The 57,671-nt window shown below is 43.6% G+C and carries 63 protein-coding genes and 2 pseudogenes (2 of these 65 cut by a window edge); 6 read left to right on the forward strand and 59 right to left on the reverse strand.

Annotation, left to right across the window (positions count from 1 at the left end; all coding sequences use genetic code 11):
- The 3 genes from EBB54_RS12080 to EBB54_RS12090 all read right to left on the reverse strand — a co-directional run.
- Positions 1-2,240, reverse strand: the 5' portion of a protein-coding gene (locus EBB54_RS12080) for a hypothetical protein (RefSeq protein WP_125127612.1). The gene continues 1,459 nt to the left of window position 1, outside the view; only the first 2,240 of its 3,699 coding nucleotides appear in the window; its start codon is at positions 2,238-2,240; the stop codon falls past the left edge of the window.
- Positions 2,241-2,443: 203 nt separating this feature from the next.
- Complete coding sequence (locus tag EBB54_RS12085; protein ID WP_243127638.1) at positions 2,444-2,926, reverse strand: hypothetical protein; 483 nt, start codon at positions 2,924-2,926, stop codon at positions 2,444-2,446.
- Between the two features lie 129 nt (positions 2,927-3,055).
- A complete protein-coding gene (locus EBB54_RS12090) occupies positions 3,056-3,472 on the reverse strand; it encodes a hypothetical protein (RefSeq protein ID WP_125127613.1) in 417 nt (138 codons plus the stop codon).
- Between the two features lie 116 nt (positions 3,473-3,588).
- On the opposite strand from EBB54_RS12090, the gene EBB54_RS12095 reads away from it, so the two are divergent.
- Both EBB54_RS12095 and EBB54_RS12100 read left to right on the forward strand, forming a co-directional pair.
- Positions 3,589-3,819, forward strand: coding sequence for a helix-turn-helix domain-containing protein (locus EBB54_RS12095; protein ID WP_125127614.1), 231 nt, complete (start codon positions 3,589-3,591; stop codon positions 3,817-3,819).
- 104 nt (positions 3,820-3,923) lie between these two features.
- Positions 3,924-4,154: a helix-turn-helix domain-containing protein gene (locus EBB54_RS12100; protein WP_125127615.1), complete on the forward strand. Its 231-nt coding sequence runs from the start codon at positions 3,924-3,926 to the stop codon at positions 4,152-4,154.
- Positions 4,155-4,349: 195 nt separating this feature from the next.
- Here EBB54_RS12100 and EBB54_RS12105 read toward each other — a convergent pair whose 3' ends face one another.
- From EBB54_RS12105 to EBB54_RS12175, 15 genes and pseudogenes are all read right to left on the reverse strand, one after another.
- The gene (locus EBB54_RS12105; RefSeq protein ID WP_125127616.1) at positions 4,350-4,901 is read right to left on the reverse strand and encodes a DUF3795 domain-containing protein; all 552 of its coding nucleotides are present in this window, start codon (positions 4,899-4,901) and stop codon (positions 4,350-4,352) included.
- Between the two features lie 79 nt (positions 4,902-4,980).
- A pseudogene (locus EBB54_RS32215) lies at positions 4,981-5,258 on the reverse strand (DUF3788 family protein).
- A 423-nt stretch (positions 5,259-5,681) separates the two neighbouring features.
- Positions 5,682-5,888 (reverse strand): hypothetical protein, encoded by a 207-nt coding sequence (locus EBB54_RS12115; RefSeq protein WP_125127617.1) that lies wholly within the window; start codon positions 5,886-5,888, stop codon positions 5,682-5,684.
- A 20-nt stretch (positions 5,889-5,908) separates the two neighbouring features.
- The gene (locus EBB54_RS12120) at positions 5,909-6,799 is read right to left on the reverse strand and encodes an Rpn family recombination-promoting nuclease/putative transposase (protein ID WP_125127618.1); all 891 of its coding nucleotides are present in this window, start codon (positions 6,797-6,799) and stop codon (positions 5,909-5,911) included.
- A gap of 176 nt (positions 6,800-6,975) precedes the next feature.
- Positions 6,976-7,590, reverse strand: coding sequence for a hypothetical protein (locus EBB54_RS12125; protein ID WP_125127619.1), 615 nt, complete (start codon positions 7,588-7,590; stop codon positions 6,976-6,978).
- Positions 7,591-7,603: 13 nt separating this feature from the next.
- Entirely contained in the window at positions 7,604-7,795 is a 192-nt protein-coding gene (locus EBB54_RS12130; protein ID WP_125127620.1) for a hypothetical protein, read from the reverse strand.
- Between the two features lie 13 nt (positions 7,796-7,808).
- Positions 7,809-10,274 (reverse strand): hypothetical protein, encoded by a 2,466-nt coding sequence (locus EBB54_RS12135; RefSeq protein WP_125127621.1) that lies wholly within the window; start codon positions 10,272-10,274, stop codon positions 7,809-7,811.
- Between the two features lies 1 nt (position 10,275).
- Positions 10,276-12,474 carry a hypothetical protein gene (locus EBB54_RS12140; protein ID WP_125127622.1) on the reverse strand — a complete coding sequence of 733 codons (2,199 nt, stop codon included), beginning with the start codon at positions 12,472-12,474 and terminating at the stop codon, positions 10,276-10,278.
- Between the two features lie 97 nt (positions 12,475-12,571).
- A complete protein-coding gene (locus EBB54_RS12145; protein WP_125127623.1) occupies positions 12,572-13,015 on the reverse strand; it encodes a hypothetical protein in 444 nt (147 codons plus the stop codon).
- 108 nt (positions 13,016-13,123) lie between these two features.
- Positions 13,124-15,457 carry a cobaltochelatase CobT-related protein gene (locus EBB54_RS12150; protein WP_125127624.1) on the reverse strand — a complete coding sequence of 778 codons (2,334 nt, stop codon included), beginning with the start codon at positions 15,455-15,457 and terminating at the stop codon, positions 13,124-13,126.
- Positions 15,458-15,466: 9 nt separating this feature from the next.
- Positions 15,467-17,254 (reverse strand): nucleoside/nucleotide kinase family protein, encoded by a 1,788-nt coding sequence (locus tag EBB54_RS12155; protein ID WP_125127625.1) that lies wholly within the window; start codon positions 17,252-17,254, stop codon positions 15,467-15,469.
- Positions 17,255-17,314: 60 nt separating this feature from the next.
- Positions 17,315-17,743, reverse strand: a complete 429-nt coding sequence (locus EBB54_RS12160) for a hypothetical protein (protein ID WP_016294820.1) — start codon at positions 17,741-17,743, stop codon at positions 17,315-17,317.
- Positions 17,744-18,033: 290 nt separating this feature from the next.
- The gene (locus EBB54_RS12165) at positions 18,034-18,336 is read right to left on the reverse strand and encodes a hypothetical protein (RefSeq protein ID WP_125130749.1); all 303 of its coding nucleotides are present in this window, start codon (positions 18,334-18,336) and stop codon (positions 18,034-18,036) included.
- A 352-nt stretch (positions 18,337-18,688) separates the two neighbouring features.
- Positions 18,689-19,633, reverse strand: coding sequence for a hypothetical protein (locus EBB54_RS12170; RefSeq protein WP_016294822.1), 945 nt, complete (start codon positions 19,631-19,633; stop codon positions 18,689-18,691).
- A gap of 150 nt (positions 19,634-19,783) precedes the next feature.
- On the reverse strand, positions 19,784-20,185 hold the full coding sequence (locus EBB54_RS12175; protein WP_243127639.1) for a hypothetical protein: 402 nt from the start codon (positions 20,183-20,185) through the stop codon (positions 19,784-19,786).
- Positions 20,186-20,347: 162 nt separating this feature from the next.
- Between EBB54_RS12175 and EBB54_RS12180 the strand changes: the two genes are divergently transcribed.
- A complete protein-coding gene (locus EBB54_RS12180; RefSeq protein ID WP_044984546.1) occupies positions 20,348-20,548 on the forward strand; it encodes a helix-turn-helix domain-containing protein in 201 nt (66 codons plus the stop codon).
- 74 nt (positions 20,549-20,622) lie between these two features.
- Here EBB54_RS12180 and EBB54_RS12185 read toward each other — a convergent pair whose 3' ends face one another.
- The 6 genes from EBB54_RS12185 to EBB54_RS12210 form a co-directional block, all read right to left on the reverse strand.
- Complete coding sequence (locus EBB54_RS12185; RefSeq protein ID WP_125127627.1) at positions 20,623-21,150, reverse strand: hypothetical protein; 528 nt, start codon at positions 21,148-21,150, stop codon at positions 20,623-20,625.
- An 82-nt stretch (positions 21,151-21,232) separates the two neighbouring features.
- Positions 21,233-23,461, reverse strand: coding sequence for an SF1B family DNA helicase RecD2 (gene recD2 / locus EBB54_RS12190; protein ID WP_125127628.1), 2,229 nt, complete (start codon positions 23,459-23,461; stop codon positions 21,233-21,235).
- Complete coding sequence (locus EBB54_RS12195) at positions 23,458-24,117, reverse strand: hypothetical protein (protein ID WP_125127629.1); 660 nt, start codon at positions 24,115-24,117, stop codon at positions 23,458-23,460. Before EBB54_RS12195 ends, recD2 begins: the two co-directional genes overlap by 4 nt.
- 49 nt (positions 24,118-24,166) lie before the next feature.
- Positions 24,167-24,742, reverse strand: coding sequence for a single-stranded DNA-binding protein (locus EBB54_RS12200; protein ID WP_125127630.1), 576 nt, complete (start codon positions 24,740-24,742; stop codon positions 24,167-24,169).
- 69 nt (positions 24,743-24,811) lie between these two features.
- Positions 24,812-25,183, reverse strand: a complete 372-nt coding sequence (locus EBB54_RS12205) for a hypothetical protein (RefSeq protein ID WP_125127631.1) — start codon at positions 25,181-25,183, stop codon at positions 24,812-24,814.
- A 176-nt stretch (positions 25,184-25,359) separates the two neighbouring features.
- Complete coding sequence (locus EBB54_RS12210; RefSeq protein WP_243127640.1) at positions 25,360-25,941, reverse strand: winged helix-turn-helix transcriptional regulator; 582 nt, start codon at positions 25,939-25,941, stop codon at positions 25,360-25,362.
- 581 nt (positions 25,942-26,522) lie between these two features.
- On the opposite strand from EBB54_RS12210, the gene EBB54_RS12215 reads away from it, so the two are divergent.
- On the forward strand, positions 26,523-26,870 hold the full coding sequence (locus tag EBB54_RS12215) for a helix-turn-helix domain-containing protein (RefSeq protein WP_125127633.1): 348 nt from the start codon (positions 26,523-26,525) through the stop codon (positions 26,868-26,870).
- Between the two features lie 82 nt (positions 26,871-26,952).
- On the opposite strand, the gene EBB54_RS12220 is transcribed toward EBB54_RS12215, so the two are convergent.
- Positions 26,953-27,300, reverse strand: coding sequence for a hypothetical protein (locus EBB54_RS12220; RefSeq protein WP_125127634.1), 348 nt, complete (start codon positions 27,298-27,300; stop codon positions 26,953-26,955).
- 187 nt (positions 27,301-27,487) lie between these two features.
- On the opposite strand from EBB54_RS12220, the gene EBB54_RS12225 reads away from it, so the two are divergent.
- Entirely contained in the window at positions 27,488-27,736 is a 249-nt protein-coding gene (locus EBB54_RS12225; protein WP_016294831.1) for a helix-turn-helix domain-containing protein, read from the forward strand.
- 9 nt (positions 27,737-27,745) lie between these two features.
- Here the strand turns inward: EBB54_RS12225 and EBB54_RS12230 are convergent, their stop codons facing one another.
- From EBB54_RS12230 to EBB54_RS32220, 20 genes and pseudogenes are all read right to left on the reverse strand, one after another.
- Positions 27,746-28,177 carry a winged helix-turn-helix domain-containing protein gene (locus tag EBB54_RS12230; protein ID WP_016294832.1) on the reverse strand — a complete coding sequence of 144 codons (432 nt, stop codon included), beginning with the start codon at positions 28,175-28,177 and terminating at the stop codon, positions 27,746-27,748.
- Between the two features lie 18 nt (positions 28,178-28,195).
- Complete coding sequence (locus EBB54_RS12235; RefSeq protein ID WP_016294833.1) at positions 28,196-28,702, reverse strand: hypothetical protein; 507 nt, start codon at positions 28,700-28,702, stop codon at positions 28,196-28,198.
- Between the two features lie 516 nt (positions 28,703-29,218).
- Complete coding sequence (locus tag EBB54_RS12240; protein ID WP_243127641.1) at positions 29,219-29,389, reverse strand: hypothetical protein; 171 nt, start codon at positions 29,387-29,389, stop codon at positions 29,219-29,221.
- Between the two features lie 240 nt (positions 29,390-29,629).
- Positions 29,630-30,181, reverse strand: a complete 552-nt coding sequence (locus EBB54_RS12245) for a GNAT family N-acetyltransferase (RefSeq protein ID WP_016294836.1) — start codon at positions 30,179-30,181, stop codon at positions 29,630-29,632.
- A gap of 46 nt (positions 30,182-30,227) precedes the next feature.
- Entirely contained in the window at positions 30,228-30,482 is a 255-nt protein-coding gene (locus EBB54_RS12250) for a hypothetical protein (RefSeq protein ID WP_016294837.1), read from the reverse strand.
- Positions 30,483-30,551: 69 nt separating this feature from the next.
- Complete coding sequence (locus EBB54_RS12255; protein ID WP_049918435.1) at positions 30,552-31,463, reverse strand: SGNH/GDSL hydrolase family protein; 912 nt, start codon at positions 31,461-31,463, stop codon at positions 30,552-30,554.
- Positions 31,464-31,608: 145 nt separating this feature from the next.
- Positions 31,609-32,559, reverse strand: coding sequence for an alpha/beta hydrolase (locus tag EBB54_RS12260; RefSeq protein ID WP_125127635.1), 951 nt, complete (start codon positions 32,557-32,559; stop codon positions 31,609-31,611).
- Between the two features lie 51 nt (positions 32,560-32,610).
- Complete coding sequence (locus EBB54_RS12265; protein WP_148099356.1) at positions 32,611-33,750, reverse strand: metallophosphoesterase; 1,140 nt, start codon at positions 33,748-33,750, stop codon at positions 32,611-32,613.
- Between the two features lie 65 nt (positions 33,751-33,815).
- On the reverse strand, positions 33,816-35,132 hold the full coding sequence (locus tag EBB54_RS12270; protein ID WP_125127636.1) for a sensor histidine kinase: 1,317 nt from the start codon (positions 35,130-35,132) through the stop codon (positions 33,816-33,818).
- A complete protein-coding gene (locus EBB54_RS12275; RefSeq protein ID WP_016294842.1) occupies positions 35,113-35,829 on the reverse strand; it encodes a response regulator transcription factor in 717 nt (238 codons plus the stop codon). Before EBB54_RS12275 ends, EBB54_RS12270 begins: the two co-directional genes overlap by 20 nt.
- Positions 35,830-35,846: 17 nt before the next feature.
- A complete protein-coding gene (locus tag EBB54_RS12280; RefSeq protein WP_243127642.1) occupies positions 35,847-36,659 on the reverse strand; it encodes a phosphatidylserine decarboxylase in 813 nt (270 codons plus the stop codon).
- Positions 36,660-36,673: 14 nt separating this feature from the next.
- Positions 36,674-37,318: a CDP-alcohol phosphatidyltransferase family protein gene (locus EBB54_RS12285; RefSeq protein WP_016294844.1), complete on the reverse strand. Its 645-nt coding sequence runs from the start codon at positions 37,316-37,318 to the stop codon at positions 36,674-36,676.
- A 38-nt stretch (positions 37,319-37,356) separates the two neighbouring features.
- Entirely contained in the window at positions 37,357-37,941 is a 585-nt protein-coding gene (locus EBB54_RS12290) for a TVP38/TMEM64 family protein (RefSeq protein WP_016294845.1), read from the reverse strand.
- Positions 37,938-38,900 carry a hypothetical protein gene (locus EBB54_RS12295; RefSeq protein WP_016294846.1) on the reverse strand — a complete coding sequence of 321 codons (963 nt, stop codon included), beginning with the start codon at positions 38,898-38,900 and terminating at the stop codon, positions 37,938-37,940. Before EBB54_RS12295 ends, EBB54_RS12290 begins: the two co-directional genes overlap by 4 nt.
- Entirely contained in the window at positions 38,887-40,476 is a 1,590-nt protein-coding gene (locus tag EBB54_RS12300) for an MBOAT family O-acyltransferase (protein ID WP_016294847.1), read from the reverse strand. Before EBB54_RS12300 ends, EBB54_RS12295 begins: the two co-directional genes overlap by 14 nt.
- A gap of 1 nt (position 40,477) precedes the next feature.
- Positions 40,478-40,705: a phosphopantetheine-binding protein gene (locus EBB54_RS12305; RefSeq protein WP_016294848.1), complete on the reverse strand. Its 228-nt coding sequence runs from the start codon at positions 40,703-40,705 to the stop codon at positions 40,478-40,480.
- A 15-nt stretch (positions 40,706-40,720) separates the two neighbouring features.
- Entirely contained in the window at positions 40,721-41,899 is a 1,179-nt protein-coding gene (locus tag EBB54_RS12310) for a diaminopimelate decarboxylase family protein (RefSeq protein ID WP_125127637.1), read from the reverse strand.
- Positions 41,896-43,407 carry an amino acid adenylation domain-containing protein gene (locus EBB54_RS12315; RefSeq protein WP_125127638.1) on the reverse strand — a complete coding sequence of 504 codons (1,512 nt, stop codon included), beginning with the start codon at positions 43,405-43,407 and terminating at the stop codon, positions 41,896-41,898. The genes EBB54_RS12310 and EBB54_RS12315 overlap by 4 nt, the downstream gene beginning before the upstream one ends.
- A 155-nt stretch (positions 43,408-43,562) precedes the next feature.
- Complete coding sequence (locus EBB54_RS12320; protein WP_016294851.1) at positions 43,563-43,997, reverse strand: hypothetical protein; 435 nt, start codon at positions 43,995-43,997, stop codon at positions 43,563-43,565.
- A gap of 187 nt (positions 43,998-44,184) precedes the next feature.
- Positions 44,185-44,376 (reverse strand): annotated as a pseudogene (locus EBB54_RS32220) (helix-turn-helix domain-containing protein); the annotation flags it as partial.
- A gap of 238 nt (positions 44,377-44,614) precedes the next feature.
- On the opposite strand from EBB54_RS32220, the gene EBB54_RS12330 reads away from it, so the two are divergent.
- Positions 44,615-45,154 (forward strand): hypothetical protein, encoded by a 540-nt coding sequence (locus EBB54_RS12330; protein WP_016294853.1) that lies wholly within the window; start codon positions 44,615-44,617, stop codon positions 45,152-45,154.
- Between the two features lie 58 nt (positions 45,155-45,212).
- On the opposite strand, the gene EBB54_RS30775 is transcribed toward EBB54_RS12330, so the two are convergent.
- The 14 genes from EBB54_RS30775 to EBB54_RS12390 form a co-directional block, all read right to left on the reverse strand.
- Entirely contained in the window at positions 45,213-45,473 is a 261-nt protein-coding gene (locus EBB54_RS30775) for a hypothetical protein (RefSeq protein WP_125127639.1), read from the reverse strand.
- 32 nt (positions 45,474-45,505) lie between these two features.
- A complete protein-coding gene (locus EBB54_RS12340) occupies positions 45,506-46,021 on the reverse strand; it encodes a GNAT family N-acetyltransferase (protein WP_016294855.1) in 516 nt (171 codons plus the stop codon).
- Between the two features lie 304 nt (positions 46,022-46,325).
- Positions 46,326-47,021, reverse strand: coding sequence for a class B sortase (srtB, locus tag EBB54_RS12345; protein ID WP_016294856.1), 696 nt, complete (start codon positions 47,019-47,021; stop codon positions 46,326-46,328).
- A gap of 145 nt (positions 47,022-47,166) precedes the next feature.
- Positions 47,167-50,802 carry a VaFE repeat-containing surface-anchored protein gene (locus EBB54_RS12350; RefSeq protein ID WP_125127640.1) on the reverse strand — a complete coding sequence of 1,212 codons (3,636 nt, stop codon included), beginning with the start codon at positions 50,800-50,802 and terminating at the stop codon, positions 47,167-47,169.
- Positions 50,803-51,117: 315 nt separating this feature from the next.
- The gene (locus tag EBB54_RS31165) at positions 51,118-51,255 is read right to left on the reverse strand and encodes a helix-turn-helix domain-containing protein (protein ID WP_016294859.1); all 138 of its coding nucleotides are present in this window, start codon (positions 51,253-51,255) and stop codon (positions 51,118-51,120) included.
- Positions 51,242-51,421, reverse strand: coding sequence for a hypothetical protein (locus EBB54_RS31170; protein ID WP_016294860.1), 180 nt, complete (start codon positions 51,419-51,421; stop codon positions 51,242-51,244). The genes EBB54_RS31165 and EBB54_RS31170 overlap by 14 nt, the downstream gene beginning before the upstream one ends.
- Positions 51,422-51,515: 94 nt before the next feature.
- Complete coding sequence (locus tag EBB54_RS12360; RefSeq protein WP_125127641.1) at positions 51,516-52,760, reverse strand: DNA primase; 1,245 nt, start codon at positions 52,758-52,760, stop codon at positions 51,516-51,518.
- Positions 52,761-52,855: 95 nt separating this feature from the next.
- The gene (locus EBB54_RS12365) at positions 52,856-54,022 is read right to left on the reverse strand and encodes an ERF family protein (RefSeq protein ID WP_125127642.1); all 1,167 of its coding nucleotides are present in this window, start codon (positions 54,020-54,022) and stop codon (positions 52,856-52,858) included.
- A 39-nt stretch (positions 54,023-54,061) separates the two neighbouring features.
- A complete protein-coding gene (locus tag EBB54_RS12370; protein WP_125127643.1) occupies positions 54,062-54,778 on the reverse strand; it encodes a hypothetical protein in 717 nt (238 codons plus the stop codon).
- Positions 54,775-55,881 carry a hypothetical protein gene (locus EBB54_RS12375; protein WP_125127644.1) on the reverse strand — a complete coding sequence of 369 codons (1,107 nt, stop codon included), beginning with the start codon at positions 55,879-55,881 and terminating at the stop codon, positions 54,775-54,777. Before EBB54_RS12375 ends, EBB54_RS12370 begins: the two co-directional genes overlap by 4 nt.
- Before the next feature lie 25 nt (positions 55,882-55,906).
- Positions 55,907-56,050, reverse strand: coding sequence for a hypothetical protein (locus tag EBB54_RS30545; protein WP_016294865.1), 144 nt, complete (start codon positions 56,048-56,050; stop codon positions 55,907-55,909).
- A gap of 409 nt (positions 56,051-56,459) precedes the next feature.
- On the reverse strand, positions 56,460-56,795 hold the full coding sequence (locus EBB54_RS12380) for a cold shock domain-containing protein (protein ID WP_456300111.1): 336 nt from the start codon (positions 56,793-56,795) through the stop codon (positions 56,460-56,462).
- 33 nt (positions 56,796-56,828) lie between these two features.
- Complete coding sequence (locus tag EBB54_RS12385; RefSeq protein ID WP_125127645.1) at positions 56,829-57,341, reverse strand: hypothetical protein; 513 nt, start codon at positions 57,339-57,341, stop codon at positions 56,829-56,831.
- Positions 57,334-57,671: the 3' portion of a hypothetical protein gene (locus EBB54_RS12390; RefSeq protein ID WP_125127646.1), read on the reverse strand. It continues 259 nt past the right edge of the window; the window shows 338 of its 597 coding nt (coding positions 260-597); the start codon falls outside the window, past its right edge — the gene reads right to left on this strand; it ends in the stop codon at positions 57,334-57,336. Before EBB54_RS12390 ends, EBB54_RS12385 begins: the two co-directional genes overlap by 8 nt.

Below are 57,671 nucleotides of genomic sequence, written 5' to 3' on the forward strand. Positions count from 1 at the left end.
GGTTTTGTAGAATTACTCAATATACTTATATATGGAGCATATGCATCGTAATCTGCCTTATTTCTTTCAAAAAGCATAGCAATTATATTCCTAGCTAAACCGTCTTCTTTTGTAATTTCAAAAAGCTCTTTCGCATACTTTAGCATACTGAATCGTTTTTCTTTCGCTCCAGCACACAAATATTTAATTTGTAAAAATTCTCGTCTGAATACATCAGCCTCCAAGAACCGATTGGCAATCTGTTCAGATACCTCTAATTGCTGAGACTTAATTAATGCTTTATTATGGTGGATAAATTCTTTATTACAGATTGCAAATGTAACATTATATATTTCTTTTACAACATACCGATTTAGCCTTTTTAAATCTGAAACTGTCTTTATCACATCATAAATGTGCTCTACATCTTCACCTATAGATAATATAGACAATATTTCAGCTTTTTCCAAAAGTCCAAGGTTCTTTAAATATTCTCCATTAAGATATCTTTTCAATTCTGGCACTATAAATGTTTGTATATACTCCTTTTTGCAAGTTCCAAAAGCAATATCAATAATTCCGGGAAAATTTCCCCGTACTTCATCAATAAACTTTTTCAGAACTTCCTCAAAATTATCATTTTCAACATAAAACAACGCTGTCAGATATAGACTTTTTAATTTGGTATTAAGTATTGGCAAATCAAGACTTCTATATAATGCTACTGCTTCAGAATAATCCCCTTTTGAAATCTTACATATCAAATATCTGCACGCAATATTTGCATCTTTTTTCCAAGCCAACTCAGAATATATTTGTTCAGCAGAATCTATATTCCCATTAGATTCTACACAAAGAGCATAAAAATATTTGACTACAGAATCATTCTTTACCTCTTCAGAAAACTCCTGAAATCGATCTATTACATCTTCTAAGTATTTCTTTTCAATAATACCCAGATTATATGCCGTTTCCAAATAAAGTATAGCAACAAGATTCTTATTATCTTTATATTGTTTATTATCTTTCAATGAATCAAGCTGTTTTATTAACTCAATCTGTCTGTCTTTTAACTCATAGTTTCCTTCTCTCCAACTACAATTAATACTCTTCATTTCTGCAAAGACAGAATACAAAAGAATGTTTTCCTTTCGTGTCTTTTGGTAAAGACTTTTTAGCATATCGGTTGCAGAAACATACTGTTGTAAATTAAATAGCGCTAATCCATAATACTGTTTTACTGCATCAACTATCTCAGGACTTGTATCATCAACTATTTCTTGGCAAAGTTCTATTACCGCCTCCCATAATTGAGCAGAAAACATTTTATCTAAAGTTATTATCTGAACTTCTATACAATGGCTGGCAAATTTATAAGCCCCTATTGGGCAAGGATTTGCATAGTATTCAATTAAATACTTTAATTCATCTTTTAAATCATCTGTAAGTTCATCTGTTTCAGTTTCAACATTATTACCATCATGTAAATTTGCAATGTTCCTGTAAAATAATAACTTTTCAGTCCCTTCAATCCCACTGATTTCGTATGAGAATATCTTATCCAATTGCTCGCTAAGTTTTTCTAAATTCATTTCCAAAATGAACGACTTGCAAAGCTCTATTTTCTCTTGAACAAAACTCTGAAGCAGTCTTGGAACAATTACTTGTTTTTTTAACTGTATCGGACAAACTGTACATCCTGTTACTTTCTCTCCATTATTTACTATAATTTCAGTATGCGTTTGACATAGAGATACATCATTAGGTCGTTTTCGTGGTAAAAAGAAATAATTAGCAATTTCTTTGTATTTCGATATCAAATCAAGAACTTCTGAATTTGATATTGGATATAATTCTATACCTGCCTTCATTAAAATAGCTTCTGCTTCCTTATATCCCTTTGTAGTTTTTGTTAATGTTTTATTACAGAATAAGTATATTAAATCCAGTTCACTACTATAATACTTCACAGCTTGCCGAAATGATTCTTTAATTTGGGAGTAGCTTATTTTACCTTCAAAATATTTTGACTGAAAACTAATTTTACGCTGTTTAGTTCCATCTTTATGTGGTGGCTCTAAAATCGGCAACACTTCCACACCGGGGTTATTGTGATCCGAATGTGGAATTCTACTATTTTTTAAAAACTCAAAGGTAAATAACCGCCTTGACATGTCCTCGAAAGCGCCTGTTGCATTATCATTACACATAGCAAATTGTGCCCATGTAATATTAGGATAATGCTTTTCTCCCCTTATCATGCACAAATCTCTCCTTCCTAAAATCTTAAATCCTTTCTTCCTTTGGTAATTCCTATAATAAAAAACGTCTGAATGCTTCTCCCCACCCGTTTATAGTTTTTATTATAAGATTACCTTATTCAAAATGCAACAGCATTACAAACCTATCCTCACTTCGGTTTCCATTTTCCATTCTTCCTGAACCTAGAGCATTGCTAAAGTTCTTAAGAACAACAAGTCTTCGCAGCTTCAGCAATAACCTCAATTTCTTTCCCATCCAGATATAGATGGAATTTCTCTACATCATCTTTAATATTACAGTCCTCCATATACTCTTCCGTACGGAACTCAATCTCACAAACCTGCCTGCCTTTTTCCAAATCCTTCCGGTTTAAATATACGGTGATGCAAAGCCCTGACGGATACCCGTTTATATCTGTAGAAAACCGGATTGTATGGAACGAATTTTCCCGGCACATCTGGATGACCTTTCGGGCAAATGCTTCCTTATCGTTAAGTCGGTCACTGTTTGCTACTACTTTTAAATACTGCCAGTTATTGCTGGACACACTGCTGAGTGCATCCGGGATTCCTGAATGGCTTTCTTTCCATTCACTCGAATCCTGCCTGCCATAACAGAACATGCCTGCCACCCATAAAATCAACAGCGCAGCTTCTAAGAATCGTTTCCATTTGTTCATTTCCATGATTCCTCCAATCTCTTCTTTACATAGACTTGCTTCATAGAATGGAAATCAATCTTATTCTGGTGCTGCTCATTATAACTCCCTGCACTATTTATAAATCTGTCTGATAAACTCTATGTGAACAGTAATTTATTTTCTTTCATTGCAGGTATCCCCAATAATCTTTCTTACCTCAGACATATAATATCTAAGTGTCTGGAAATAATCAGGATATTTTTCTTCCGAAAGCTCGTCATCCATTTCCGAAATTGATTTATAATCATCTGAACAGATTGGAGGATGATTCTTCATGTACCACTGCCACCTGAGATTTTCCATTAAACTGTCTGCCATTTCTAAAGGAGAGGTAAAATATTTATGAAACGATAACCTGCTTATTACCGTTTCACTGTCCTTTTCAGGCAAATATTCTCCAAGAATCGCTACATATCCCAATCCCGGAAATTTGATAATATGATAGTCTTCTGATTCTTTCAGAATGTCTTCAAACAATACCAGCAGCCTTTTGAATTGCATTTCAATGGTTCCGTCTTCACTTCTACACATTGCTAAATTCCTTTCAATTGATGATTGTTTCTATTTAGTGACATTATTGGCAAGTTTTAAAAATATACTAAAGATTAGTAAGTTTCTAACCAGTCACACAAGGAGGGAAAACAAGTATGCAATGGATTTTGAACGATATCCCTTTAGGTCGGAATATCCAAACAATTAGAATGGAAAGGAAAATGACACAAATGCAAGTCGTAGAAAAAATGCAGTTAATAGGAAGTACCATGTCCCGCAGCACCTACGCAAATATTGAGTCAGGGAGGAGAAACATCAAGGCAAGTGATTTAAAAGCTCTGCAAACCATATTTGATGTTGATTTTGCTGAATTTTTTAAAGATTAAACTTTTTCTTTGCGATTGTTTCCATCTAGTGACAATCATACCATAAAAATCAAGTATACTCAATCAAAAAGTTTCTAATCAGTCACAACTAGAGGGGTACTGCCATGCAATGGATTATACGGGACATTCCGTTAGGAACAAACATCCAAAAAGCAAGAATGAAACGCGGTCTGACGCAGGAACAACTTATTGCTCAAATGCAACTTCATGGCAGCACTATGACACGCAGCACTCTCGCAAACATTGAAGCGGGAACAAGAAATATCAGAGCCTGCGATCTGAAACTAATGAAAAAAATTTTAAATGCTGATTATGAAGACTTCTTCAAAGATTAGGTATTATTCAGGGAAACCACTGTTTGAAGGCTTCGAACAGATTCCACGGCAAACATCCGGGCATATTACATGTTATGTTATAGCAATGATTAATTACAAAAAAACACCACCCAAACTATGCAGCGCAGTTTCAAAGATTTTTAATTTGGGGAAAATAAGCATTGATTCATGTGTAAGAATCATGGCATATTCATATTATCCCTTTTTCTTATGGAGCTTTAAGTCGATATTTTTCGCTGCTGCTGCATCTTGCAGTAATCCAGCAACAAAGGCGCTTTTCTTTTTGAACGTCAAAGTTTCCATATCAGGTTTACGTTCAATTTCCCCAAGTATCGTTTGCAGGTCTTGCAGTTCCAAAAGGTTAACGGCTACACAAAAGAGTGTCTTTTTGCGGCCGTCATTATAGCCCAGCAAGAAAGCCTCCAGAATTTTTGCTTTTTCCTCCTGCTCTGCATTATAAGCATCTATCCCGAATTGTTTGGCCTTTTCCATATCAGATCTTCGGTTTCGGTGTGTGATAAAGGAATCAAAATCGTCAATATGCTCATATTTTTCGCAAGGGTATTCACTGCATTGAAAACAGTATTCAACACCGCCATGCTCCATGCTGCACCTTGCAATTTTGCACGACTGATTTCCTTCACCGCCGCCGCAGCCAGGGCAGTTTTTATTCAAAAACATAGGGCAAAGGCCGCAATTCAAACCGCAGAGGGAAAATAATTGATTTGATCGGTTAAATCCTTTCATGGGACCTCCTAATGTAAGAAAGATAAATCCTAATTTTCCAGTTTGATAAATTGGAATTCGTATTCTAATTCAAAAATATTTACTTCCTGTTGGGCTTTCTTTTTATCCTCAGCAGTTTGACAAAATCATCAAACAAAGTTGTATCCGTCGGCTCAAACATCAGCCATTTTCCGTCATGATAGGTTTTCGTTTCATCATAAATTTGTTGAACCTCTTTTGAGTAATGATTCCTATCTGTATCGAATTTTAATCGTTCATCTTTTCATCAATTAAGGTACACAGTTTATTCCATATATCATATAATGATTGCCCCACTAAAGCAGTCATTTCTGCTGCATTAGGTATTTTATCTAGCATACTCGTTTCTCCTCTACAATTTTCTCAATTCTATAAGCTGAGATTTGTTAAATGCTGTGCTTCATAATTATCTTTCAAAACAAACTACATAAGTTCCAAGCACTTGAATACATGGAATTTTCTCGCAGCGTTAATATCAGCCACCGATATAAGCATACATACGTGTTTCATGCAAATACTCCTTTCAAAGTGTGGTTCCTATCTTCACAAAAGTTGTTTAATTCCCTGTAAATTCAACTGGATTATCACAGACCTTCATGATTAAAAATTCATTATATCATACGGCAGCCTGTATCTCCACTTTTTCGTCCTCGTTTTTTACAATAAGTAGAACAAAAATATATTCCATACCAACCAAACTCCAAAACACAGAAAAAGCATGGAAATCTTTTCAGACTGCCATGCTTTCTCATCATACTAAATTTAACTTTTCAATTCCATCAGAAAATCAGTTTTTTTTAATCCATAGACATACTGAATTTGTTCAGACTCCGGAATTTTAAGCGCTGCCATTGCCTGCTCTGCACTCCAGTCCATACTTTCCATCAGATTTTGAATGGATGACAGAATCCCTTCTTTGATCCCTTCTTTAATCCCCTTTTCTTCTATCCCTTTACTCAAATTACACATCAAAAAACACGTCCTCAAAATCATTTTTGAAATGGAATCTCATCTAAGAGTTTAATTCTATAGGCCTCGTCTTCAGTTGCTCTTTTCGCATCATCCAGCCGGCCATTTGACAGCAAATATTTCATCAAAGATAAAATTATACCCTCGCCTTGTTCTATTCCTTTCTGGATTCCTCTGTTCTCTACGCGGTCTAATACTTCACACATGTTCGTTGGTCTCCTTTCCATATCCGGACTATACACGTCCGCAAACCGATTATCACGTGTCATAACTGACATCAACTGCAATAGTTCATGCACATGATTAATCGTAGTCTCCGGCGCTATATAATTTCTATTCTTCCGCATCTGTACAAAATAATCCGCCACGATCCTGAAATCACTTGTAAACATCTGCGCCTGTTCATCAGATAGATATGCGATCTCATACAAATTCATGCGGTAATTATTTACATATGGCTTTATTTCTTCCGGAATATCAAGACAGTCATACAGTGTCCTTGGCGTTTTCCAATGTTTCTGATATCCAAAATACAAAACCAGTGTCACTACAGGATACCTCGGTGCGGCCTTTCCTGTCTTTTCTTTCGTCTCCTTATCTGCAAGAAGTTGTCCCCGGTAAGCCGCCCCGTCATAAGAAAATAACCGCAGCGGCATATCACTGTCTATATCCGTCTGGTTTTCCAAACCATATAATGCAATCCGTACAAGTCCTTTGCGCCAATATTTAGCAACATCCCTTTCCTGTGCATGTAATTTCCCATCTGCTTTATAACTGGAATTTGGGCTCTCTTCTTCCAATTCATCCTCTTTAACCTGCCTCTCGCCATTAAAAAGCAATACATTGATAATGTCAGCAAACACATCATTGTAGGCTTCTAACGTCTTTTCCGCAATGTCTTTCTCTGCCATAGCATCATTCCTTCCTGCTATTATCACCCCTGCATTTCTTAAATTAATTATACTCAAAACATCTACCCTTTACAAGCTGGAAACGTAATCATTTTTTCATCCCTTGTTCCTTAACCAACAGACACAGCAGCCTTTTAAGGGCTGCTGTATCCTGCAGAAAGAATCCATTCTGTTATCTATGCGGCGCTTTTACGGATATTCCGGATATGGTTCTCAACCTTCCCACACCGCATGTTCATTCTTTTCCATTCTTCCTGCCGCAGGACAGTTTCCAGCGCCCCGCTGTCATTTGGCACATATTCGGAGTATAAAAACTTATCGAATAATTTATGCCCTCCCTTATGAACACGTTTGTCTACGTCCTGGAAATACGCTCCTTTCTCATGAACAACCCTGACCTGGTCTGCCGGAACTGACCTTCTTTTTACCAGTTCCACATGCTCCCGGTAATCAAGCGGGTACAGGTTTCCGATCACCTTCCCGTCTTCCAGACCTGTCACTTCTACGGCATAAGCTAAAATCCTTTCACTTTTCCCGTCACCATAGTAAGTCCAGATATGATGCGCTGCAGTCGGCTTTAAAAATACCCGACCTTCTTTCAGGCACCAGGTACCGCAGCGGCGGGACATCCAGAGATACGTCCGCTCTCTAAGAGGCAGTGCATCCACTTTCGCCGCCGCTTCCTCTAAATCTTTCCGGTCATAAGCGAAATCACTCTGATAGCTCTGCGTATTCTTTTTCATGATCTTTTCTAAACTGTCCAGCAAATCAATCCCTATAAATTTCGGCATAAGTTCCTCCTTCCTAATCTTCCAGTATCCGCTGCCAGGCTTCGGAAATCTCCCTGGCAGTCTGTCTTGCCTCATCTCCAAGCTCTGAATTTTCTGCCATCTGCTCCAGATAACTTCCAAGTTCCCGCATCTGTGCTTCATATGTCCTTACCACGCACCGCAAACGGCGGATTTCCCTCTGGCATAAAATCAAATCATTACTCATTTGCGACCTCCTGCTATTTTTCTGTTCTCGGATTTACAAAGGATTCCTGAAACAGAAAATATCCTTCCTCATAGCTTCCTTCCTGCCTTGCGCCTGCCATTCCGCCTAGGCTGTCCAGATACTGCTCCCCATTCTTGGATTCCGAAATGTACATATAATATTTCGCACGGATAAATTGCTTTTCTTCCAGCGCGAACTTTTTATAGGCATCGCTTAAAACCAGCTCTGCCTGTAACTGTTTTGCTTTCTTTTTCAGCATCTCCACAGCAAACCAGACCGCTTCCTTTTCTTTCTCCTCCGAAACTCCTTTAAAATAAGGCCGCTCCAAAAATAAGGTCAGATATTCTTTTCTGTCATTTGCTGCTTCCTCTCCTGCATCCTCCTGGGTGAGATCCGCAAACTGCAGTCCCTGCCGTTTCCCGTTTGTCCTGTAAAATGTTCCTTTCGTAAGGCGGATAATCGCCCTAAACACCAGTGTCCCTTCCATGGAAAGATATATCACCTTCTTATTCGCATCAAAGCAGGATAACAGGCAGCTTTTATATTTCCCATCCCGGTAAGAAAGGCAGGTATGTCCAAGCACCTCCCCGATCTGCATGATTGGAAGCAGCCGGTCCTCTTCCCACAGTCTCATCGGCTTCCTTTTCACTTCCATGTTCTTCATCCAAACCTGCTGTGTTTCTGCCGGAAGGTGCAATGCGATTTCCCGTTCCAGGTCATTTTTATAATATTTTACTTCCCGGAACCGCCCGGCAATCTCCGCAGCACAAAGACGTTTAGCCTTTTCCCGTTCCGATTCCAACGCTCCGGATAAAAATGCATGGAAAATCTCTGCGCCGCCTTCGCACAGGAAACGCATGAACCCTTCCCGGTTTTTAAATAAAAAGTCTTCCCCGATCTTCAGGACTCCGTTTAGCTGCTTCCATCTTCCGTCGATTTCCGGCATCTGCTCTTTTGCCGTCTTAAAATCAGGGATATCCTGTAATTTTTCCAGATTATATACAAGAAAGTCTGCATGATAGCCCGTACGGATTTCCGGAATAAAACGCTCTGCCTCATCCCATACGCACAGAAGGCTCACCGCCTGCTGATAGGACAGAGATTCCACATGCTTAAGCTCCGTTTCCATCCACCGGGAAACCGGCTTCTCTTTTAACATCATCCCCAGTTTATCAAGCTGTTCTTCTGTCATGCCTTCCAATAGGCACTTCTTTCCAATAATTTCCCTGATTACCCGCAAACGGTCATCCATCTTTAAATCTGCCAGCCGATGGTATAATTTTATATAAAAGATGTCGTTTGTAGCAAATAACCGGATTTCCTCAAAGGTATACTGCCCCCAGGTTAAAACCTGCTTCTTATCATCTGAAAGGGCATAAAGCCTTGCACATTCTCTCAGGTTCCTGGGATTCAGCGTATTGATATTCAGAAACCGCTCATAGGTATCCCGGTCCAGCAAAAGATTATGCCAGCCAAAATAAGTAAAATCGCGGAAATTTTCCCTTACTACAGAAAGGAAATGCTTTTTCTTATGCGTAATCGCATAAACCAGAAGATTATTCTGATCTTCTGACAACAGCTCCACATTTACGCCTTCCAGAACATCCCCATAAAGAAAACTTAAGTAGGAAACCCGGTTTTTCATAAATGAGAGTTTCTTATCTGCCGATACTTTCAAAAGTAGATGCTTTAACCTGTTCAGGTCATACACCAATGCCTCGTTGTCAAGCCATTGCACCAGAAAGGTTACCGCCTCTTCCGGAGGAATCCGCTTTAAAACTTCGCTAAGCCCCGTGCTGATGGCTTCCTTATGATCCCACAATACTTTTTCCTGCCTCTGCATCAGGCATGCACGCCACTTCAGGCTGTCAGACAAACCTTTAATCAGTCCATGATACCCAGGATCAAGCAGCCGTTTCCAAAAGCTGCGCTCCTTCGCCATCTTCTTTAGAAAATTACTGGACATCATCGGCTCTGTCAGAAGCCTGCGTTCCCTGTCTGTCAGGTCACCGATGGAAAACGTGTCACACTCATCCAGCGTATACAGCCCCATCATCAGATGTCCTTTTTCTTCTTCCGTCAGCGGTACCGAACGAAAGTATTTTAAATAGATACAGATCCTGTCTGGCTCAATCTGATCGTCTGCCAATGCGGAAAGGAGTTCTTCATAAGCGTAATCTTCAGATAAAATTGCGTCTCCCGCACTAGATAAGAAGCTGCTTGTTCTCACTGGATTGTAACATTCCTCCTTTGACAGCCGCACCAGGCAGGACAGGAATCCCTGATCCCGCACCAGATAAGATGCTGCCTCTTCACCCAGCTTCCCAATCTGCTCTCCCACCTCCATCTGATTGATTTTCCTGCTTAAATCCTGCAGTTCCTCTTCCTTATAATCTTTCAGCAATGAATCCGGCACACAGGCCTTCTCCATCTCCGTTCTTAGCATGATATGTTTTAAAATTGTCTCACAAAACCGCATCCTATGCCGCCTCCTTTTGGTTCTCCATCACTTCCACAAAACCCAGTATCCATTTCACTTCTGCAAAAGTAAGTTCTTCTTTCATAAACAGGAATTTAAGCAGCTCACACAGGCTCCCTGCTTCTTCCCGTTCCAAAATCATACTTACATTTCTCTTCTGAAACAAACTGCACAGATATCTGCTTGTTATATAGCGCTTCTCTTTCTTCTCGTCACTCTCATAACAATGTTTCTGTACATAATCATACAGCCCGGAAAAATGACTTTCTGTATTTCTAATCTCTGCCACCTGCCGGGTAAAATCTCTTCGTATGGCATCTGTCTTCCGTTTCTGCTCCAGCAAAAGATGCCGATGCTCTCTTTCCTGCTTTTTTAAGTTAAACTCCTCCAGTTCTTCCTCCGTCAGATAAATTTTCCGCAAATTCTCCAACTGCTTCCGCCGGCATGCCGTTTCTGTAAGCGCCAGGAAGACCTCCCTTGCTTCTTCCCTGGGGAACCAAAGCAGATGGTCCTCTTTGGAAAGCACCCCGATCAGAAAAGAAAGGTATTTATCCGGATAATTCACAAAAATATGGCGCTCTATAATATAAAAAAGCTTCCGGTGCTCTTCCATGCTAAGGAACGGGCGTATCAGGTCAATTCTGGAAAAAGCAAAAGAGGAAGAACCGTAATAACTGTAATAACTTCTTTTACAGCTGTCTTCCATCCCGACACTCTCCAATAACAAATCCTCTACCGCAAACAATCCCTGATCGGAAATCCCGATTTCCTCCGCAGTCAAAAACAGCATCTCCACCGCCTTCGGCGTCTGCAGCCCTTTCATATAAGTTTTCAGGTAATCCGTCATATTCTCCCACTTCTGATCCGTCTGCTCCTGATTAGAACGGCATTCTGACAGATATTCCTTCAGCAGGCTAAGCGGGCATAAGATTTCCATTTCTGCCAGTTTCACGAATATATAGTTCAGATTGTAATTCTTCTTATTCCAAAAATGATTCAGAAAGCTTTCTCCGGTCAATTCCTGATATATAGAAAGATACTGTTCCATTTTTTCTTTTCCATACTGTTCCAGGCTTAAAGTTTCAAATACCCATCTTCTGAAGCTGTTCTCATCTATCCGGAAATACAGTTCCTGCCATTTGGGATCTGTCAGGTCGATCCGAAACCACCTGCTATGTCTTTCTTCATTTCTGTCACAGGAAAGAAGCAGCTGATAGGTCTGAACATTTTCTACTTTCAGCAGCTCATAGAGCCTGTCAAAAATACCGGTAGTATCTTCAAGCCGTACGTGAAAGTACCGGTAATCATCTAAAAGCTGCCTGCAGAAATCTCCTGCCACATCCAGGTGTTCCCCGTTCCCTTCAAGGAACAGCATACACGTCTCCACTGCCATCCGTTCTGCCGTCAGCCCGTCCTTCTTTAACATATTCACTGCACGGGCCTGGTATAAAAGGGACATACTGAGATACATGATTTCCTGAACAGTATATCCGGCCTTCAGAAGCTCCCTTCTTGCCGCGCTTCCTTCTCTTGCATAGGAAAACGGGAGGCGTAACAGGTATTTCAATACCATAATATCCTTTTTCTGGTATCCTTTCACCCTCTCATGATAGCGCGTGACCAGCCACGCATATAACTCCGAGTGGGTGTAGACGGAACATTTCCGCTCTTTCCCAAGAAGAAGGTTCAGCGTTCCTTTTACCTTCTCCCATACCACATGGTCATCCGGAAGCAGCGACAGAATAAAAATCTGCTCTTCTACGGACTGTACTGGGAAATCCAGCAGCTTCTCATACAGCTCTCTTGATCCGTCCTCCGCTAAATACTGGATCCCAAGCCAGAACAGATCATTTTTCTTTAAGGTACGCTTCATCCGTTTCCAAAAGGACGGCTGCTGTTTCCCAATGAACATTCCGTCATTTTGTACTTTCTTCGTCTCTGCCAGCGCAAGGCCCAATGCCCGGAGCTGTCTTTCTGTTACCGTCTCTTTTTCATCCAGACGCTCCAACACCTCTCCGGGATAACGCAGACCATACGCATCTTCCATTTCCTGGTTTGGTTTGCGAAAGAATAATGCAGAATTTTCCATCCATCTGTATAATTGTTCCTTATTTGTGTGTTCCGACAGACGATAGATAAGGTCCACCATCTGGCAGTACAGCTCAACATCCACTACATTTTCATAAAATTTACCCAGCATACACTTCGCTCCTTTCCAAAGGGACCGCAATACGGCCCCTTATGTTTTTCTGATCTCTTTGTTCCTTTCTTTTCATCCGTGCTCCTCCTTCCCTTTGTTATGCAGCCAGCATGATCTGCTTTCTTGGAAAAATCCGCAGATCAACCATACTGATTTCCTGAAGATGTTCCCTCTTCTGGCAGGACAGGATCTTCCGGTAACTGGAAAAAGCGAGGGCTTTCTCCAAATCCGGGCTAAATCCTCTGCCGTCCCAATAAAGATCCGGCTCTTTCAGTTCACTCTCCACGGAAAGCAGTACCCAGCACACCTGGCAGATACATACGTTCCAATCCGCACACCGCAAATGCCTGTAGATAAACTTTTCAGCAGCCTCTATCCCCGGAAATCTTTCTGCCTGCGGCAATGCACCGGCAAGCACCCGTTTATCCCTGCATCCCCGGTAATAGGTATTTTCACACAGCTCGATCACATAGCCGGGCTGAAAGAACCGGTCCAGGTCAAACGTCATCTCCAGTATTTCATTCTTCAATCTTTCCCCCATAAGCTTCTCCTTTCTCACCTGCAAAGCCTGCCGCTACAATCTCCTTCTGAATATAAAGACGAAAAAAACAGCCGGTCCGGGCTGTCCTTCTTAGTCTGTCTGTTTCCATTATCTTCGGATATATTTTAAAATCTGTTTTGGCAGGATATATGGCAGCTGTTCCAAATCAGAAATATCAAAGAATCCTTCTTTATAAATCCTTTGGATCGCTTCCTTATCCTCCCCGATTGCCGCCATCAGCATAGTAATCCTTTTCTTTTCCAGCTTCTCCTTAATCTGCAGCAGATCTGCCTCCGCCTCTTTCCCTCTGTAGCAGCTTGCATTTGGAAACCCGTCACTGATCAGAAACAATAACTTTATTTTTTCCGGACGCTTCGCAAGCTTCTCTCCTACAAATATAATGGCGGCTCCGTCACGGTTGCAGCCATCCGCTTCGATACCGGCGATACGGTATTTGTCATTGCAATCGGCATCAAATTCTGCAAGCGAATGGAGATATACGGTTTCATTCTGCACCCTCCTGTATTGTTTGTTGTCTGTGTGATGCCCGTAAATCAGTATCGGAATCCCTACGCTCCTGCAGAACTCATACAGGCACAAGGCACATAGTCTCGCCTGCTTTATCCGTTGATCCATCATGGAACCTGACATGTCAATCAGCAAAGCCACCGCGGTATTAATCTTCTTTCGTACTTCCAGGTTGCAGAAAATCCGTTTTCCCGGATCGTAAAGCGCCTGATAATTCATCTGTGAACCAAAGAACAGGTTCCGCTCCATAGCCGTCCCCTGGCAGCTTAATACCGGCAAAAGCCTCGGCTTCATCCGGCGCATAATATCCCGGACCTGATCCTCGCAGGCTGTGCACCGAAGCCGCGCACTCCTGGAAAACTTTGTTTCCCGTTTCAGGATTTTCTTTACCTTTCTGTGGTCACCGTCAAATTCCGTTGCTAAGAGTTCACGGGATAATTCCAGGCAGAATCTGTCTTCCAGTTCCCGCTTAGCCAGCTCTTCTGCTGCTTCCTGTATATACTCCGTGAGCCGGTCCCTTGTTTCCACAACCTGCTCGTCTGGAAGCAGTGCGTTTACTTTGGAGACTTCACCCATTCTCTGAAGATTCCCTTCTACATCCTCACCATCCTTTTCAAGCAGGAACTCTGGCAGCTGTCCCCGAAGCTGTTCGATCATCTGCCTCACATCTTCTTTACTGTCTGATTGTGATTCTTCCTGTCTTTCCTGCTGCTCCTGCGTTCCTGCCTGCTTATTTTGCTTTTCTTTCTCCTTAGAAGCTCCCGGCCGGCCTGTTTCCTCCTGTTTGTTTTTTGGCTCCTCCTTCTGACTCTGTGACTCTTTAGGCTGACCATTTCTCTCTTGCCGACTCTGTGATTCACTCTGCCGGCTTTGCAGATGTTCCGGCTTCTTTGCATCCTCCGGCTGGTTTTTCTGCTCTTCCTGGAAATCAGTACCCTCCGGCTGATTCTGTGGTTCTTCCGGCTGATTCTGTGGTTCTTCCGGCTGGTTCTGCGGTTCTCCTGATGAGTCCTGTGCCTCCTCCTTTTGTTCCTGCAATCCTGCGTTTTGACAATTCTGCTGTTTTTCTATCTCCTGGATTTCTTCCAAAAGAACTTCCCAGATAATCAGCAGAATCCGGTTTGTGGCATCCATCCGCATTTTGGCATCCTCAGAAGCGGCCGCCGTATCGATCACTGGTTTTACAAGCTCTAAAATCTCCAAAAGCCTGTCTGCTATGTCCTCCCAGTTATTGACCGTACCTGTCAGGGAATACTGTGCCATAAGGTTTAACAGAATAGCCGCAGGTTTATACCCGTTTTCCATCTGTACCTTTAAGCTCGGAATCCGTTCTGCATTCCGGATCCTGTTCTGTCTGATCCCCCTTCGGATACTGCCGGGATATCTCTCGCACATCTTCTGCTCTACATATACATCCTCCAGCATGTTCTGGATATAAGATGCCGTTTCCGCTAAAAGGGAAGCTGCCGCCTCATGCTTTTGCTCCAGGTATCCATTGATCTCCTCCAGATGCTCTGCTTCCGATTCCGTTGCAGGATTCGGGGGATGAAGGTACCATTCTCCTTTTTTCAGCCCTTCCAGATACTCTTTTCTCAGCTTGAAATCCGAAAAATTCCAATGCCCGCATTCATGGCCGAGAAAACCTGTGATACTGTCACTTTTTAACGCTACGGAAGGAAAGCTTGCCGTGACACGGTTTTCTAGGTTCAACTGCACCCTTCTGGTATTGCATTTCCCCGCCCATCCGCTTTCCGGGAATTTCACCAGCTCCACTTTCTTCAAAGTGCCTCCGGTCAGTTCTCCTGCCACAGACAGCAGCATTTCCTTATAAAATGCAGACTCAAAGATTTCCTCATTCGTAAGCTTCCGTTTTTCCTCCTGCACCAGTTCCCGAAATGTTCCGTTTCGTTCCATAGTCCTCCTTTACGCCGCCGTTTCATAATAAGGCAGAATATAAGTATTCAGGATCTCTTCCCGATCCTCCGGGTAAGGGGATGCCTTGCTTACCACCGTATGGTAAGACGAATGAACGATATCCCCGCTTGCCAGATAGCTCCATACCCAGTTTTCCAGTTCCCGGTACCCGCATACGCCGCCCTGTACCTGCTTCTTCATTAAATATTTATGGATATTTCCTACCACCTGCGCCATCCCATGTACAATCTCAAATTCCCTGCAGCCTGTCCGCTCTACCGCCCGTTTCGCCATATCCTTTGCACTCATGCCCCTGCGGTGCTGGATCAGGTTCATACGGGATAGCACCGATTCATTGAACATCTGGCACCCGATATAATCAAGGTTGGCCGTTAAAATAACGACCGTATCGGGATGGCGTTCTATGATTTCCCCGTTCAGCAGATCCGTCTTCGCACAGTCGTCAAACAGCGCGTTCAGACGGGTCAGAGTCCCCGGCTTTTCAATCATGGACACCTCCTGGATCTCTATGACGGACGGCATCCGGCATGCCTGGATGATGGTGGACTCCTTCTTAATAAAATCCTTCTCCCCTTTGGCCTTTTCATAGCCTCTCTGGTAAATCTCCCCTAAAATTCTTTGGAAAGCGGTTTCTCTCTCCAAATTTCCCGGATACATACCGGTAAGCTCTGCAACTGCCGAAGCGGGATCCATTAAAAAATCCTCCATCGTAGGCCAGTGCTCTTCTGGCAGCTTACAGCTGTCAATGTTCGGCAGGATGGACACCATCAGGCTCGTCTCCTCCGTATTGGGCCCGCAGGTAAAAACAAAATGAGGATACCCAAGCGCCTGTGCAATGATCTTGGAATCCGTAGTCTTCCCGGCTCCGGATTCGCCTGCCAGCATGAAAAACCTTGCCGGTGTATTGGTGATCATCGTCAGGATCTCCTGTGTCTCTGTATTCACCCGGTAGTAATCCGGCAAATCCGGAATCATGCGCCTGTATTCCTCTGGGTATGTCCTTCCCTGGTTGAATTTCCCCTTCAGCGCTCCAAGTGTCGTTTCTTTAAGCAGCGGCCTTGCAGCTAAGATTTCAAATTCCCCGCACTCGATCTCATTCGGGCTGTATACACCCGTATGCAGAAGATAAGGGGTAATAAAATCCGTACCTGCAAGCTGGCTTTCTTCTAGGGGAATCGCACCTTCTCCCATCATGCTTCCCGATTCAATCCTGCGGTACAGGTTATCACAGCAGACAAACGCACAGCTTAGAAGCTCTTCATCGGTTAATACATCCTCTCCCTCCAGGTGAGACCGGATATCATAAAAATGAGAAGCAAATTCACGGTTATACATGCCGTCGATGCTATCTACACTCAAAAATGCAAAAAGCATCATGTACTCTTCTCCGCTGCTTCCCCTTTCTGATACGGGAGGCAGTGGTTCCATCTTACCGTTTTGCATTCTTAATCCTTTGACTTTTCCATTCCTGCTGTTATAGACAAGAGCGTATTTCCCATCCGTTTTCTCATACTCCACACAAAAAAAATTGACTTCTTCATTCCCTGCCTGAAACCCGGCGGCGCCAGATCCATATCCCCCCATCAGTTCTATCAGTCCCAAGATCGCCCACAGGGTGGGTGGATGCAGGGTCGCCGATTTTGCTTTTCCCGTATTATATGTGGAACAATCCTTTTCTTTCACACTGGTTCTTTTTCCTCCGCTCTCCCTGACAATCCTTGCAAACGGATCCGGAAGCTCCTGTTTTAACGTCCATGTTTCAAATAGTGCTGACATGAAAATATTCCTCCTTCTTCCTACGCTCCATCTTCCTGCTGATTCACACATCCACAGGAATCAGTCGGGGCGGCAGTCTTCACAGTAATGTCCATATTCTTCTTCCGTAAACCGGTGGATATACGGTCCTTCAAATACCGTATTCCTTTCCACAGGCTCCGTATCCCCGTTAATGACTGTGCCCTCTTCATAGCTGTCAAAGATCGTGTCACACTCCCTGCAGCGTTCAAACCGGTCGTCAAAAATGCCGAAGTACTCCTGCATGCAGTAGATCACATGCCAGGCCTGGTCTTTAGACAGATTTGGTGTGTCTTTCTCCATAATATTCTCCGGGTGAAACTTCCCCTGAAGAAATTCATAAAATTTCTGCATATAACCTGCACAGCCGAACCTTGCCATCAGCTCCATACTGTCGTGTCCCCGGCCAAATACGGTATTTTCCATGTCCTCCTTCTTTTCTTCTGTTTGCTTGTAACCTGACGTATCCACGTTACCATCTCCTTTCTGCTGGTTTTGTTGTGTTTCAGAACACAAAAAAAGACACTGACCATCATCCTATAATCAGTGCCGTTTTGTATCCCCGTTTTTTGGCAGGCTTCTGCCTGAAAGTTTTACTTCCAGCCCACGCCGGAACAAAATTTGATTTTCTGCATGTAAACAGAAAAAATAATAATTTCTATACTATTATATACCCATATATTGTGTGAGTCAATATTTTTATACAATATATAGTGCATCCAATATGCGTAATGTTTTTTCTTTAGTCTTTTTCCTGCATACTATCCATTGATTTCATTTCTCATGAAATCTATAATCAAATTTTCTTTCTCATCTCCATTGTACCAGAAACACTCCTGGAGATGTTTTGAAATTCCCGCTGCACTTTTTAACGCAAAGATTGCCGCCCAAAACCTTCCATAATCTTGTTTACGCCCCCGGTCAAGATATATTCTGCGCCCCGGCTCTCTATCTGCACAATCCAAATCTTCCTTCTCCAAAATCTCGTCTGTCTGTTCACATATTTTATCCATTTCATACTGCGTCAGATTATTGGGATCAAATTTTATCTCCACCTTGTACATTCCATTCACCCTTTCAATTACTGGAACAATAGTCTGCATACTTTCTATATTCTAACACGAATATCCCCAAAAGACATTTCCATTTTCTATCCGCTATTGCTACGATTCTTATTTTTTATTTCATACACTGTCGCATAACACATCAACTCTCCTTTTACAAATCCCACAATAGAGCAATTCCAATGAATGTTTTCGCTCATGTTCCTCCTTTTGGGCGCACTGTCCACAATACAGACCATGTTTTTGAGCAATTACTACAAATTTGCATGATATGTAAAAAAGCAGTGAATTGTTTCTTTTTGATAAAAAACAAATTCACTGCTTTACTGTTTGTATTATTAAGTTACTGCGGTTATGCCAACACAGGCATTCTCTTTTCAATGATAGCCTTGACTTCTTCCACGCTTTTCTTTGTTGCCAATGCTATCTGATCAATCGTAAAATTATTCTCATACATATTGATAATTACACCCATTATGGCATTGTCTGTTGCCTTTTCTTTAATTCCCTGCGACAGGTTGCACATAGCGCTCACATCCTCTCTTATTTTTTCGTCTACATGAATACTGTACTCTGTTTCCATAATCCCTAATTTTTCATCAACGGATAACTCCATTGACAAAATCGTACTCAGCAGACGGTGCAGCTCATACTTCTCATCATGCTCCGGAGGTTCATTTGATATGCCTATCAAAACAATATTTAGCAGGTCAAGCCCACCTTTCCACGGATAGGAACCGAGCAGATCGTCTTTTGCAAGATGCACATAAGCCATGCTGCTTTCGTCCATGCCCAAACATACCCAAATGCTGAATACCCGCCTGATGTCATTATAATTTGTCTTTACAAAATCCCGTTCCTTCTGCGAGGAAACAAGACGGCTCACATAGAAAACTGCCCTGTTCAAGATGTGGTAGCCTGTCGGTTCATCCTTCTGTGCCTCCACATTCACGATAACCTGCGAGATACCATCTTTCATCCGCACATAAAAAATAATGTCAAACCTTACAAGTCCCTCATTAATCTCCGCATTTTCTGTATTCATCCCGACAATGCGCTGCCCATTTTCTTCTTTTTCCAAATTGGTCAGCCCCGGCTCTACCGGAACCATGCTGATAAATGGTTCCCCTTCAATATAGGATACCACATCTTTCGGGTTCATTCCCCGGAACTCATCAACCGTCTTTACCAGGATATGCGCCAGAATGATTTTATTTCCCAACAGGCGTTTTGCCTTATCATCATATTGGGCGTCCTGATCTGTTGCGCTGACCGCATTTTTTATTTCCGTATCCATCAGCCATAAACCTCCTTTTATTATGATAGGAAACGCAAAAGCCATTCCCAAAAGGTATATGACCTCACTGCCATTATACCACATGTCATATATTTGCTCAATTAAAAACACATACTCTATCTTATAATGCTACATTTCGTATTCGCCAGGTTATTGACTATATCCATCTTCTCTAAGCCGAATGGATTCACCTGTCAGCTCATAATACTGTGCGATCAGCCGCAGAGATTCTTCATCCATCTGGTACTCCCTGGATATTTCCTCCAGGCTCTTCCCTTCCACACAATAATGCTGGTATACGAATCCTGCCGTCTCGCATGCCTGTGAAAGCAGGATACCGAAGAACTTTTTCATAAGCTCCACATATTCTGAAAGATCCGGTTCTAAATCCCTGTCTGTTTCATTTATAATTCTTGATAACTCTGTTTTACTGATATCTTCCGCGTTGCCATACACATTTACATTCATAAATTCCAAAAACATTGACCGCCTGTCTTTTGGCATTTTCGCATAAAGCCAGATCATCCCGACTAACTCTGCCGGTAAATCCACTGATAATGGCGGTAACTGTATATATTTTTCTTTCATCTATATCCACTTCCTATCTTGTCTCTGTTTTACTTTATCTTACTATATTGCCGGATTTTTCGGCAATGTTTGAAACCATGAAATTTCCCTATAATATTACCAAAAGAAAGAACGGATGTGATTCATATGATAAGCTATGCGCCTCTTTGGGAGACATTGAAAACAAAGGGCATTACCCAGTACCAGCTGATTCATGAATACAATTTCAGCACAGGCACTTTAGACGCCCTAAGAAAGAACCGAAGTATCACCTTAAATACATTGCATGATATCTGTAAAATTCTGGACTGCGAAATCGCAGATGTCGTAATCTTTACGAAGGACTAAACGGACAGCCGCAAAGAGCTTTCCGTTCAGTCTTTCATCTTTTTATCTGAATCTCACGAATCAAAACTTTCACTTCAAAAAATTGCTGCTCTTACACATTGTTTATAATTCTCTATCTCATCCCCCGTAGCTCCGGAAAGCCTCATATTCACGGTTTCCTGCCCCGTTACGCTCTGGTACCTGATCCTGTAAAAATAAACGCTGTTCAAAATGGCCCTGTCAAGATGCAGGAACCTGGTCTCACAGTCCTGGATACAAGAGTAGTTGATCCTTGTATCAGACAGATCAAACCTTCCAAACCGGTCCCCGGAAAAGACCGTTCCATGAATCCATGCACCTGCTGCTTTCAGGGATTCTATCTGAAGCGAATCAAATATGCAGTCCGTAATCACGCACCCGCTCAGATCCAGTTGTTTCAATACCATCCCCCGGATCCTGCACTCATATAACCTTGACTGCTGAATCGAAAAATTCTTCGGAAGCTGTTCCAGTTTGATCCCGCATAGAACCACCTGGTTAAGACATCCCTCCGGGAATCCTCTCTGCTGGTATTTCTCATAGGTGGTCTGTCCAATCCACCGCATCTTTTCTTGTGGAAGCATAACTTTACACTCCCTCCTTCCTACTTGCTTTTATTCCTTCCCCTCCACACAGACTGTATGAAAGGAAAGGATTGAATCTCATCTACGCGGATTTTTCATAATACTCCTGCATAGACTTATAGACCTGTCTGAGCCGCAATGCAAAATTGGTATTCCGCTTCGCCATTCTGTTATTGTGGATCGCCTTTGCTACCGCCTGTTTGCTCCCCACCAGGATCACCTGTTTTGTCGCCCTGGTAATCCCTGTATACAGGATATTCCTTTGGAGCATGCGCCAAAAGCACGCCAGCACGGGCATGATTACAACCGGGCACTCATTTCCCTGGCTTTTATGCACGCTCATGGCATAACCGTGTGTCAGGGGCCAGTAATCGTCATCCGGAAATCTTACAATCCGGTCATCACCAAAATCTACCTCCATGACCATCTTGCCATCCTTCTTATAAATCCCCAGGACTTCCCCTAAATCTCCGTTGGAAACCTCATCTACATTTTTTGTCTGCATCACGATATCCCCTACGCGGAAGAGCTTCTTGCCATTTTTAATCTCCGTCCTGCCCCTCCGTTTTGGGTTCACCACCCCGCGCAGCCTTTCATTCAGGGCATCCGAGCCTGCAGCCGTATCTTTCCTGAGCGGGGAAAGCACCATGATATCCTCCGTACGCTTCCCATGCTCCCTCCAGTATGTTTCATAGATTTTCTGGATGATCCGGGCAGCATCCTCCGGATCGGAAGCCGCACGGAACTGAAAATCGCTATCATAGCGCAGACTTGTCCGGTTCTGGTTGATGCGCCTTGCATTCTCAACAATCGTACTCCCTTCCTCCTGCCGGAAACAGGCATCTAAAACCGTCACCGGGATAACTTCGGATTCTATCATTTCCTTAAATACATTCCCAGGCCCCACGCTTCCAAGCTGGTCCTGATCCCCGATCATAATCAGGGTCGCCCCACGCTTGATACAATAGAAAAACTTATACGCAAGGTACATGTCGCACATACCGAACTCATCTGCGATGATCAGGTCATCCGGGAGTTTCTCCGTCTGGTTCCACGCTTCTTCCCCATCCACGCCTGTCATGCCGACTGCTTTCTGGATGGTCATTGCCGGATAGCCTGTCTTCTCATACATACGCCGTCTCGCCCTTCCTGTAGGGGCGCACAGCAGAATCATGGCATCCGGATCAAGCATTTCCTGCAGCCTTAAAATGATCCGGATGAGGGTAGTCTTTCCGGTTCCCGGACCGCCTGTAATGATAGACACCGGATACTCGAATGCCTGGAATACTGCCTGTTCCTGCATCCTGTCAAGGGTAATCCCTTCCTCCTTCACAATCTGACTCAACATCTTCCGGATATCCCGTTTCTCCCTTTCCTGAAACATCAGGCGGACCAGTTCTCCCGCCGCTCCTACTTCCGCGTCAAACCCGGACCTATTATAAATACCGCCTCCGTTTCCAACCAGGGACTTGTCCTTCCGGATCATGTCATTCCCGGCATTTTTAATCGCCGAGTCCGAGATACCGGATGTCCGGGAATTTTTCTTATGATCTAAGAGATCCCTTGCCTGCTCCACAATTTCCTCACTGGTCAAAAACAGATGCCCTTCCTCTTCCGCTTTCTTAAGTACCTGGGAGATCGCCGCCTTAATGCGCAGCGGATTGTCCGGCCGGAAATTCTTTGCTTTCATGGCAATCGGGTCAACTGTCAGGAAACCGAACCCCCTGACCTCACAGAGCCGGAAGGGGTCCTCGCGGATGATGTGGTAGGCACTCTCCCCGAAATGCTCCTGTATCTTTTCCAGCTTATTTGCTGTCACTCCAAAAGGTGCCAGATAGACCATCAGCTCCCGTAAAGCGGTGCTTTTCCGGTACCCATTTAATATTTCTTCCAGCTTTGTCTCCGAAATTCCGGGAATATCCAAAAGCTTTTCCGGTGTTTTATCCAGCACATACAAAGTACGCTTCCCAAACCGTTCCACAATGCGGTGCGCCGTTACCGGTCCGATCCCTTTGATCATGCTGGAGGACAGATACGCTTCAATGCCGGCCTCTGTTTCCGGGATATCGACATGGAAATAAGAAACATCCAGCTGAAACCCGTATTTGCTCTTTTTCCAGGTGCCGTCCAGCTTCATCTCCAGGTTTTCACCCACCGGCAGTTCCATGCCATAAGCGGTAAAAAGCCCCGGAGATTCCGTATTCTGACGGCCGACCTCCCGGGGCAGCTCTTCCTTAGTGCGGTAGGAAGCTACAGTATACCCATTTGCCGGATTATAATAGGTTCTTTCTACGAACTTGCAATGTATCATCTGAAGCACTCCTTCCCCCATGAAAGCCACAGGTATTTTCCTCTTAGCGATGCATGGATATGATCCTTTTTAAGCCTTGGCATGAGGCTTTTCATTTCCCTGCATGGATAAGAGCGCAATACACCGATCCTGCGGTAGCCGTTTTCTGCACGAACCGAGCAAATCCCCTCCGGGCTGATGGAAAACTTACGGATTCCTTCTCTTTCAAGCTTTCCCATCAGCCGGAAGAGCCGCTCCTTCCCTTCTAATTCATACCAGATCAGCGCAAAACAGGAAGCGTCGCTCATCTCCTTCCTGTTCTTCAGCTGCCGTCTTAGCGATTCCTCTCCCGTTTCCCAGTGCCTTTCCCATGCAGGAGCCGTCTTCTCCTTCTCTGCCCCTGTTGAAGCCTTACATCCTGATACGGTTTCCTCGGAATATACACCTGCATCCTTTGTATTTTGATATCTTTGACTCCCTTTTTGCTCATTCGGTTTCTCCCTTCGCAGTATTTTGACGGCAATTCCCACTATCAGAAAGGGAATCGCCACATAAAACGCCTGAAAAATGATTGCAAGAAAAAACGGCCATAAAAAGGGAGCCAGCATCATGCCGAACACTCCCAGTAAAATAAGAATCTGCCTATATCTCACAATCCATTCTCTTACAGCCTCCATAAACAGCCTCCTCTTTTCCTTTTGGGGGAATTCTCCCCCTTGGAATCCTTTAGTCAAAATAGCCATCCTCCATGCCTTCAAACTCTTCGTCTACATTCCGGCCTCGTGAGGATCTGCTGTTTCCGGAACCGCTGTTCTGATAACCACCTCTGGAAGATCCGGAACTCCTGCCGGAACCGCTTCTTGACGAACCGGAATTTCTGGATCCGCTCCTGCTTCCGGAAGAACTTCCTCTTCCTCCGGAAGAATTTCTCCGGTTTCCAGAGTTCCGGTTTCTGCCGCCTCCGTCTTCGTCATCATCCCGCCCCGCATTCTTGCTTTCCGCAAATTCAATCTCATTCAACTTAAGGCAGACGCCATACACCTTGTCCCCGTCCTTACTGGTATAATTGTTGTTCTCCATCCGACCGTTCACGACAACCTTGATTCCCTGGTACAAATACTTTTCTGCAAATTCTGCCAGCCGTCCAAACGCCGCACATGGAAAATAGTCCGTATCGTCACTGAACTTCCGGTCTACGGCAAGGCGGAAATTCGCAATCGCCATCTCATCGCCCTTGCCATTTTCAACATAATTGATCTGTGGATCCCGGACCAGACGTCCCATCATAATTGTATTGTTCATACATTCTCCTCCTGATGATCTGCACAGCTTTAAAATCTGACGCTTAGCGTCTCTTTCCGTAGCTGTGGCCTAAAAAAAGCATTTAGAAATCTCCTTCCTAAATGCAGCCCCACTGACTCCTGATTCATCTTCAGCCTGTTTCTCTTTATTCGTTTCCTCCTTCCTTTCCTCATAAATGACAAAACACCTCCTTCTTTGCTTTTCCAGCACAGGCTGCTCTTTGTATCCGTCCATCTTTCTGGAAATTCTCACAGGGCAGAAGGCTTTCCCAAACACGCCAAGCCTTAAAACAACAAAAAAGCACCCAGAATATGCCATTCTAAATGCTTTCCCTCTTGATTCCCTGTGAAAGACAGGAATCCCCTGATTCCTTATCGTTTTCTTTCGGTACATTCCGAAACTAAAATACGCTATCCACCCTCCAGATGAATACAAATACAAATTTCATTTTCATATTAGCACAATATATAGTATTCGTCAATTATTCTTTTCATATATCTTGTATTAATGTTGTTGTAAACGCCTATTATGAACTATTTTGTAAGACAGCGCCGGCCGGCACTGCCTTACAAAGTAATTCATAGCAAGCTGCAACGAAACCTATGAAACTTCAACCATTATTTTCGGGTACAGCAGCATCCGAACCGGTAACCGATGCCATATACATTCTGGATGTAAAAAGGATGTTTCCTGTCTGTTTCCAGTTTCCGGCGGATACGGTGGATATGTGCCATGATACTCTCATCATCAAACAGATACTCGCTGTGCCAGACCGCTTCATATAATTCCTTATATGTAACGACTCTCCCGTTCTGTACGGCAAGATACTGCACAAGGTCAAATTCTATGTGAGTCAGCAAAATCTCCTTCCCCTGGCGGAAGACCTGCCTTCTGTCCGGGATAATCTGAAGCTCCCCATACGTCCATACTTCAGGTCGCTCCTTGATACGCTGCTGCAGCCGGATCAGGGCAGTTGCTTCTGCCGCAATCTCCTCTGCAGACTGGATACTGATAAGGTATCCGTCCGCTCCGCTCCTAATTGCATGTACCATCTCTTCTTTTCTTATCTTTTCTGTTCTGGCATCGGATATCAACAGAATCGGTACGCTTAACTTACTCCGTATTTTATGGAGCAGTTCCGCACTCTTTTCCGTAAAACGCAGCATTTCTATCATGCACAGTACAACATTTTCATCCATAGCTGCTGTACTATTTTCGTTTTCTCTGATTCTATGATACAAAATATCATATTGTCCAGCCAGAGAAATGCAAATCTCTTCGTACAATTCTCGGCGATATGATAGAAATAATATTTTCTGGGTCACAGTAATATTTTCTTCACTCATTCCATTTGAGTTCATTTAGTACCTCCTCTAATCTGAGTTTTATATCCATAAAATCAGTTCAGATTAGGGAGGCGCCCGGATATTCCCTGCATATTTACTAAAATAAGAAAAGCATCCCGGTATCTCTTTTCTACACCTGGCTGCTTTTCCATCTGACAATGTTATTCCATATTCTTTATGGCGTATTACACCATATTCAAAGCGGTATTTTACCGCATAAGAGTCTATAATTTTTTTAACTGTTTACCCAAAGCTTTCAGAATTCCTCTAAAATCCAACAACTAGAAGACACGCCTTTCCAATGTTTTTCTTTTGTTGTATTTATCTATTCATAGAAATCCGCTGTAATACACCGTTTTTATTATGGTGTATTACTATTTTCACTTTTCAAATCTGGTGTAATACACTAGATTTCATGGAGGTGATTACAATACATGATCTTTGCAAACAACAGACTGGGGAAATTTATCAGAAATGGACGGCTGGATTTGGAACTGACACAGGAACAGCTTGCGGAAAAATTAAACTGCAACCTGTCCTATTTAGGCAATGTGGAACGCGGGAAGAATATACCAAGCTTAAAGCTGTTCTGCCGGATTATGCAGATCTTAAATCTTTCTGCAAATGAGTTCATCCACCCAAATCGGCATGAAGAAAACAGTACCTATCTCCAGCTGATCCGCTTACTGCCACAATGCACGCCAAAAGAACTGAATATTCTTTTGGAAAATACCCGGACATTATTGGAGAACAGAGAAGAAAAGCCCACGAATCCATTATAGACAACGATTCTTGAGCTTCTCTGTATTTTTGCTTGAGTTTTCTTAAGAAAAGTGATTCCGGTAAGGTAATGGAGTCACTTTCTTAACATGATGACTGTATCAGTGTTTTTAGCAGAGTTTCCAACTCCTGTTTCGGTTTTAGGATACCAGCGCCGCACAAGGTCAGCATACAGTCAACCATGCCCTGAAGATATGCCTGCTGGCATTCTTCAGAAGAATAAGATTCTAATGCTTCTACATAGTCCTGAATTTTTTCCTGCTCCGCCTGCTGGATATTTACCATGCTCTGCTGATATATGGCATATTTATCTTCGAGGATTTGTTTTGCCTCCTGAAATTCCTTTGTATCCACGATACTCTCCCGGTCAACATCTTCGCACCTCAATCGCTCCAGAAATTGTCTTACTTTGTCCCATACCAGTTTTTCCATGATCTTCTCCTTTCTTTTGCCGTAGAATGAAACTTTCCTACTTAGTAGATATAGTTTCTGCATTTTCATCCTGCTACTATACAAAAACTTTGGATAACTTCATCTTTAGAAGTATATTATCATTTCAATCCGGTACAATCAATCATAAATCTTTCATCTTTAGAAGTTTTTATGTGGGGATAAGAACATGAAAATATATTGGAACGGTGAATCGAAGAATATCATCGGAAAACGCTTAAAGCAGTTACGCCAACAACAGAACATCTCCCAGCGCATACTGGCCGCCAGGCTTACTTTGAGCGGGATTGAATTTAGTGATCTGACGATTTTAAGAATTGAAAGAGGGGAACGCTTCGTTCCGGATTACGAGATTGCTGTAATTGCAGATTATTTCAAAGTCAGTGCGGATTATCTTCTTGGCAGAACAGAACAATGACCGGCAGCTCTACGAACTGCCGGTCATTGGTTTGTTGAATTTATATCCTACTCCTCTGATATTTTCTATGTAGTCGAAGGAACCTTTACCTGATTCCAACTTTTGCCTGATATGGCGGATATGGGACATGATGGTTCCTTTCTCATGGGCGTATTCCTCACCCCAGACCCCTTCATAAATCTGTTGGTACGTGAATACTCGTCCTGGTTGACTTGCTAGATAATGAATAATCCGGAATTCTAAATCTGTGAGTCTGATAACCTTTTCATTCTGTCTTACTTCTCTGCGGTATAAATCTATTTCAAGATTAGGAAAAGATAATACCATTTCTTGTTCTGAACTAATATCTGTATAATTTGCTCCTGAATGCAGATATCTCTGAATATCTGAAAGAATATGTTCTTCATTTTCTGATACAGTAAATATCATTATTTTATTCATAGCTACTTCATCTCATTTTCAGCGATTCTCAATATGTTTTACATTCGTACACTTTTCAAGTATGAATGTTTCAAATTCTTCGCCGCCTTTTTCTACAAAATTGTCTCCTCCATAGAGAATTCCTTTTTCTTTTGCATACATTAACACACCACAGCTTTTCAAGCGAAAAATTCTGCATATCTGTCCATAAGTAATTTCTATATTATATTTCCCCTCTGTCATTTTCACTGTATCGCTGAAATTAACAACACATTCCGGATATGTTCCACTATCTGTCTGCATGTTAACAGCTCTCATGCGTTTTAGAGTATCTTTTGGTGCCAAGAACAGGATAATAAGCATCACAACCATACATACTCCTTCTATGGTTGCCAGGACTGGTTCGTATTTCATACAAACAATCATCGTTGCCCCCGCCACGGCCGCTGCTACAATGCAACATACAACCATGTCTCTGCACAGTACTTTATAAACATACTCCTTATACATTTCATCCGTTGGATAAAACCGATTTTCAAAATCCATCTTCCATAAACCTCCCTTTCCTGATTTAATTATTATTTCCTGTTCTTTCCCTGGCAGCTACTTTATTTTTTATTTTCTACTCTATATCTTAATGAATCCTTAACAGATTCTGAAAATATCTAAAAAGGGCTGTTATGGTACCCTAAAAATATTTTTTTCTACCATTAACTATTATCCCCTGCTGGCATTAACTTTTGAACCAGTTCCTTATCCTCATCAAAAACCAATTTTGAACCTTCTACCATTACATATCAGTTCTTGCCTGTGGATTCTTATTTCCCGATATTGAACGTAAAATCTTCTCTTCCTTATCATTGCCCTCCGTATAGATAAGCGTTACCGTGATCCGCTCCTTTTCATCCAATACGAATGACCTTTTTCTGTCACCTCCACTTTTACAAGATTACTGCTCTTTATCTTCGGATACAATGGCGGTTGCTCCTGAAAATATCCTGCCATGATATTCATTGTCGTGAATTTCCCGCTTTCATACTCCTCGCGACCCATATTTCCCTTTTACACCAAAATGTTAATCTGCTCTACAATTTGTTCCAGTTCCTTTTCCAGCTTTTTCTGTGCATCTACATCATGATTCTCCATTGCCATCCGTATCTGCATATTAAGTACGCATTGCTGTTGCTTTAAGCCGGCAAACGCCGTCATCCTTGTGTTCGAAAAAGTTATCATTGAATGATTGTTGTCCATATGAACTTACTCCTTTTGCATTTTACTGTCCTGCCTGGTACCAGCATATAAATTAAAAAACATCCTCCATTAATTTTCCACTCTATTTCTTAATGGATTCTAAACGGATTCTGAAAAATTCTTAACAAGGAGTTGCACGATAAATCAAAAAATGTCAAAAGGTAAATAAATAAAATTACATTTTGACATTCACATTCATTAGCTGAATCTATTTCTCTAATTTTATATTTTCATCACTTTTTCAAACCGGAACATTTCGCTATCCTCTGCATCCCCTTCCAAGAACTCTTCAGGCGAATTCGGATCCGGGTGCTTTGGATGAAAGAACTCAACTATGTGAAACCCACATCGATTCACATAAAAATGTATATTCCTCTTTTCAAAATATGGCGTACACGTCTCCCACACCTTTGTCTCTGGATGCAGCTGCTCGATTGCCTTCCACGCTGCCTGACCAATCCCTTTACTGTGCTCAGCAGGAATTACAAAAAATATCATCAGTTCATTATGTTTTGTTTCTGTATTAATTTGCAAAATCACACCGCCTACCTTCTCTTCCTGCAAAACAATACGGTATATTTCTGCACCTTTTCTATCCATGCATTCTTCAATCGTCTGTCGGGATATGATTTCTTCACCGTCCTCAAAGTGTTCATCTCTGACACCAAACTCTTCTAAAGCGCCATAGCGAAACGCTTCCTGGTTATCAAGGATAAACTGGTTTCGGTCTTCTTCTTCCATTGGGATTAATTTCACTTGAATCAATTCTGTCATCGCTTTGTACCTCCTGTTTGAAAATATATTTTCAGAAATCATTTAATTATTTTATAAGTCTCCATTCTTTTGTTGTTTCGTCTTTCTGTAAAACCAGTTTAAATTCTCCATCTCCCTTATAGAAAAAAATTTCGCTGCAAGAAGGATTTAATTCTATTTCATACTCACTTTTCGCTCCAAATTTACTATTAAAAAAACCAAATGCAGAATAAAAGGTGATGTATTTATTATATTCTCCTTGCTTTATTTCTAAAGCTCTTGCATTTCCTATAGAAGATGATATTGCTATATTCAATTTCATTTCATCCACTTTTCTTACTCGGTTTCTCCTAGTAATAAACTCCAATTCCCGTTAATCAGCATCTGAATATCAGCTTTTCATTTTCTCTTTTCTGCTCATTGCCTGCATTTCTTTTAATTTTTCTTCTTCCTTCCTTGTATATTCTTTTGCTGCTCTTTCCCATCTCTTATAATGTGCCTCATCCCTGTGATCCGAAAGCTTAAACTCTTTCTTAAGGTATTTCCCCAGATACTTCGTGACCTTCCTTGCACCGGATAAATTGAGATGATCCCCCTGATCCATGGTATCTGTCTTCCAGTCAATCTTAAGCCCTTTTGTGATCAGGTTCATATCCAGATATATAAGGGATTTCTTTCCCGCATATTCCTGCAGCGTATTGTGCTTCCGGTAATTATAATTCTTAGGGGAGGGTGTGCTGACCAGAACAAGCCTGGCTCCATGCTCTCTGCACAGCTTCAGGATTTTTTCCATATACATCTCTACCTGTTCCGGCATTTTTTCTTTCTTTTCTGTCTTTTTCATGTAGGCTCCTTTTTGGTACGGCTTTACCCCATCCCGCAGCTTAAATCCTTTGGAATCCTCCCGCACATACAGCTTGCTCATCAAATTCTTTTTCTCTTTCGCCTTCTCCTGTTTTCGGAACAATACATTTGTTTCAAAAAGCACGAGCCTCGGTTTTTGAGTCTCGAATGCCAGTTTCAATGTATCATAAGTCTCATCCATCATCTGTCCCGGCTGTCCGCATACATAGGCGGTGATCCCGTAATGATTCCATAATCCCATGGGTGAAATGGAACTATATGTTAAACTATCCCCGGCAACGAGAACGTCAATCGTATTTTTCGGTTCTTTCCGGATTCCGGCTGCATTTTTATTTTGATTTCCATTTTCCGTCTGTGTCTTACTTTCTGCAGATACAGTAAAAGAAAAGCCAAGCAGGCTTACCAGAAGCATCAATAAAATAAATCCCTTCTTTCCCATATGCTTTCTTTACGGATAAAGGGACTGTACCCCTTTCGTACAGTCCGCTTTTTCCGTCTGCCTCCTTCCTTTGTATTTCTTTCTATTATCAATGAAAAGCCTTAACCGTTCCTAAAGCATTTCTTAAAGAATCTGAATCCTGCATTTACACAAAAAGTTTTTTTGCAAAATTATAAAGTGCATTCTGCCATACCGTATCCTCATGGCCTCCTTCAGTATCATAAAAAAGGTGTTCTATACCTTTCTCCTTCATAATGTCATGAAGCTTATAGGTAACATCCCCGCAGACATCATCAGATCTGCCTACCGAAAGCATAAGTAAGCAGAACTTTTCGGTTGGAGGAACCAGTTCTTTTAAAAGCGGGTTTACATGGCCGTATGTCTCATCCGGCACTACCGATGCAGAAGAAAACGCACCCACATAACCAAATAACTCCGAATAGTTGAATGCAGTATACAAGGCATTTCGCCCACCCATGGAATTTCCTGCAACTGCTGTATATTCCCTCCCGGCCTTTACCGGATAATGGCTGTTTATATAAGGCATCAGATTCTCCACCAGATCCGGCCCCGTAAGGTCATAAGCCTGAATGGTCTCTGACAAGGATAAATCTTCGGTATCCTCTTTTTCATTAACCACGCTGTTTGGACATACCACGATCATCTCCGGCACCTGCTCAAAATAATGTAAGTTTTGTAAGATGACATCCGCTGATTTATTCCTCCATGTGCGGTGGCTTCCGGTCAATCCATGCAGAAGATACAGAACCGGATACTTCTTTTCTTCTTTGTAGTCTGCCGGAAGGAATACCATGGCATGCCGATTAGTTCCCGTAATCTTGGAAGGATAAGTAATTTCTTCCGGTTTCCGATACCGATATCCCGCCTGTTTTTCTATAAAATACGGTTGGGGAATCTCTCGGATGATTCCATCCGCATCCTTTTTCTGTTCAAGCTGCAAGACTTCTTCTTTCACCTGCTGTTCCTGTGCGGCCGACTGCCCATGATGCAGTACTTTGTAAGAGGCTGCTCCGACAGTTCCCGCCGCCACAACCGCTAAAAGTCCGAATACAATCTTTTTCCTGTTCAAATCCATCACCTTTCTTAACTGAAGCTGCTATGCTGCATATGACAATTTTTATCCAAATTATTGACTCTCCAGATTGACAACAACATATTCACATTTTCCTTGAGTTCTGATTGGAAATCCCCATCCTGCTGCTCCCGAAGAAACAATCACTTTCATATTCCCTTGTTTATATTCTCCATAATTAAGTGTTCCTGATAAACTATTTAAAAATCCAATTGGGAAAATTTGTCCTGCGTGAGTATGACCGGACAATTGTAGATCAACTCCCAACTTAGCATTTTCTTCTATGTCTACTGGTTGATGATCCAGTATAATGGTGAAAAGATTTCGCTTGGAGCCTTTCAACACATTCTCAGAAGAAGCACGCATTGATTGATTTCCCCATGCCGCATCATCTCTTCCTACAAGCACCAGCTCCTGATTGACTGTAATATGCCGATCTTTTAGGATTGTAATACCGCTTGCCTCTATTGCCTTATTCAGTTCATCATCCGTATAAGTACGTTTTTCCGTATAAGGCTGTCTGTCATGATTTCCATATACATAGTAGATCCCAAATCTGTTTTTAATTGTGCTTAATACACGAAAAGCTTCCTCCATTGCCTCTTTTGAAGTATTTTCCTCTACAATATCTCCGCCTAATACAACAAAGTCCGGCTGTAATACACTAATTTCTTTTACCATATCTTTTATTGCTTCTGGCTTTTGAATCGTATCGTAATGCGTATCTGTAATTAAGACTACCCGATAATCTGTTGATAGCTTTTCTGATAAAACAATATATTCCGTCTTGGTTATCTGAACCATATTCATACATCCTATAAAGACGACCAAACTTACTATCCCAACCGTTAATATACCGCTTCGGCAGGCTATCCTCAAAATTCTGCCGATCTTTTTATTCTGTTGTAATCTGAAAATTCGTTCAACAAGCAACACTACTATCTCTATAATTGTAGAAACTACCATCAGATGTATTATGATTATTCCAAAAAAACCCCAATAAAAACATATAATGCCGATGACTACTATCAATAAAATTCTTATCGCACAATTGCTCCATTTATTAAATTTCATCCCATAAAAGGAGAAAAGCTTCCCTAACAGCCAATAAAAATCTGCTGTCAAAAATAACAAAGCTATACCAAAGACAAACATATAAATCTCCTCACAAAATTTGAACAACTTCTGATTCAAACTTTTTCCTGTTCAAATCTATCGCCCTTCTTAACTGAAGCTGCTATGCTGCATATGACAGAACTTTATTCATGCTGAGCCGGAAACAAAATCAGTATTTGAAATCGTTCTCCTTCCTGCACAGCCATGCATTTCCCCCTCATTTTTAACATCATGTTCTTTACACTCTGTATCCCGATTCCATTGCTCTCCGTCTCTTCTTCCAGCTTTTTCACCCTGTTTTCAAACAAAAATCCTGTCATGTTCCCCTCCTCCACAGCAGAAATGACAACCGGCATGGATGGGTCTGCATATTTCACTATATTAGATGTCAGATTGTCCATAATCCGCATCACATAATCCGTTGAAATCCGAATCCTGCTCTGCGGCCATTCTACTTGGAATAATACTTCAAAACCCTGCTGCGCTAAGTAACTGCAGGTCTCTGAAAACAGGTCATAAAACAGTGTTTCGCAGGTTTCCGTTTCTTCTAACTGCACTTCTTCTTCCCCTGCCATCAGGGAATATTCAAACAGATGATCCGTAAGCTGCTTCATCCTTCTCGCTTTCCGGTCAATCTTCTCTACATATTCCATCCACTGCCCCTCACTCTTAAAGCTGCCTTTTTTCAAGATCTCCGTATACAGCATAATAGAAGTAACCGGCGTGCGAAGATCATGAGACATCTCTGTAACGATCTTCTGATTCTCCTGCACCATCTCTGCTTCCTGTTTGATCAAATCCTGAAAAGACAGCCGCATACTGTCAAGCCCTTCCGCAAGCGCCGCAAGTTCGTCCCTTCCTTTCACCGTAATCTTATAATCAAGGCTTCCACCCTCTAATATCTCCACCTCATCACTCAATTTTAAAATATATGCCATTTTACTTCGGATTCCAAACAAGACAAGAATCAGGAACAAAACAAACGACAGCACCAGCTCCACAATCATTGCATAGTTATAAAACTGGTATGCATATATTCCGGTAATGCTGACTCTCGCCTCCCCATCGGCAAAGGATACGGTATAATAAACCTCCCATCCGTAATCATTGGCTTCAATCTCTTCCTCCCACAGTTCCTGATCCGGATACTCCGAATCAAACATCTGCATTCCATCTTTATATACACGGATGGAGACAATCTGCTGCCTTTGTACCCAGCTCTTTAACGCGTCCGCATCTCTGGAAGACAGGCTGTTCTGATCAATGTACTGCTGTAGCTTCCTGATATAACTTTCATCTTTTCGTTCTTCATAATCTGAATTATAATAAAAATTTTCAATGAGATAATCTCCTGCCTGATTCAGTACCAAAAATACAAGAACTGCTACAAAAGCTGCTGTCACCAGCAGCCGCAGCAGTTGAAAGTATATGGAATCCTTCTTATTCGTTGTCCGCGCCAAATTTATACCCCTTTCCCCAAATGGTTTTGATATACTTTGGATTCTTTGGGTCTTCTTCTATCTTCACCCTTAATTTTCGGATATGCACCATAATGGTACTGTTGCAGGAGTAAAAGTAAGGTTCCTGCCACACACTCTCATACAGGTTCTGGGCGGAAAATATCTTTCCGGGATGCTGCATCAGAAGAAGCAGGATGTGGTATTCAATATCGGACATCTCCTTTTCCGCATCGTTTACATATACTTCATTGAAATTCTCATGAATCCGGATTCCCTTCATCTCCAGATAAGGCTCCTCATCCTTCTCATTTTCCGGGTTCTTTCCCATATATACCTTGTACCGGCGCATTAAAGCCTTTACTCTCCCCAAAAGTTCTGCATAGGAAAATGGCTTCGGAAGGTAGTCGTCCCCTCCCGCCATCAGCCCGATGAGCTTATCTGATTCCTGCGCTTTAGCCGTCAGAAAAAGGACAGGCACATTCGAGACCTTCCGGATCTCCTCACAGGTCCGAAGCCCCGACATTCCCGGCATCATAACATCCAAAATAACCAGATCCGTCTCTTCATTCAAAAGCTCCAGCCCTTTTCTTCCATTTTCTGCTTCTGACACATGATAATTCTCGCTTTCTAACAGAATCCGGACACCTTCACGGATATCCTCATCATCCTCAACAATTAATACCTGCTCTTTTTCCATGCCCTGCACACTCCTCTCTATTTTTCCATACCTGGAAATAAACCAACTGTTTCTCCAAAGCAGATTCTCATTTCCTTCCCGTTTCCGGTTTGTTTTGCAACATCCTCTGATAATTTCAGCCGATCCTTTTTTACCAGTACTAATATTGTAGACCCGCCGAATTCAAAATATCCTTTTTCCTGTCCCTGAAAAACCCTGCTATTACTTCGTAAGTTATGGATCTTTCCCACAAGCAGCGCACCGATCTCCATCTGTACTACAGTACCGAAGGCCGGAGTTGAAAGCACGATATACTCCCGGCTGTTCTCCACAAAAACCGGTACGGATGTGTACGCTGCCGGGCGAACACAGTGCAGACAGCCCCCAATCGCCCCGGATTCGGTTCTGATGCCGTCGCATACATAACAGTATCTGTGATAATCCTGAGGAGTCAACCGGAAGATAAGACAAGTCCCTCCGGCAAACTGTTCTGCCAGATCCCTGCTGTTAACAAGCCTCTCCAGGCTGTATTCAACATGTTTGATCCGGTAAGTCAGATTTTCTGCTACCGGATATACACTTAGATACCCGTCACATGGACTGATCAAATGCTTTGGAGTAATGTCGATCCTCTCTGCGCATCGTTTTCTTGTAAAAAAATCGTTAAAGGAAGCATAGATCCTGTCTTCGTAGTCCTTCATATCTATGTGGTGTTTTTTGATAAACAGAGGCACCAGACATCTGGAAAACTCTGAATCCAAAAATTTTCCTACTTTTCTGGATACAGTTGGGCGGATCAGCAGCCTTAAAATGGCACGACCTGGCATTGTTCCATATAAAAATCGAATCATCAGGGTTTCTTTCTTCATATTTCCATTCCCAATCCCATTAACAGGATAACAAATTCTACGATTCCAGTAAATACAATTCCTATTTTTCCAAATAACCGCGGTTTTTTTACATGCAACGGGAGAACAAACGCAGCTGCCATCCCTATTAACAGTACTGGCAACAATCTGGACAGGTTAAAGGATAACTGCTTCCCAATTACCAGAAATGCCGGCAAAAGGAGGGCTACAGACGTAACCGGAAGCCCCAGATAACAGGAACGGCCTCCAGTCTCCACCTGCTGCCGTTCCTCCTCCAGCACATTGAAATATGCCAGACGGATCAGCGCACACAGTACATACAGGCATCCCGCCAAAAATCCCAGATAAGTCTTCCCGCTGGCCATATATCCAAACAATGCCGGAAGGACACCGAAACAAATCAGGTCACTTAAAGAATCAATCTGGATCCCGAATCTTTTTTCACGCATATCCCTTTGCTTAGTAGCGGCAACCGTCCCGTCAAACATGTCGCAGATTCCCGCAAACATCAGGCATAAAACCGCCTGCCGGTATGTCCCCTCCATCGTAAAGATGATCCCGGTAAATCCAAACAACATCCCGAGGTAGGTAAGTACCACCGTATAATTATAATAACCGCAAAGCTTTTTCCTTTCCTCCATCCCTTTACCACCTTTCTTATTTTGATTATTCCTATTCTTTAAACAGCCACAGCAGCGAAGAAAATACTGTACGCCAGAATACACCATGGTTTCCCCAGTACAATAATGGCTGCAAATTTGCGTGCCGTCATTTTTGTAATCCCGGTGAAATAACAGAAGAAGTCATCCGGGAATAAAGGCAGCACCATCCCCAGAAACAATACTGCCGTATAGGATTTGCTCTTTGCCGCCCATTCGGCCCATCTTTCATACCGTTTTCCCGGGAACATCCTGCCAACGATCTCTTTTCCGAACTTTCTTGCAATCAGAAACGCAAGAATAGAACCCACAGAAATCCCGATGTAATTACACCAGAAGCCGCCCAGCCAGCCAAACATAACTGCCCCGACGATGCATCCTAAGAATCCCGGCAGAACCGGAATGACCACCTGAAGCGCCTGGATTGCCACAAGTACAACCGGAGCCAGCAGGCCAAACCCCGAAATATAGCTTTGAAGTGTTTCTACCGAATCAAATTTCCCGTCCAGATACGCTTTGAATAAAACCGCACAGAGAGCCAGACACAGAAGCAATAACAGTGCGGTCATCCATTTTTTCCATTGTTCTATCTGTTTTATGATCATTTTCCCCGCATCACTTTCAATTTTTCTGCCACCTTTTGTTCAAATTCCTCCGCTTCCTTCTCCCATGCGCTAAGAGCCGCATCTCCCCTACGGTCCGGAAGCTTCCATTCGGATTTATCCAAATACTCACCCAAATAAGCCGTCACCTTACATGCCCCGGACAGGTTCAGATGGTCTCCTTTATCCAGGCTGTCGGCCTTCCAGTCTATTCCAATCTCCTTGACTGCCATATTCATGTTCATATAAGAAAGATTATTCTTTTGGGCATATTCCACCAGTGCATTGTGTTTTCGGTAATTATAGTTTTTTGGCGACGGCGTGCTGAGCAGCAAGATTTCCACATTCTTTTCCCTGCACAATTCCACAATGCGTTCCATATATCCTTCTACATTTTCACCCATTTCTTTCTTTTCCGCCGATTCCTTCATATAGTCCTCTTCCTCATAGGACTGTACGCCGTCCCGGATTTCAAAGCCTTTATAACTCTCTCCTTTGTACAATTTCTCCATCAGGAGTGCTTTCCAGATATCGTGGAACCGGAAAATCGGAAAATGGTAATTCCCCGCTTCTGCAACCGATTCTTCCAGGCCGTCAAGCTTTCCCTGTCCACGGAACAATACATTTGTCTCCAGAATCAAGAGCTTCGGAGACTGCTTTTCAAGAGCTGTTTTCAACAGATAATAAGTCTCCTGGATCTTCTGCCCCGGCTGCCCGCATACATAAGAGGTAATGCCATGGTCTTTCCACAGGATAAGAGGGGCAACGGAGCTGTAGCTTAAACTGTCTCCCATGACCAGCACGTCAATGGTCTGGTCTGGTTCCCTTCGAATCCGGGAAATGCTTTTATTCCGTCCCTGCACCAGGTCTTCATCTTTTGCCGCCGAATCCATCCAGCCGGAGATGCCTGTTAATAATATCAATAATATCAAAATAAACAGAATGTTTTTAAAAATTTGCATAGATCAGATCCACCTGCTGGTATCCGACGCCATAAGCCCCAAAAATAATCACTGCAAAGATCAGCCCGTAATAAAAAGCCCATTTCACAGGCGTCGGGAATCTCTGCAGTCCTTCCTCACCCAGCAGCTTCCTTTCCTTTATCATCCCAACACAGGCAACCACCAGACATCCGGCCCCGATTGCCAGATAATCCGCCGCATCCAGACCAAAGTTTAAGAATGTCCCATCCCACAGTTTCTGTGGCGTAAACTCCCGGAACATACTCGCAAACATCCGAACCCCCGCCCTAAGCCCGTTTGCCCGGAAAAATAATTCTCCTACGAAGATGATTATCCATGTTTTTAAAACCTGCGGGATTCTCCAGTACAGCGCATGTTCATCGGCGTGCAGACGCTTTAACACCTTGCTCCTTACGGGTTCTAAGGCAATCCCTCCTAAAAGGATGACAAAATAATACATGCCGTAAAAGATATAATTCCACTGCGACCCATGCCAGAGTCCGTTTAACAGCCACACCGGAAAAAGCGCAATGGCCGATACCCCAAGCTTTGTCAGATATTTCCCCAGATGTTTCCTTCCGAATTTGTTCCATTTCTTTACCATGGATGATACGGACACAGGGTAGAAAATATAGGTTTTAAACCACACTCCAAGAGTCATGTGCCACCGCCTCCAGAACTCTGCCGCGTTTCGGGAGGCAAAGGGCTGGTTGAAATTCTCAGGTAGTATAACGCCGAACATCCTGCCGCTTCCAATGACGATATCCATGCACCCTGAAAATTCCATGTAAAGTTGTACCGTGTATGCAACTGCCGCCGCTGCAATGACAATCCCGTTATAATTTTCGTAATGATCAAAAATTGCTTTTACCAGCACGTAAAGCCGGTCCGCAATGATCATCTTCTTAAAAAGCCCCCACAGGATACGAACGCTGCCTTTTGACAGGTTTTCACCCTTCAGGGAATTTCCCTCCCACAGGACATCTGCGGTCTGGGAATACATGCTGATGGGGCCTTCCATGATCTGAGGAAAGAATCCCAGAAACAGCGCCAATTTTCCAAGATTTTTCTCGGGAGGCACCTTCTCCCAGTAAACGTCTGCCATATACCCGATGGCCTGTAGTGTATAGAAAGAAATCCCGATGGGCAAAAGCAGCTCCTTTGCCGGAAGCAGCACTGTGCTTCCCCATATCCCGAAAAGCACATTCATATTCTCTGCAAAAAAGTTATAATATTTCAGCCATGCAAGGATACTTACCAGCACAAGGATACCGCCTGCCAAAATCCATTTCTCTTTTCGCTTATATTGCTTCCTGATTCCGGTCTGGTTCTCTTTTGGCGCATGTTCCGCTTCCGTCCGGCATCTTAGCTTCATCCATCCCAGCCATACACCGATATAGTGGGTAAATAATGTCGTTCCCAAAAGATACACCACCAGTCCTTTGCTGATCAGCCAGAAAAAAGAATATCCGGCAGCCAGAAGTACCGCCCACCTGATTCTTTTCGGTGTGATCTGATAAGCCAGAAGTACCAGTGGGAGAAACAGCGCCAGATACACCGCCGTATGGTATGCCATGTTACTTCTCCCTAAGCCTTGAAATCATCCGGTACATAGCTTCTGCCGAATTAAAATTTTCCGGTACCATTTCCGAAGCCTCGATTTCTATTTTAAATGCATCCTCAAGCTCTGATACAAGGGTAATGACTCCGAAAGAATCCAACAGACGTTCATCAATCACGGCTTTTTCCTTTTCCCAATCAATACTGTCGTCAATCTCATTTAAAATCTTCATCAAAGTGTCCATATCTTATCTCCTTTTCTAGTTTTCCATGTTCCATTCAAACGTAGGTATCCTCCCGCGAACCGGTTTCCATCCCATTTCTTTACTGTAAAACAGGATCTTCGGAAGCTCATGACTTAAGAACAGCGCCATTCCTTCTGTCATGGCATAGGCTCCTGCCCGCTCAAAGATCAGGACATTTCCTGCCTTCAGATCGCGGATCGACGCTTTCTGCATGAGTACGTCATTTACCGTACATAAGCTTCCGCATACGGTCCACTGGCATTCTGCCCCTGTCTGGTTCTCAGGCCAGACCCGGAACACAGGCTCATACATCCCCCGAATCTGCCCGTCATAACTCAAGTGGTGTATCCCGCCGTCCACAATGCAGTATCTCTTACCATTGCTTTGTTTGATATCCTTAACAGTTGTCAGATAATACCCACAGTCAGCGGCAAGGGCGCGCCCCATCTCCAGCATAACAGAACCTTTCCACTTCATCCCTTCTACCGCCCTCACAAGCTCTTTTAAGTCAGAACTCCTGTGATCCTCTTGTCCGACGAAATATGGAACTGAGAGCCCTGGGCCATATTCCAGTTCTTCCAACTGAAACCCTGTCCTTTCTTCCATCTCCATTAAAAACTGATCCAGATATTCCAGTTCTTCTTTGATCTTCCCGGCATGTTTCTTCTGTGTACCGGAAAAATAGTGGATTCCCTGGATGTTCAGGTATGGGCACATCGTTCTTATTTTGATGATATTATAGATGGTTTCCCCATCCATACCAAACTGATTTCCGCTAGTCAGCCTTAGATAAACATGCACAGGCTTTTCTTTCCGCTGGCACCACTCCGAAAAACTATGGTACTGGTCAAGGGATTCTATGGTGTAAGTACATGCCCCGCCATAGGTATCCAAAATCTCAAGGATCTCCTCCTTCTCTTTTAATACGCCTGAAATCAGCAGCTTTTCCGGTGCGATCCCCTGCTTTTTGCAGATTCGAAATTCTCCCATAGAACACACCTCAAGCCGGTCTGCCTGCGTTTCCATCTGCCCGGCGAGGAAGGGATTGGCTTTCATGGCAAAACATAAACCGGCTTTTTCTCCCAATGCTTCCCGAAATTTTCCTACGGTTTCCTTCATTTTATCAATGTCAAACAGATAGGACGGCGTACCGAATTTCATAATGCAATACTCCAGCTGATCCATCATCATCATATGACCTCCTCTAACTGGTTCCGGAAATAATCCCGATCCGTTTTCCCGTTTTTCGTAAGCGGCATCTGGCTGATCGGTATGATCTTATGGGGTACCATGTAAAGCGGCACCCTTTTCTTCAGCTCCGTGCGCACCAGGCTGGTAGCCGCTTCACCAAGGTAAAAGGCGACTAACTGGTTTTTTCTGTAATCCATCAGGCAGCAGCTCTTCTCCAGTCCCTGGATCTGGTTCATGGAGTGTTCAATTTCTTCCAGCTCAATGCGGTGCCCCATATGTTTGACCTGAAAATCTTTCCGCCCTGAAAAATAAAGTTCCCCGTCCCTGCCGTAATACCCCAGATCCCCGGTCCGGTAACAGCGCACTTTTGGCTCATCCGGAAACGGATAGACAAACCTCTCTTCCGTTTCCCCGGGATTTTTGTAATACCCTTCTGACAAGGATTCCCCCGCCACACAGATTTCCCCCGGTTCTTCCGGTGCGGTCACTTCTTTCCCTTCTTCGTCTAACAGAAATACCCTTCTTCCCGGAAACGGTCTTCCGATGGGAAGACGCTCTCCATCTTCATAGATACGTTTTACGGGATAATAGGTACAGTTACAGGTAATCTCCGTAGGACCGTACAGATTGATAAACTCCGTCTTGGGAAGCGCCTCCTGCCAGTGCCTTAGCTGCTTTACCGGCATGATCTCACCGCTGAACATCACACGTTTGATATCACCCGGCACACGGTAGCGCAGCCCCTTAAGGGCCGATACCAGTGTCAATGCTGATACTGCCCAGATAAGTGTCGTCACTTTCTTGTCGCAGAGGTAATCAAGAAGCACTGGCGGCGTACAGAACATTTCCTTCGGGAGCAATACCAGAGAAGCTCCCGTCATCACGCTTGTATAGATATCTTTCACCGATACGTCAAAATCAAAGGGAGCCTGGTTTCCTATCCTGTCTTCTTCCGTAATTCCAAATGTCTCCGTAAAATGTGAGATAAAATCGACTACCGCCTTATGGCTTACAACGATTCCTTTGGGGGTTCCTGTGGAGCCGGAAGTAAAAATCCCGTATAACAGATCTGATCCGCTACTCTTTTCCCTGATTTCCTTAAGTTTCCCTGTATTGACGGCTGCCCGCATCATATCTCCCAGCAGGCAGCTCTTTTTACAGTACCCGGCCTCTGCCAGACGTCCTTCATTTTTATTATCCGTAATGATAAGCCCCGGCTCTAAAATCCGGAAAATCTCCTTTAGCCTTGCTGTCGGCTGAGACGGGTCAATCATCACATAGAAGCAACCTGCATATACTGTCCCAAACATAGCGGCCAAAGTAACCGCACTTTTTTCCGCCAGGATTGCAACCGGTTTTCCTGTTTCTGTAAATTTACAAATTGATGAACCCATCCTTTTTGACAGTTTTAAAAGCTCGCTCCAACTAAAATAAACATTCCCGTCATCCACTGCCAGCCTATATGGATACTTGTTCTCTGTCCTTTCTAAATATTCCAGTATATGTTCCATATCTTCCATTCCTTTCGATTTTCTTTTGTTACTTCTAATTATCCCCGTAAAACCTAAACAGTTCCTTAATGAATTCTTAACAAATCTAAACCTCCGTTTGAATTCCAGGCAAATGGACTGTACGGGTACGTACAGTCCATTTGCTTACATTGGTTCTAATTTGTCTTCTTATTTTTTGTGCTGCTGTTTTTACTTGTCCCAGTACTCTTCTTATTCTTATCTGATTTCTTACTGGTCGTTGTTCCTTTCTTGTTATCATCTTTCTTGGTATCTTCCTGGCTTGTTGCTGCATTGCCCTGATTCTGGTTTTCCTCTGTCTTGTTCTGATCTGGTGTTGTTGTTACATCCTTTTGATCCGTCTGGCCATTCTCCGTATTTTTGTCATCAGCCTTCTTTTCGTCCTGCTTTTTTGTCGTACTCTTCTTATCTGTTGACTTACTGGATTCCGTCTTTGTCTTCGGCTGCGTGGAATTCGATTTCTTTTCTTTACTGCCTCCGCAGGCAACCATGCCAAGTGCCATTACTCCAACCATGCAGAGAACCAGTCCTCTTTTTACCATACCTTTTACTGTTGTCTTTGATTCCTTCATTTTATTAACTCCTTTCAAAACTTTTTTATGTATGTTCTCAGGTTTTTAAGGAACCTGTATCCTTACGCTGCTCCATCTCCTTCCTGTATATTTCAAAGCGGTTTCCTTTGATGGTTCTTATTATCCCATCCAAATCTAAACAGTTCCTTAATGGATTCTTAACAAATCTAAATACAGCAAAGTCCAGATCAACTGCCTTCGCCAAACGTCGGAGTTTTACATATTCTTGAACCGGTTTATTTACCAGCCGCTTAAATAAACGCTGAAAATAGAGCGGAGATAACCCCGCAGTACTTGCCAGTTTTTCCGTCGAAATTTCTTTTGTCAGTTTTTCCTCAATAAAAACTAAAGATTGTTCGATTGCTTCCCATGCGTGCATTGCTACATATTCTATTATTAATGCCCACATCATATCACGTTTCATCTTATTAAGCTTCTCACACAATGCGCTTTTTAACCACGAAATCTTACTCTTGGTAATGACCTGACAACCCAAATTCTCTGCAATTGATCCATTACTTATCGTAAAAGCTAGAATTATTTTAGAATCTTTAAGAAACGGTTTAAGAATCTGTTAAGAATTAATTGTTAATCTATCCTGATAAGGAGGTGAGACAATGAGTATTCTAATGACGCCAAACAATATGCAAGACGAGATAATGCGAAGGGGGGACCTAAAACAGACGGATATAAAGGAAGATTCCGTAAAAATCAGTAATTCTGCAAATCCAGATAGTGCAGCAAAAATCAGCAGATTCAATCCTGTCGGCAATTCTTCAGACACTAAAAAAGCTACTCAGCCAAATAGAATTGATACACGCCCGGCCTTTGACCAGTATACTCCCGAAAAACCCGATGGACAGAAATCATATGGCCACTACAAAATGGTTGCGGATGAATATGGAAATCCCAAAGCCCAGTTCTTTGAACCTTCTAAAAATCTGGAAGAAAAAGAAAATGATACATCAATGACAGACGTTTCTGGCAAAAGTGATACAGAAAAATCCTCTGAGGGAAGCCAGAAACTTCAAAAATTAAAAAAGAAAAGACAGGAGTTAAAGCAACAGATATTATCTGAAGCGGATCCCAAAAAAGCTGAACAATTAAAAAAGAAACTGGCACTGATAGAAAGGAAAATAAAAAGTCAACAGAAATAGTTAAATATTCCCCGTTGAATGGGTGAAACACCTTTTCAGCGGGGGGTATTATTATGTATTAACTGTTCTTGTCTTTCTTTCTGGCAGATAAATCCATGATAGATTTTTTACTTATTCTTTTAACGTCTTTTAATATCTGCCGTGCACCTGGTTTACTTTTTCTTTTATGTGATTTTTTCTCTTTTTCTTTTTCAGACTCTGTTTCAACCATTTCTTCCATACCCCTGTCTGAATGGGTCGCCTCTATATATTCCGGAGATAGCTTTTCCAGATTTAATGCATGATCCACATTCGCAGAAAAATTCATCATAACCACCATAGCAACCACTAATAATTTATGATTTCTACTGATTATTTCACCTCCCTCTCAAACCGAAAAAAACATTTCCCACCCACAACATTACTTCTATACATATTTGGAGCTATATGATGGGAATTAAAAAATTCGACAGCTTTAAACCCGCATTTATTTAGATAAAAATGTATATTCCGCTTTTCATAATATGGTGTAACCGTTTCCCATATCATTGTTTCAGGATACATTTCCTCTATTTTCTTCCATGCAGCCAAGCCAATACCTTTGCCTTGACAGGACTGATTGATAAACAATAGATCCAGAAAATTGCGATGTGTTTTTTTATCGTTTACAACTACCGTCCCACCCACGATTTTTCCATTGGCGGTAATATAATATGTCTCCGCTCCTTTTGCATCCATTGATTCCTCAATATCCTTTCCTGGAATGACCTCTCCTTCTGACTGACCATATTCTTCTGTTGCAGCAGTCGCAAATGCTTTCTGGATATCTTTAATAAACCACTCTCTGTCATTTTCTTTAATAGGTACTAATGCTATATTCTGTTTCATTTTTAATTTCCTCCTGCTACTTTAAACAGATATTCCCCACGCCATTTTCGCATCAATTTCACTGTTACCTCATAACGCATAACCGATACATTTTCTATACTGCCTTCGTTCTGCAAGGCTGCCGTTCCTCTGTTAATTCAGCTCATATTTTCACCTCATTATTTTCAATTTCATTTTTCCATATCTAGGATTTTTTTATTATAACAGAATATCCCTCTCTGATTCTTAACAGAAACTAATCAATTCTTAACAATTCTTAATGCCTATGTAATCTTGTGCAGACTATTCTTCTTATTCTCTCCCGCTAATGTTCTTGCTTCCCGTCCATAGTACATTTTACGATCATCCTAATATTTGCTGAGGAACTGCATGTAGATAATATCATTTGTTTCTCCTTTTCCTTGTTATCCATCTCATATACACCATCCCTTTCTGTTACACCGCGACATTCTATGACTTCATATGTTAAAGTTTTTTCCGGCAGATAAATAAGCACCCTTCCCTGCTCTTTCCGAAAACCAGCATCCTGAAACTTCTTCAGATTGCTAAACATACTCCCATCTTTCATATTATGGCCATACAAAATCACCTTGCTGTCCATAAAGTCTGCCCGGTTCCGGTAATCCAAAAAAATACTGCCTGCCTTATTCGCCTTCCCATCAAAGGTATAATGAAGATAATGCTCATTATCCTTTCCCTGCACCACCGGGTAATCCACATTGATCCCCGGAATCTGAATCCATGCCACGATATCCCCATTGATCGCCCGAAGCCCATCAAAATCAATCTCCGGCAGATTTTCTTCCGGGTCTTCCTGGTTTTTTGACTTCCCTTTGGAATCTCTTCCTACATCCGGCTTCTCTATGATAAATTTTTGAAGTTTCTGGTACCCGGCAGATGCCTCGTGATAATCCTCCCATACCTGAAATAAATATCCGCCTGCTGCCAAAAAAATGACTCCCAATATCACTAACAATACATACTCTTTTTTTCTGCTCAAAACACATCTCCTCCTGTCTGCTCGAATCTGCTGCCAGCCATTTTTCTTACACTGGCGCAACGAAAAAAAGCCGCCATACCAACATTTCATTGTCAGTACGGCAGCTTTCTACCTTTTTGCTACTTTTTTCCGGTTCATCCTGCTTTTAAAACTTTTTCCTGCGGATACGGATAATCACAGCAACAATTCCTGCAAGTGCCACCACGAAGACAGCAATCGGAATCCAAAGATTTGTCGTATCCCCCGTTTTCGGAGCATCCGGTGTATCCGCAGGCTTTTCCGGCTCTGTCGGTACTTCCGTCAGCTTTACGGTCTGACTTTCTGCTTCTATATCTTCATGATTGGTCAGCTCTATCTCTTTTTCCTTGTCCTCTTCTTTCACCGTAACAAAAAGCTTTTCAAAGACAACCACATCGTGCCTCTTAAGCGCCTCTGCATCAAAGGTAAAGGTGACATCGGCGGTTCCTTCCGATTTTTCCGGTTTAAAAGTCGTTTCCGCGGTTACAGGCTTCCCATCTATCAGTACTTCTTTTCCGGTCTCTTTATCCATCAGGGTTCCGACAAGCCGATAGGATTCCCCGGCAATCAGGCCCTTATAAGCAACCGTATCTATGATCTGTGTCTCCTTCTCTGCAAATGCCTCCTGATCCCCGTCTTTCCCGTCTTTTGCAGTTGTGCCAATCTCCGGGAAATAGATGCTCTGTGGAGCCGAATTAATATCCGCATGAACCGCAATCTCCTTCTCCTGATAGGAAACGGATTCAAATGCAACGATTGTTTTTCCCCTTAAAGCGCTGGCATCAAAGGTAAAGGATAATTCCACGCTTCCTTCCTCTTCCTCCGGCGTAAATGTAAGCTCGGAAGTCACCGGCTTTTTATCTACTAACAGCGGCTCCCCGCTCTCCTTATCCATCAGGGTTCCGGTCAGCTTATATTCCTTCCCCGGAACCAGATGATAGGAAACCGTATCTGTAATCGTCAGTTCTTCTTTTGGCAGCGCCATCTGGCTTCCGGTCTCCGGGCAGATCGCTTTCGTGCCAATCTCCGGGAAGAACATCTGCTGGTCCTTAAATTCCGGATCGGCATGCATCCCCACCTCTTTTTCTTCCTGGGTAATGGATTCATAGATCACCGTATTTTTGCCCTTCAGGGAGCTTCCATCAAAGGTAAACACCACATCCACCGTACCCTCGCTCTCCTTCGGCGTAAATGTGGTCTGGGCGGTAATCGGCTCCTCCCCGTCTAAAAGCGGTTCCTCGGTTTCCACATCCATCAGCTTTCCGGTTGCCACATACTCCAGATCCGGCACCAGGCCCTTAAAGAAAATCGTATCCGTCAGCTTGACTTTCTCATCCGCACTGGAAATATTTTCTTCCGTATCCGAATCCTTTGCCTTTGTGCCGATCTCCGGGAAAGAAATCTGCTGGTCTGTATCCTTTAAATCTGCATGGACCGCCAGCTTCTGCCCGTCCTGCTGAAGCTCCTCAAAGATGACCGTCGTTTTCCCCTCTAAAGAAGTTGCATCAAAGGTAAATGCGACCTCTACCTTTCCGGAAGATTTCTTTGCGGTAAATTCCGTCTCAGCGGTTACTGGTTTTTCATCAATTAGGACAGCCTCCCCAGTCTCTGCATCCATGAGCGTACCGATTACTTTGTATTTCTGCCCTTTCTTCAGCCCAGAATATTCCACCGTATCAATCAGTGTCACTTCCTTTTCCGGCTTGCTCATGTGGGTGCCGGTCTCCTGATCTAACGCAGTGGTTCCGATCTCAATCTGATCGTCTGTAAGCGTCCCTAAATCTACCGTAACGGAATCTTTATAGATGGTCACCTCGAACTTCAAAAGATCCATACTATCATTTGCCTTGCAACGCTGTTCTTCCACCGTATAAGTATCATAGATCAGCGCGCCTTTGGAATCGTCCGGTTTGGAAGTTCCAAACCATACTCCGTCCTCCGAAGTCTTCCCCTGATTGGTGTTATGGGTATGCTTATTCCATTTTGCAGCTGTACTGGCATAACCGTTCTTATCTGTTACAATCGTATGGCTTTCCCCGGTGGTTACAGAGGTAATGGAAAACGGAATATCAGAAAGCCGTTTCTGCTCCCCGTCTGACACTTTTACCAGTTCCAGATCCCCGCGGATGACCTGGTTTAAGATTGCCTTGTCCTCCGAAGTCAGATCCACAATCTCACCGTCTTTTACGATGTCAAATTCCGTAGAAAGCTTCCCCTCATTCAGATAGCCTTCCGGCGCCTTCGTCTCGTCCACGCGGTAATGCCCGAAGGGAAGTGCATCCTTCTTTGTGGAAGCGGTTCCCTTGCCGTCTGTTGCCAGGCTCATTACAACCTGATTTTTCGTATAGGTCTTCCCCTCCACAATCACCGGATGGTCATTTAAGGAAGTGATAGTAAATACTGCGCCCTCTAAGGACGCGCTGCCCTGTGGCTCTGCCTTCTTCGTTTCCAGATCGCGCTTCTGTACTTTTACTCCTCCACGGTAAATCTGCTCCTCCACGGAGGACGCATTATAACAGGATACCGTTTCCTTTCCGCCGCCAGCGGTAATCTTCTGTACAAATACCGTATCATTGGCAAAATATCCGGCCGGAGCTTTCGTCTCCTGTACCGTTACCGTTCCAAGGGGAAGACAAGGCGTTTTCCCGTCTGCCTGAGTATAAAATGCATCCCCGGATACGAAATAACTCTTGGAAAAATGCGCTTTCCCTTCCGCATCTGTCTTAAAAATCCAAGTCCGCGCCGGTTTCGCACCGCCTGCAGCCGGATCCGTATCAGACTGCTCCGTATAAAACTTCACCGTAAACTGCGCTTCTGCCAAGGAAGCGCATCCCTGTGGCTCCGCTTTTTTCATCTCCTTGTCCAGCTTCTGAAGGAGCAGATCCATCGGCTGATTCTGCGGAACTTCCGTTACCGCAAGCGCGGTTGTCTTTTCCGGCTCCACGGTGACATTGTGTGCGGTCACATCTACGATATAGCCCTTTGATGCAGTCAGCTCTTTCACGCTATAGCTTCCCGCTTCCAGCTCCCCGGATTTTGCGTAACCGTTCTGATCTGTCGTTAATTTTGCCACCTGCTTTTCTCCCTTATAAATGCCATATTCCGCACCTTTTAGGGAGTAATTACCGTTCCCATCGGAAACCGCTGCATTGGCAGAGGATTTACGAAGTTCAATATAACCGTAAGGAACCTGATACCAGCTCCCTACCAATGTCTGGCTGCCTCTTCCCGGAATGATGAAGGCCCGGAAGGTCTCCGGAGGCGCTGGAAGATCTTTGATGGCATTTGCCACTTCCACCGCCTTGTCAATATAGCTCTGTGGCGCACCGTAAAAAGCGCCGGTAGAAGCGGAATAATCCGCATAAATATAAGCGACCACCAGATGCCCGATCACATAGGAATTATCATCCGACCAGCCGCTTAAATACTGATTTTTGATATGCTTATCATACCCGTACCCACCGTTCAAGTAATACAGCGCCTTCCTAAGAGGCGAGCTATTCCCCAGCAGGTTATAGGAATAGGTTCCAGAGGGCGGTGTGGATTCCTTCGGCTCCACACAATAGGCCGTATTGCTCCCGTCAAAGGTCATACGGGATGTGGAATAGCTTCCATACGGGATATGGGCTCCCGCATGATAATTAATGGTGCCGTCTGCCGCATAAACCGGCATACTATTAGAAAGTAATGCGCTTGCCACTACAAGGACTACCAGCAAAAAAGCGGACAGCCTGTGCAAAAACTGCTTTGCGTTTTTTATCATAAATTTCCTCCCTTGAAATTTCATTTTGTCATCGTATTACAAAAAACAAATACAAAAACCGGTGGGCTGCGTGTCCCCATACTTCCTCTCCTCCTTTCTTTTTGCCGTATACATAGAAACGCGTATCAGGGCATAAAAAAACGGAACTGTATCAAACAGCCCCGCTTTTCTATGCCCTGATGGATGTTGGAAATGAAAGAACTGCCGCCGGCGGCTCTTCCCGCACATGACGGCATGAAAAAAGCCCTGAAACATACCTGCTCCAGAGCCTTTATTTACCTCTATTCTCTTTTATTTATAACCGTATTCGGCAACCTATTTTTCAGACAGCTCCAGCGGAACGATTGTAAGCGTTTTTCCCATGGATACCAGCAATTTTAAAATTGTTGATAACTGGGGATCCGTTTTTCCGCTTTCCATCCTTGCAATCACAGACTGCTTAACTCCTGTCATATCCTCCAATTCCCTTTGCGATATATGCTTTTCCTTTCTGGTCCTTATTCTCTCCTACCAACTTAATCATCAAATCATTTGCGTTAATTTCTTCCGCCGAATAATGTTTCTTTCTGTATTCGCTCCAGCTTTCCCCTACTGGGGAAATTTTCTTTACATTATCCATCTTCCCTGCTCCTTTTCTTGAAATCTTCCATAAACCTTTTCAATCTTTCTCTTTGATGTCTTCTGCGTTCTGACAATTAAATACATTGTACCAACTAAGCGGCAGCTTTTTCATAGAAATCTTCCGGTTTCCGAAGCTCCCAGTCATCAATCCCTTTATACTGCCCCTGCCACATGCCTTCTCCATCGGTATCCCACGCCGCGCGGCTGCAGCTTAAGGAAAGTTCCTCACAAATCTCATAAAGTTTAAGACACCCTTTGCGGATCTGCTCCCGCTTTTCCTTCTTTTTCGGGCATTCCAGGCCATATGCATTACAGGTCCTGCATTCCGGTCCATAATCCTCGTGGCAGTCAAGGCGCATCAGCTTGTCCATATCATTTGCTTCTACCACTTCCTGAAGCCCCTGCTCCTTTAACTGAATGAGCATCTGCTTAAGCTCCTTGTGGTTCATTACTCCAGGATTCCCGATGTAAGTTTCCCCGGTCCTCTGGTGGGTGATCTCCGCCTTTAAAATCCCTTCCGTCACAAACACCCTCCGTACATCTGGATCTCCGGAAAGGCTCACCGGGCTTCCCGGTGAACACCCCTTATTCAGCTTTGCACTGCTAAGCCAGATATACTTCCGCTTCTGATAAGGGACATCAAGCCGGATCTGGAACGCTGCCAAACGGCCGTCAAAAGACCAGACCGGACAGAGATAACCGCTGTTCTTTTTATAAAAGGCAATCTCCCAGTCACCATTCCGGTTGACGAAGAATCCAGGCACACCCATAAGGTTGCAGCCAGATTTTATGAGTCTCCTTGCAATCGACACGGAATCCTCAGCACAGGTACTTCGATACCCCAGCTGCTCCATCCGGGAAATCTCCTCTTCCGTCAGGCCGCGCCTCCTAAGATCTTCCTTATGCCGGTAAGATAATTTTAACAGCTTCAGCATCTCCCGGTAGACCGTATCCCTCTTTTCATAGTCCACCGGCTCTGCCAGCTGCTCCTTACACCGCTTTTCTCTTAACAGCACCCGCTTCTCGCGCATCTTACATTCCTGTATCCCCATCGGCAGTTCTTCCTGTATCTTCCAATAAGCCCGCTGGTAACGGTTCTCCCCATAGATTCCATTCAAATCCGCATACAAAGTCAGCATATTGCCGCCTGCTCCGCAATGGAAACAATGGTAGACATTGACCAGTTCGCCGTTCTTGATCACAATAAAATTGCACTTTCCTCTCTCATCCCCACAGAAAGGGCAGACCACATTGTAGGAATCCTCATTACCGCCGGGCAGTCTCTGCACTCCTAGCAGTGTGCCCACCTCCGTAATGGTAAATGGTTTTGCTTTCATCTTCTCACTCCTAACCGCAGAACCTGCAGCTGGCAGGATCTTTAGTATACTGATAAAAAACATGGCCCCGTAATAGGACCATGTCTGTTCATTCTTTATGCTGCCTGCTGCATGATCACCAGATCCTGATTTTCTAAAAGAAGCTTTGCAGCCTCGACCATACTTTTATCCGGCCCCTTATAACGGTTTGCAATCCACTTCACAGCTTCCAGCCCTTTTATTCCGGAAACCATCATCTCTCCCAAAGTTGTCCCGTTATAGAGTCCAAAGGTGCAGACAAAGTTTTTTGCCGCTTCCAGCCCGGAATCTGCATCTTCCGTCTGTTCTTCCATCTCCTGCTCCAGTTCATCCAGGAAACCGCTTTCATCAAACGGGACTTCCCCTTCATCCACCGTATGAAAGCCGTCTTCTGCCTCTTCCGGCTGTTTTACCGCTTCCGTCCGCTGGCTGTCCGCTTTCTCTGTTTTCCCTTGCGGTTCTCCCGGCTTCTCATTCTTTACAGGAATTTTGGATTTCTTCGCTTCCGGTACGGATTTTTCTCCGTTTATGCCGTCTTTTTCCGGTTCCTTTCCCCCGTTCCTAAGATGTTCCGGTTTCGCTGATTTCTCACCATCTCCAGGCTCCATCGTTTCCTTTGGCTCCGGGCAGGCATTTCCGGGAATCCTGTTTTTCCCGGATTTTGCTTCCATCTCTTTTCTGTCTTTCTTTTCCGAAACAGAATTTTCAGATTTCGTTCCTTTCTCATTCCGATGCTGAGAAGAAGGATTCCTTTCTGCATCTGTTTCCGCCTCTTCCGTGCTGTATCCCATACCGTCCGGATCTTCCTGTACGCTCCCAAGCTGGCGCATACAGAATTTATTCCGGAAATAATATTTCAGTCCATAAGTCAGAGCCGTGCCATGGGCTTTATCCGGAATTTCATTGGTTCCTATGATATGGATCACCGCCCTGTTCACTTCTTTTGGATTATCAATGTTCGTCCAGCAAAGCTCCAGGTCTGACTCATATCTCCAATAATTATCCTTATCCAGCGTCAGATATTCCGGATTCCCGTTGGTGTCAAACTGTGTCGGCTTCTCCCCTACGATATCAAAATTGACCCCGTATTTATTGAGCGCCGGCGTCAGGGATTCATAGATATCATCCAGTGTAGCGAAATCATAGTCTGACTCCTCATTATGATACTTTTTCAAAAGTACCGGCATCTTCTTTCTGATCTTTGCAAGCTTCTGTTCCAGATTCATATACTGATATTTTCCCATTGATTCGTTTCCTCCTAGTCTTATCTGTTCTTTCTCTTTTCATTGTTTCCGCCTTTCGGCCGCTTTTTTGATTTCCCTGAATTCATTCCGGATACAGCCATACCAGGTCCGCTGCCTAGAAATATACGCTGCATTCTCCAGCACCCACTGCCTTGCAATCCTTTCGGCTACCCATTCCTTATTATCCAGAAATAAGAGATAACAGTGGTCCGAAAAATATTGGCTGACAGGAACTTCCGGCTGAAAACGGATTTCTTCCTCTGTCTTTCCGGCCTGATCATACTCTTTTGCCTGCTTCTGGATCTCGCTCCGGGTAATCTTCGGAATCATCTGCTTCTTTTCGCGCCGGGCTTCCTGAAGGATCGCATCCCAGTCCCGCGTGATGAGAAGAAAGGCTTTCCGGTTGGCAATCTCTCCCGCTTCTTTCCTTGCGTCTGCTTTCCCCGGAAAATCAAATTCATCCGGTATTCTAAGCAGCTTCCGTAAGGGTTCCTTTATATCATACAGCCCGCAGTCCTTCCACCGGAACATGCCTACAAATATCAGGTTCTCCCCTATTTCCAGCACATTCCCTTTCCCACAGCCGATATAAAGGAAATAATCCTTCCTCTGTCTTACCTTTATCAGAAAGGCATCCCCGCATTTCCAGGGTGCTGCCTCCCCATCCGTCAGCCATTCAAAAAAAGAAACGGTACGCTCGTTTAATCCTACCCATGCTGGAAGCATAGATAAATCTTCCCTGATAAGCTTCATCATGACAGTTCTCCCGGAATATCATAATCGTGCCACCGCGCCGCGATACACCTTGCGATCTTTTCCTCCAGCTTCATCAGGCTCGCCGTACTGCTGTCATGCTTCTTCGCAAAGAAGAGGGATTCGCACAATCCACAGTAGACTTCATAGGCGCTGCAGGGTTCCTCCCCGAATGCTGCTTTAAAGCGTTCTACCGTCTCAGCAATCAGCTTCTTGCCAAAGCTCTGCTTCTTCATAAGCTCCGATAAAGTATTTGCCGGATAACGGATCTGGATGTCGCAGAGACGTCCAATGTCTTTCAGCTTCTGCTTGTAATACTGAAAGAGGGACTCCATATTGCAGGTAAATTCCTCCAGACCCCGTTTGTACTGGTGCTTGATCCGAAGCGCTTCTCCAAGGATAATGGTGTGGTTCCCGTCCATCATGGAATAGAAAATATTCGCCCCGGATGCGCCGACATCCGAGCTGACAACACGGATGAATACCTGAATATCCCCAAAGGGTTTCTTTCCATGTTCCTCCATCAGCTCCCCATACGTCTTCGTCAGGTCGTTGCTGCTCATCTGCCAGGTGATCTGCGCCAGGTAATGGTCTGCATATCCGTGGCAGAATGAAGCCTCCTGCCCGGCGCTGATGTAAGCCGAGGCGATCATAAAAAGCTCCGGCATGGAAATGATCGCGTAGTCTGCCTCATCCCCGGACAATACGCCCCTTACCTTGCCTTCCGAGATCCGAAGCAGCGCATTTCCTTTTGCTACCTTCAGACATTTGTTCAGGATATCGGCAAGCACCGCCGTTTTCACTTCCGCAAGCGCGCTCCCTTTGATCCGCGCCCGGTCCTTTAACGTGCCGACTGCCGTTTTCCCAATGGGAAAGACTCCATGGGGGCATTGTAAAAGCAGTCCGGTATGCTTCTTGGTGTCTGCCAGGATATCCGGCATTCCTTCCGTTTCTTTCATAGCGTCCGGCGCTTCTGCCACTGTCAGCACCCTTAACTGTTTTGCAGGTGTCCGAAGCCACCGCGCCCGTCCGTCTATTTCGGCCAGATATTCGTGGAAATCCAGTTCCGTTTCAAATATTTTTCCAAAATCATCATGGTAATACATAACGCTCCTTTCTTAAGACGGCTTCCTAAACCGGATATGCGGCAGACATCAGGATATTCCGTATCCTCCCGTCATTTACCTCGAAAAGATAGCCGTCCTCTCCCATGTTCTGGAGCATCCAAAGATCTAGCTTGTTGATGTCGTCCCATTTTACCTCAACCGTCTGCATGCTCTTCCTCCTTTTTGTACCTCTTCATTCGTGTACCTCCTTTCTCTCTTACGGGCGCAAAAAAAGACACAAAAAGAATCCTCTGCTTTTTGCGTCTTTCTAACTTTTATATGCCCGTTTTTTCTGAAGCGCCCCGCGCTTAAAAGTTCACTTCCGGCAAATGTTACCGGAACAAAATAAATACCTGCCTGTCCGTCTTCGGAACCAGCAAAAATTTAATTCACCATAAGAATAGCACAACATCTAGCTTGTGTCAATCCAATTTATACTATATATTGTGCTTATTTTAAAATTCAAGAAGTCAAAACCACAAGATATTGATTTATGAGCTCCAAATTTTCTTACTTAGAATCTGCCACAGCCTGCCTCTGTCTCTGCTGGCTGCAGCCCTTTACAATCCTGCTTCTGATTATTCAAGTTCTTCTTCCTCTGCTACCGCATCTTCCGGATAGACCTCTTTTGCAAGCTCCCTGCCCTGCTCATCCTCTGCGGCCTCAAAGGTTACCTGCTGGCCGGGCTTCAGCGTCCGGAAACCCTCTGTCTGGATCTCCGAAAAATGTACAAAATAATCCTTTTCCGTCTCATCACTGATGAAGCCGTAACCTTTCCTTGCACTGAACCATTTCACTGTACCTGTCATTTTTGCCATAATCTCCTTATCTCCTTTTCTTTTATTTCCGTGCCGGCATAGCACGAAACAGGGCGGCATGGACTCGAACCATGCCTTCGTTCTTCCTTGCCCCAAAGCCTTAAATCTCCTCCCGGCCCTATCAACACGCTATTCCAGTTCCTCCACCCCATAAAAGGAACCGATATTCAGCGCCGCGTCCAGATTCTTCATTCCGGTAAGGACATTCTGCTTATCCTTATGAAAATAAAAGCGGTAGGTTTTCCCAATCCGGAACCGGTACCGCTTATCCATCAGAAGCCTTACCATCCTCCCGTCCTCCATCCGGACTCCCACCTTACAGACCCGTCCAATGGAATATCTCCCCTTCACCTCATAAACCATTCCCTCCACGGTCTCGTACTCCCGCTTTTCCCCGCACCGAAGCAGACGGAAGGAATAGAATAAGCCAAAGATACAGAGCTCCACGGACCAGAAAATGAAACTGGCCGAACCCATCTGCCTTCCCATATAGCTGCCAAGAAACAGCGCAAAAAAAGACAGCGCACCAATCTTTAATGCCCTGTCTGCCAATACGGACGGTATGCTCTGGATTCCTTCGAGCTGCTGGCTTACATAGGATACCAGGTCTTCCATCTTTTTTGATTTTTTCTTTTTATGCAAGTGATCCCTCCTTTACAGACTGGATGAATAACAGCCTGTTCTGATGCAGCTCCATGATATTCCCAAGAAGCCCTTCCTCTGCCCTTTCAAGAGAAAAGCCTGTTTCCCCGCCGCTTTGGATATCCTTTAATAACTGTCGGTGTGCCTTCTCCAGCGGGCTTTTCTGGAATACCCGGACAGAATCCCGAAACGTGCCCCCATCCGCTGCACTTTCACAAAATAACAGGAACCGCTCTCCCCAGGTCCTGCCTACACATGCTACATTCGCAGCCTTTAAAAATATTTCTGCTGCTCCCTCCATCGTCTCAGCTTCCCGGCATGCAACCAGCC

The organism is Schaedlerella arabinosiphila (assembly GCF_003885045.1).
Taxonomy (GTDB): domain Bacteria; phylum Bacillota; class Clostridia; order Lachnospirales; family Lachnospiraceae; genus Schaedlerella; species Schaedlerella arabinosiphila.

Coding starts and splice junctions, on each gene's coding strand:
- EBB54_RS12085 (WP_243127638.1), bottom strand. CDS start 2,926: ATGGAAATGAACAAATGGAAACGATTCTTAGAAGCTGCGCTGTTGATT.
- EBB54_RS12090 (WP_125127613.1), bottom strand. CDS start 3,472: ATGTGTAGAAGTGAAGACGGAACCATTGAAATGCAATTCAAAAGGCTG.
- EBB54_RS12095 (WP_125127614.1), top strand. CDS start 3,589: ATGCAATGGATTTTGAACGATATCCCTTTAGGTCGGAATATCCAAACA.
- EBB54_RS12100 (WP_125127615.1), top strand. CDS start 3,924: ATGCAATGGATTATACGGGACATTCCGTTAGGAACAAACATCCAAAAA.
- EBB54_RS12105 (WP_125127616.1), bottom strand. CDS start 4,901: ATGAAAGGATTTAACCGATCAAATCAATTATTTTCCCTCTGCGGTTTG.
- EBB54_RS12115 (WP_125127617.1), bottom strand. CDS start 5,888: ATGTGTAATTTGAGTAAAGGGATAGAAGAAAAGGGGATTAAAGAAGGG.
- EBB54_RS12120 (WP_125127618.1), bottom strand. CDS start 6,799: ATGGCAGAGAAAGACATTGCGGAAAAGACGTTAGAAGCCTACAATGAT.
- EBB54_RS12125 (WP_125127619.1), bottom strand. CDS start 7,590: ATGCCGAAATTTATAGGGATTGATTTGCTGGACAGTTTAGAAAAGATC.
- EBB54_RS12130 (WP_125127620.1), bottom strand. CDS start 7,795: ATGAGTAATGATTTGATTTTATGCCAGAGGGAAATCCGCCGTTTGCGG.
- EBB54_RS12135 (WP_125127621.1), bottom strand. CDS start 10,274: ATGCGGTTTTGTGAGACAATTTTAAAACATATCATGCTAAGAACGGAG.
- EBB54_RS12140 (WP_125127622.1), bottom strand. CDS start 12,474: ATGCTGGGTAAATTTTATGAAAATGTAGTGGATGTTGAGCTGTACTGC.
- EBB54_RS12145 (WP_125127623.1), bottom strand. CDS start 13,015: ATGGGGGAAAGATTGAAGAATGAAATACTGGAGATGACGTTTGACCTG.
- EBB54_RS12150 (WP_125127624.1), bottom strand. CDS start 15,457: ATGGAACGAAACGGAACATTTCGGGAACTGGTGCAGGAGGAAAAACGG.
- EBB54_RS12155 (WP_125127625.1), bottom strand. CDS start 17,254: ATGTCAGCACTATTTGAAACATGGACGTTAAAACAGGAGCTTCCGGAT.
- EBB54_RS12165 (WP_125130749.1), bottom strand. CDS start 18,336: ATGTACAAGGTGGAGATAAAATTTGATCCCAATAATCTGACGCAGTAT.
- EBB54_RS12170 (WP_016294822.1), bottom strand. CDS start 19,633: ATGGATACGGAAATAAAAAATGCGGTCAGCGCAACAGATCAGGACGCC.
- EBB54_RS12180 (WP_044984546.1), top strand. CDS start 20,348: ATGATAAGCTATGCGCCTCTTTGGGAGACATTGAAAACAAAGGGCATT.
- EBB54_RS12185 (WP_125127627.1), bottom strand. CDS start 21,150: ATGCTTCCACAAGAAAAGATGCGGTGGATTGGACAGACCACCTATGAG.
- recD2 (WP_125127628.1), bottom strand. CDS start 23,461: ATGATACATTGCAAGTTCGTAGAAAGAACCTATTATAATCCGGCAAAT.
- EBB54_RS12195 (WP_125127629.1), bottom strand. CDS start 24,117: ATGGAGGCTGTAAGAGAATGGATTGTGAGATATAGGCAGATTCTTATT.
- EBB54_RS12200 (WP_125127630.1), bottom strand. CDS start 24,742: ATGAACAATACAATTATGATGGGACGTCTGGTCCGGGATCCACAGATC.
- EBB54_RS12210 (WP_243127640.1), bottom strand. CDS start 25,941: ATGGATGAAAATGTTGTACTGTGCATGATAGAAATGCTGCGTTTTACG.
- EBB54_RS12215 (WP_125127633.1), top strand. CDS start 26,523: ATGATCTTTGCAAACAACAGACTGGGGAAATTTATCAGAAATGGACGG.
- EBB54_RS12220 (WP_125127634.1), bottom strand. CDS start 27,300: ATGGAAAAACTGGTATGGGACAAAGTAAGACAATTTCTGGAGCGATTG.
- EBB54_RS12225 (WP_016294831.1), top strand. CDS start 27,488: ATGAAAATATATTGGAACGGTGAATCGAAGAATATCATCGGAAAACGC.
- EBB54_RS12230 (WP_016294832.1), bottom strand. CDS start 28,177: ATGAATAAAATAATGATATTTACTGTATCAGAAAATGAAGAACATATT.
- EBB54_RS12235 (WP_016294833.1), bottom strand. CDS start 28,702: ATGGATTTTGAAAATCGGTTTTATCCAACGGATGAAATGTATAAGGAG.
- EBB54_RS12240 (WP_243127641.1), bottom strand. CDS start 29,389: ATGATAACTTTTTCGAACACAAGGATGACGGCGTTTGCCGGCTTAAAG.
- EBB54_RS12245 (WP_016294836.1), bottom strand. CDS start 30,181: ATGACAGAATTGATTCAAGTGAAATTAATCCCAATGGAAGAAGAAGAC.
- EBB54_RS12250 (WP_016294837.1), bottom strand. CDS start 30,482: ATGAAATTGAATATAGCAATATCATCTTCTATAGGAAATGCAAGAGCT.
- EBB54_RS12255 (WP_049918435.1), bottom strand. CDS start 31,463: ATGGGAAAGAAGGGATTTATTTTATTGATGCTTCTGGTAAGCCTGCTT.
- EBB54_RS12260 (WP_125127635.1), bottom strand. CDS start 32,559: ATGGATTTGAACAGGAAAAAGATTGTATTCGGACTTTTAGCGGTTGTG.
- EBB54_RS12275 (WP_016294842.1), bottom strand. CDS start 35,829: ATGGAAAAAGAGCAGGTATTAATTGTTGAGGATGATGAGGATATCCGT.
- EBB54_RS12280 (WP_243127642.1), bottom strand. CDS start 36,659: ATGATTCGATTTTTATATGGAACAATGCCAGGTCGTGCCATTTTAAGG.
- EBB54_RS12285 (WP_016294844.1), bottom strand. CDS start 37,318: ATGGAGGAAAGGAAAAAGCTTTGCGGTTATTATAATTATACGGTGGTA.
- EBB54_RS12290 (WP_016294845.1), bottom strand. CDS start 37,941: ATGATCATAAAACAGATAGAACAATGGAAAAAATGGATGACCGCACTG.
- EBB54_RS12295 (WP_016294846.1), bottom strand. CDS start 38,900: ATGCAAATTTTTAAAAACATTCTGTTTATTTTGATATTATTGATATTA.
- EBB54_RS12300 (WP_016294847.1), bottom strand. CDS start 40,476: ATGGCATACCATACGGCGGTGTATCTGGCGCTGTTTCTCCCACTGGTA.
- EBB54_RS12305 (WP_016294848.1), bottom strand. CDS start 40,705: ATGGACACTTTGATGAAGATTTTAAATGAGATTGACGACAGTATTGAT.
- EBB54_RS12310 (WP_125127637.1), bottom strand. CDS start 41,899: ATGATGATGATGGATCAGCTGGAGTATTGCATTATGAAATTCGGTACG.
- EBB54_RS12315 (WP_125127638.1), bottom strand. CDS start 43,407: ATGGAACATATACTGGAATATTTAGAAAGGACAGAGAACAAGTATCCA.
- EBB54_RS12320 (WP_016294851.1), bottom strand. CDS start 43,997: ATGAAGGAATCAAAGACAACAGTAAAAGGTATGGTAAAAAGAGGACTG.
- EBB54_RS12330 (WP_016294853.1), top strand. CDS start 44,615: ATGAGTATTCTAATGACGCCAAACAATATGCAAGACGAGATAATGCGA.
- EBB54_RS30775 (WP_125127639.1), bottom strand. CDS start 45,473: ATGGTGGTTATGATGAATTTTTCTGCGAATGTGGATCATGCATTAAAT.
- EBB54_RS12340 (WP_016294855.1), bottom strand. CDS start 46,021: ATGAAACAGAATATAGCATTAGTACCTATTAAAGAAAATGACAGAGAG.
- EBB54_RS12350 (WP_125127640.1), bottom strand. CDS start 50,802: ATGATAAAAAACGCAAAGCAGTTTTTGCACAGGCTGTCCGCTTTTTTG.
- EBB54_RS31165 (WP_016294859.1), bottom strand. CDS start 51,255: ATGACAGGAGTTAAGCAGTCTGTGATTGCAAGGATGGAAAGCGGAAAA.
- EBB54_RS31170 (WP_016294860.1), bottom strand. CDS start 51,421: ATGGATAATGTAAAGAAAATTTCCCCAGTAGGGGAAAGCTGGAGCGAA.
- EBB54_RS12360 (WP_125127641.1), bottom strand. CDS start 52,760: ATGAAAGCAAAACCATTTACCATTACGGAGGTGGGCACACTGCTAGGA.
- EBB54_RS12365 (WP_125127642.1), bottom strand. CDS start 54,022: ATGGGAAAATATCAGTATATGAATCTGGAACAGAAGCTTGCAAAGATC.
- EBB54_RS12370 (WP_125127643.1), bottom strand. CDS start 54,778: ATGATGAAGCTTATCAGGGAAGATTTATCTATGCTTCCAGCATGGGTA.
- EBB54_RS12375 (WP_125127644.1), bottom strand. CDS start 55,881: ATGTATTACCATGATGATTTTGGAAAAATATTTGAAACGGAACTGGAT.
- EBB54_RS30545 (WP_016294865.1), bottom strand. CDS start 56,050: ATGCAGACGGTTGAGGTAAAATGGGACGACATCAACAAGCTAGATCTT.